Genomic DNA, 45,954 nt, shown 5'->3' on the forward strand with positions numbered 1-45,954 from the left:
CTTGGCGTGCTCCTGCTGCTGACAGACGATGCCCAGGCCGCCGTCATCAGCGGGCAGTTGCAGGCTCGTCTGGTGATCATCGCCGGCTGCGAAGTCTCCAATGGCGTCATCGATCCCGGCAGTGTCGACAGCGGTGGCAGCCTGCTGGATTTCGGCCTGCAGGGCCCGACCTGGACCCAACCGCTGAGGGCCGGGTTGTCCGAGACCGGCCACAGCAAGTTGGAGGTGGCCTGCAACCCGTCGGTCAACGGTTTCACCGTGACCATCGACGGTGGTGTGCACGGCGACGGCACCACGCGCCGGCTGAGTAACGGCCGCCAGACCATTCCCTATCGACTGTTTCTCGACGCAGCGGGCAGTGACAGCTACCGCATCGGGCAACAACGCACCTTCGCCGTCACCCGTGGTGCCCAGGTACCGATACCGGTCTTCGGCGCGGTGGTCGCAAACAACAGCGCGATATCGGCAGGGGTCTACACCGACACCCTGACGGTGCGGCTGGATTGGTAACTCTCTAGAGGACAAATGTCATGCACATGAACCTATCCCGGATTGCCTTGCCACTGCTGGGGCTGGCAATGGCCTCCAGCGCCCAGGCGGTCACCACCGTCACTGGACAGATTGCCGCCAACCTGACCCTGACGTCGGCCTGCCTGGTCAATGGCGCAGGCACAGGGGGGGGAACCGGCGTCAATTTCGGTGCCTTGAACTTCGGCACGACCACCAGCCTGTTTACCACTGCCGGTGCGCAGGTGTTGGGCGGTGGCGGGGGAGCGTTGTCGATTCAGTGTTCCAGTGGCACAACCCCAACCCTCAAGGTTCGCGCCGGCAGTCACGATGGTTCTTCGACAGGGGGCACCCGAGCCCTGGCGGACGGCACACTGAGCAACTTCGTGGCTTACGACCTGTACACCGACAGCGGCTACTCGAGCCTGCTGGCAATCGATGGAACGATCAACCTCGCGGTCAGTACTGGCGCCGCGCAGACGGTGAATATCTACGGCAGGGCAGTCGGCAAGGCCGGTCTGCCGGCTGGGGTCTACACCGACACGGTCAGTGTCGAGCTGACGTTCTGAAGCCATGGCCGGGCATGGTGGCAAGGCGTTGCTGCTGGTGGTTGCCGGTTGCCTGCCACTGCCGCTGGCCGCGGTGGTCAGTCAGAGCTTTCAGGTCAGCGCCAGTGTGGTAGCCGGATGCCTGGTCGTAGGCGGCGTGTCGAATTACGGCAGCCTCGACTTTGGCAGTCGGTCGGCACTCTCCACGGCCACCGTGCAAGCGGCGTTGAGTACTGGCGTGCAGTTGCAGTGCACACCGGGGGTCACCCTGAACATGACGGTGGATGGCGGCCAATACAACAGCAGCGGGCGTCATCTGCAACTCAACAGCGGCAGCGCCCGAGTGGCCTACTCGTTGTTCCGCGACGCGGCCTACAGCCAAAGCCTGGGGATTGGTCAAAGCGTGGCAGTGACCTACAGCGATGCCAATAACATTCGCCTGCCGATTTACGGTCAGGTGGTTTTGCCGGGCAATCAGCCTGGGGGGACGTACAGCGATGTGCTGCAAGTGCAGCTGTCGTGGTGATGTGCAGCTTGCCGGTGAGGCAAAAGGAGAGGGTGTATGGAGGTCAATTCAAAACGGCTGAAGGCCGTGCGTGCAGCCGTGTCGGGGGCACTCCTGCTAGGCGTCGCGACGGCCCGGGCCGCCAGTTCGGTACTGATCTGGCCGATCGATCCGGTGTTGGAGGCCGACCAGCAGGCCAGCGCCCTGTGGCTGGAGAATCGCGGCAACGAGACGGCCAACCTGCAGATTCGCGTGTTCGCCTGGAGCCAGAGCGAATTCAACGACCAGTATCAGAACCAGCGCGACGTGATTGGCAGCCCGCCGGTGGCGAAGATCGAACCGGGCCAGAAGCAACTGGTGCGCCTGACCCGCACGCGAGAGGTGCCGCCCGGTCAGGAACTGGCCTATCGAATCATCATCGATGAAATCCCTTCAGCCACTGCGCCGACGACTGAGGACGGCAAGACCGCGGCCGCAATTCGCTTCCAGATGCGCTATTCGGTGCCGTTGTTCGCCTACGGCGCCGGGCTGTGGAGCAAGGAGGACACCAGCCGGCCGCGTGATCCCAAGGGCGCCGGGGTACCGGAGCTGAGCTGGCGCACGGTGGCGGTCGACGGCCGACCCTATGTCGAGGTGCGCAACCGCGGCGCGGTCCATGCACGGCTGACCGATGTCGCGCTCAAGCAGGGCAGCCAGACCCGCCCGGTGGCCGAAGGGCTGCTGGGTTACGTGTTGCCCGGCGCGAGCATGCGCTGGCCGGCGCCCGGCGCCATTGCCGGCGATCCGGGGTTGCAGGTGCGGGTCAATGGTGCGCCGCAGGTACAGAGCGTGGCGCCGGCACGGTAGTCAATCAGCTCTCGGATGAGCTGATCGTGCGGTTCGGTGGGGGCGACAGGGAGAAGTCCGTCAATGGACGAGAAGCGGTTGAGCCATGGGTCGGCTCGCGGTATCCGGCATCTGTCGTTGACCCTGGTTGGCGTGTGCGCGTTGAGCGCCGTGGCCTGGGCAGTGGCAGGTGAATTGCCGCCGCCGCCCAGCAGCATGGATGCCGTGGCGGACGCGCAACTGTTTCTCGAACTGGTGATCAATCAGATGAATACGGCACGGGTGGTGGCGGTCGACCAGCGCGGCGGGCGCCTGTTCCTGCCGGCCAGCGTGTTGCGCGAGGCCGGTGTGATCCTGCCCGAACAGGTGGGCGCGGAAGTGGACCTGCAAGCCCTGCCCGGACTGCGCAGCGACTACGACAGTCAGGCCCAGCGCTTGCTGCTGACCGTGCCGGCGCAATGGCTGCCCGAACAATTCGTCGGCAACCGAGAGGCGTATCCGCGCACACCGGCCCTGAGCAGCTTCGGCGCCTTGTTCAATTACGATCTGTACCTCAACGACACCGATGACGGCGGCACTTACCTGGCGGCCTGGAACGAGGTACGGGTGTTCGACAGTTGGGGCACGCTGTCCAACACCGGCCAGTACCGGCGTACGGTGTCCGGCGATACGCTGGATGCGCGCAACAATGGCTACCTGCGCTACGACACCACCTGGCGCTACTCCGACGACAACCGGCTGCTGACCTACGAGGCCGGCGACCTGGTCAGCGGCGCCTTGCCCTGGAGCAGTTCGGTGCGCCTGGGCGGGGTGCAACTGTCGCGCGACTTTGGCGTGCGACCGGATCTGGTGACCTATCCGCTGCCGCAATTTGCCGGCGAAGCGGCGGTGCCTTCATCCCTCGATCTGTTTATCAACGGCTACAAATCCAGCAGCACCGAGCTGCAGCCAGGCCCTTATACCCTGACCAATGTTCCATTCATCAACGGCGCTGGCGAAGCGGTGGTGGTGACCACCGACGCCCTCGGTCGGCAGGTGTCAACCACGGTGCCGTTCTATGTAACCAGTAGTCTGTTGCAACAGGGCCTGAGCGATTTTTCCGTGGCCGCCGGTACCCTGCGTCGAGACTACGGCATCAGCGATTTTGCCTACGGCCCCGGCGTAACTTCCGCCAGCCTGCGCTACGGTCTGACTGACAGCCTGACCCTGGAAAGCCACGCCGAGGCCGCCGAGTCGCTGGCCCTCGGCGGCCTGGGTGGCAATCTGCGCCTGGGCAATTTCGGGGTGCTGAACACGGCGTTCAGCCAGAGTCGGTTCGACGGCGCCAGCGGTGAGCAACTGAGCCTGGGCTACCAATACAGCAACCAGCGCTACAGCCTGTCGTACCAGCGTACCCAGCGGCATGACCAATATGCCGACCTGACGGTGGTCGACAGCGCTTATTCCAGCCTCAGCCAGCGCAGCGAGCAACTGACCCTGAGCCTCAACCTGGACAGCTGGGGCAGTCTCGGCGCGGGGTATTTCGATGTGCGCGCCGCCGACGACTCGCGCACGCGCCTGGTCAATCTGAGCTGGAGCAAGGCACTGTGGCGCAACAGCAGCTTTTATCTGTCGGCCAACCGCGAAATCGGCGACAGCGACTGGGCGATGCAGGCGCAACTGGTGATCCCCTTCGACCTGCATGGCAGCCTGGCCGTGAGCGCCGAACGTGATGCCTCGGGACAGACCCGCCAACGCGTCAACTTCAGCAGCGCCGTGCCGACCCAGGGCGGACTGGGCTACAACCTCGGCTATGCCCATGGCCAGGGCCCGGACTACCGCCAGGCAGACCTGACCTGGCGAATGCAATCGGTGCAGTTGCAGGCGGGGGTCTATGGCAGCAGCGAAGCCGAAACCCGTTGGGCCGATGCCAGCGGCTCGCTGGTGTGGATGGACGGCCAGGTGTTTGCCGCCAACCGTATCGACGACGCCTTTGTGGTGGTCAGCACCGATGGTTTTGCCGACGTTCCGGTGCGCTACGAAAACCAGGTGGTCGGCCAGACCGACCGCCAGGGCCATCTCCTGGTGCCGTGGAGCAGCGCCTACTACCGCGGCAAATACGAAATCGATCCGTTGAACCTGCCGAGCAACGTGCGCAGTTCGACGGTCGAGCAGCGCATCGCCGTGCGCCGTGGCAGTGGCTACCTGCTGGAATTCCCGCTGAGCCGGATCGTCGCCGCCAGTGTGGTGCTGGTCGACACCCGGCAGCAGGAATTGCCGTTGGGCAGCCAGGTGCTGCATGAGCAAAGCGGCGGGCGGGCGGTGGTCGGTTGGGATGGCCTGGTGTACCTGGAGAACCTCAGCGAACAGAACATCCTGCGCGTCACACTGACTGATGGCACGGCCTGCAGCGCGCAGTTCAAGGTGGACATGCAGCAGGAGCAGGTGCCGCTGATTGGGCCGCTGGTCTGTCAATGAACCTGGTTTCAAGGACAAGGAGGCTTGCGTGAGAGGCATCAAACACGGCCTGGCGGCCGCTGCGTTATGCACATCGGTGCCGGCCTGGGCCCTGTGCCAGACCGTTGCTACCACGGCTGCGCAATTCGGCGTGGTCAGTTCGATGGTGCTGCGCACGGCTGTGCAATCCACCTCCACGGTCAACGCCGGATTGAGCTGTACCGGCTCCCTGTTGAGCGTGCTGGCGAGCAGTGATCATTTCTATGCGACAGTCACTTCGACGCAAACCGGCTTGCTCGGACCGACGGGGGATGTGATCGGCTACACCCTGTACGCCAACAACACCACCAGCTATCCGATCCCGCGCAACCAGCAATTCGACTTTGCGCGTAACTCCATTATCGATTTGCTGGGGCTGCTGGGCAGTCCGACGGTGGCCAAGACCGTGCCGATCTACCTCAAGACCCTCATCGGCAGTAATGTCGCCGCCGGTGTGTACACTGAAAAACTCAGTATCTTCTGGAGCTGGAATTACTGCTGGGGCATCGGCGTCCTGGGCGCCTGCCTGGGGCGGGACATCAACTCCGGCACGGTCGAGGTGAACGTCAACCTGACGGTGGCCAACGACTGCCTGATCACCGCGCCGAACATTGCCTTTGGCAGCGCACCGGTGGTCAGCGCCTTCGTTCCCGTCACCAGCCAGACCATCAACCTCGCCTGCACCAAGGGCAGCGCCTATACCGTCGGCCTCGACGACGGTGAGCATCCGGTCAGTGCAGGGGGGCGGCGGCAGATGATTGCGGGCGGACAATTTCTCGCTTACGACATCTTCAAGAGCGCTGGAACCACCCGTTGGGGCAAGGTCGGCAGCGCGCGTCGGGCCAGCAGCGACGCCGAGGTCAATCCGGGTAACGGCCTGGGTTCCGGGCCGAGTGTCGGCAGCCAGATCTTCAACTACAACGCGCGGATCTATACCGACCAACCGACACCGCCGGCCGGCAACTACCTGGACAACGTGGTGCTGGACGTCGGCTTCTAGAAATTCAGCGTCTGCTCGATGATCCGCGTCGCCGGGTCCCGCGCTTCACTGACCAGCGCATAGTTGTAGCCGGCCCCGGACCAGTACTGCGCCTGCAATTCACCGTCACTGCGACTGCCCTTTGGCAACAGGTTGTTGCGTGGACCGGGCGGACGAATGTAGAAGCTGATCTTGCGTCCACCCTGGTCTTCGTAAATGACCATGGCCGCCGGGCCCTGGTCGGTGCTCAGCAGGCGTCCGCTGACCGGTCGAAAACCTGAATTGGCCAGGTCCGGCAAGCGATTGGCCTGGGCGAAATAGTGATCCAGCCAGCCCTGGATGTTGCCCTCGTCACTGACCTTGTAATCGGCAGGCAGAATGCCCTGTTGGGCGAACAGTCGGTAGGCCTGCATGGCATCGGTCATCGGCAGGGTGCTGGCGAGTGGCAGACTCATCTGCCGCGCTTGCCAGCCGCCGAAGCCACCGACACCGAGCGCCAGCAACAGCATGGCGGCGCTCGCCAGGTGGCGCCGCGACTGACGCTGGCGGCGCTGGCGAATCAGCGCCGGGTCGAGGTCCGGGTTGGCAGGTTGCAGCAGCGCACCACCCAAGGCGGCCCGCAATTGCTGGGCATCCTGCTGCCAGGCGCGCACCTGCCCGGCCATCTGCGGGTTGGCCGCCAGGTAGGTTTCCACCAGGCGCCGGTCGGCATCGTTCAACTGATGGTCAACGTAGGCGTGCAGGTCGTTGATGCTGGGGGGCATGCTGATCATTTGAGTATCCGCAGGGAAGGGCTGCTGATTTCACCGTCGCTGAGCTGGCGCAAGGCCTGACGGGCGCGGGACAGGCGCGACATCACGGTACCGGTGGGCACCTGGAGAATCTCGGCCACCTCTTTATAACTCAAGCCCTCCACCGAAACCCAGAGCAACAGCGCCCGTTGCTCGGTGGGCAGGCGGTCGAAGGCTTCCAGGGTGCTTTGCGCGATCACCGTGCGTTCCAGCGACGGCTGTGGCTCGTCGCGGCCGGTGAAGAATTCGAGCATGCGCGCATAGCGCCGCGAGCGGCGATGGGCATCGAGAAACTGCCGGTACAGGATTGCGAACAGCCAGGCCCGCAGGTCGCCTTCCGGGTGCTTGCTGCCCCAGCTCGACAAGGCGCGCTCCAGGCAGGACTGCACCAGGTCGTCGGCGCTGCTCGGATTGCGCGTCAGTGACACGGCAAAACGCCGCAACCTGGGGATGAGTTCACGTAACTGTTCGTCGAAAGGATTCATGGTGGTCGGGCCAGACACTACGCTTGGGACCAGAGAGACGCTTGGCAGTGAAGGTTATTCCCGGTGCGGAAAAATAAACAGCGAGCCATGGAATAAACCGGCGCGGGCTGCGTCTGCCTGATCCTTGCCACCGGCCAGCTTCGGCCCTGGAGTGTTCCATGGTAGATCGTTCACCGCCGCGCGACAGACAACCCCTGAGCCCCATCAGCCTGGCCCTGCGCCTGGCCGGGATCGGTGTGGTGGTCGGCGCCCTTGCTGCAGCTTTTGCCTACGTCAACGGCACGTTTGACCCACAGCGCCTGACCCCAACAGCGTTGGTCAACGTTCTGGAGAAGAACGCTGGCGTGCACCCCGGATTTCGCCGTAATCATGCCAAGGGTGTGTGCGTGATCGGTCATTTCGAAAGCACTGACGAGGCCCGGGCCTATTCCACTGCCCAAGTCTTCAATACGCCGCGAACGCCGGTGGTCGGGCGCTTTGCCTTGCCCGGCGGCAACCCCTACGCGCCCGACAACAGCGTACCGATCCGCAGCCTGGCGCTGCGCTTCAATCAGGCGGATGGCCAGCAATGGCGCACTGGCATGAACAGCATGCCGGTGTTCCCGGTGGGCACGCCTGAGGCCTTCTATCAATTGCAGCAGGCGCAGTCGCCCGTGCCCGCCACCGGCAAGCCGGACCCGGCCGCCGCCCCGGCGTTTTTTGCCGCGCACCCGGAAACCACGCCGTTCCTGCAATGGGTCAAGACCGCCAAGCCGTCGGCCAGCTACGCCACCGAGACCTACAACGGGATCAATGCGTTTTATCTGGTCAACGCAGCGGGTCAGCGCCAGGCCGTGCGCTGGGGCGTGGTGCCGATCGCCCGGGACGGCGCGGTCAGTGGCCCGCCCCAGGGGGCCGACTTCCTGGAAAAGGATCTGCTCCAGCGGCTGCAGGAAGGCCCCTTGCGCTGGCAGTTGCTGATCACCCTGGCCGATCCGGATGATCCCACCGACGACGCCAGCAAGGCCTGGCCGGCCACGCGCAAGGTGCTGAACGCCGGAACCCTGGTCCTGGAACGCAGCCAGGCGCAGAACAGCGGCGAGTGCCGGGACGTCAACTACGATCCGCTGATCCTGCCCAGTGGCATCGAAGCCTCGAAAGACCCTTTGCTCGCAGCGCGTTCGGCGGTCTACGCCCGTTCCTACCTGCGACGCACCAGCGAAGTCAGCCAGTTGCCTGGCGTTAACCAGGAGGCGGCACAATGAGTGCGCAACCGAATCATTTCGCGCCGTTGGCGCGGCTGCTGCACTGGCTGATGGCCGTGATGATCATCGCCATGTTATTCATCGGCGCCGGCATGGTGGCCTCGGTCTCCGAACGCCATGAATGGCTGATCCACCTGCACAAGCCCCTGGGCGTGGCGATCCTGCTGCTGGTGATCGTGCGCATCTTCGTGCGCTTCGCCAGCCGCCAGCCGCCGCTGCCGGCCGACCTGCCGGGCTGGCAGGTGCTGGCGGCCAAGGCCTCCCATCTGCTGTTGTATGGGTTGATGCTGATCCTGCCACTGCTGGGCTGGGCGATGATCTCGGCGGCGGGCGACCCGGTGACCTTGGCTGGCGCCGTGGAACTGCCGGCGATCGTGCCGGCCAACGCGTCGTTGTTCGCCTTCTTGCGCAAGGCCCATGGGTATCTGGCGTATCTGTTGTTTCTTACGGTACTGCTGCACCTGGCCGCCGCGCTGTTCCATGCCTGGGTACGGCGTGACGGGGTGTTACAGAGCATGTTGTCGGGCAAGGATCACTGATTGGGCAGGGCGCTGCCGCGTGAGTCGGCGGCGCCCTGCAGGGTCGACAACCAGTAGATCAGCGCCAGGCCATTGATCCCGGCGCCCAATAGGCACACCCCCAGCCAGCCGGCCCAGGCATGGACCGCGGTCGAGGCCAGGGAGCCGAGGGCGCTGCCGATCGAGTAGAACAGCATGTAACCCGCCGTCAGCCGGCTCTGCGCTTCGGGGCGCACGCTGTAGATCATGCTCCGGCTGGTCACGTGCACCGCCTGCAGGCCAAGGTCGAAGGTGATGACGCCGAGCAGCAGGGCCCACAGCGAAGACTGGGTCAGGCCAATCGGCAGCCAGGATGCCAGCATCAACAGCAGGGACAGGCCGCTGGTCCAGTGGCCCAAACCGCGGTCGGCCAGTTGCCCCGCGCGCGCGGCCGCCAGCGCACCGGCGGCACCGGCGAGGTCGGCCATGGCTCCGGACACCGTGCGGGCGAGCAGGATGCCGACCACGATACCGCTGGTCACCACGTCCACCACCCGACCCCGTTGCGCCGGTGCTACCAGTGTCGCGGCGTAGGCCACCAGCACCTGGGTAACCACCGCCAGCAGCCCGCTCAGCGTCATGCCGAGCAACAGCCAGGTGGCGTCTGTGGCCAGGGCAACCATCAGCTGGGCGACAACCGACAGCAGGGTTTACCCGACGATCAGCCGGCGCCGAATGCCCGGTCGCACGTTCCATGGATGCCATCGGCGATGGCTGTTCCCGTTGATCATCGGGCTGCGGCAATGGGGCGAGGCGTTTCTGTTCGAGCCGGGCGAGGCGCATTCACGGCTGGTGGATCGAGAGCAAGGGCGACCGATCAGACCGTTGGAACTGCGTTCGGAGGATGGGCGGTTGTTGGAACCGGAGGATTGTTTGCGGATTGCCGCACAGTGAAAGGTGCCTGGACATGACCCTTGCCCAGGGTCATGTCAGCAGGCGGTATTGTTAACGCAGGTTACCGACCATATCCGCCACCGTGGTCAACACATCCTTGCCCAACTGCATCGAGCGCTTTCCCGACCAACCGGTATGCGGATTCGGATGATCGTCGTGGTCCTTGAACGGCATTTCCAGGGTCAGTGACAGGCAGTCGAACTTCTGACCGACGCTGTTGCAGGCCAGGGTCATATTGGCCTTGCCCGGTTCGTCACGGGTGTAGCCGTGCCTGGTCTGGAAGTCCTTGGTGGTGTGCTTCAGGTGGTCGCGGAAATGCTCTTCGAGCTTCTCGATGCGCGGTGTGTAGCCCGGGTTGCCTTCGCAGCCGGCGGTGAACACGTGGGGAATTTCCTCGTCGCCGTGGATGTCGAGAAACAGGTCGACGCCGTATTTCTCCATTTGCTGCTGGACGAAAAACACTTCCGGGCTGAGTTCCGGGCTGGCGCTCTGCCAGGCGCGGTTGAGGTCCTGGCCCATGGCGTTGGTGCGCAGGTGGCCGTGGAAGGCGCCGTCCGGATTCATGTTCGGCACCAGGTACAAATCAGCGCTGGCCAGCAGCTTGTCGAGGACCGGGTCGTCGTGTTTTTCCAGGCGCTCGATCACGCCTTCCATGAACCATTCGGCCATGTGTTCGCCGGGGTGCTGCTGGGCGATGATCCACACCTTGCGTTGGCCCTCGGCGCCGCTGCCTTTGCGCAGCAATTGAATGGCGCGACCTTCGACGCTCTTGCCGGTGGCCAGCAATTCGGTGCCGGCCTTGGTCAGTGCCTGGTCGATCAGCCAGTCATGGCGGCCCCGGCTGTAGGGTTCGAAGTAGGCAAACCAGGCGTGGGTGGCGGTGGCTTCGAGGCTGAAACGCAGGCAGTCGCCTTCGAAGATGGTCGGTACCCGCAACCAGTTGACGTGGTCGTAGGACGCCACTGCCTGATAACCATCCCAGGCCTTGTTGTAGGAGGACTTGCTGGCGTTGCTCAAACGGAACCAGTGATCCTGGCCCACATGCAGGCCGCTGGCCTTGAAATGGAACCACTGGAAGTGCGGGCTGCGGGTGTCGGGCTTGATGGCCAGCAGGGGCTGCAGGGGATTGCTGAGGTCCAGCACTTCTATGTTGCCACTGTCGAAGTTGGCGGTGATTTCAAGGGGACGCTGAGCCACGGTCATAATCTCATCCTGAATATGATTGTTATGGCGCTACTTTACACGGGCGGGGGGTAAAACCGAGGGCATTTGCGGGAATAAAAGGGGGGGCGTCGTCCTTGACGCCGTAGCAGCTTAGTGTTTATGCGATTGATTCTCAAGTGCTATTTTTCGTTGGTTTTTGGGCGGCGTGTTGCAAAAAGATGCTCTTTTGCTATCATCCGCGCCATCGAATTCAGCCGTACCAGACTTCATTAGCCTGAAGCCAAAGCCAGATCAACTGGCAAAAAAAAGACCCGGCAAAAAGCCGGGTCAAAAACCGTGATTAGCCTGATGAGGAGATATTCCAAGAGTCCGACCTAAGGTCCCTTGGTCTATCCAACTGATCTCGCGACCAGTTGTCTGCAATAATAATCATTATCATTTGCAAGTCAAACGTTTTTACCTGCCTCATGGGAAATATTTTTTCCTGTCGTTTTGCCAAACGTCCGCTATCGGCCGTTTCTCTCGTTATTTCATTAGGTTACATCCTTCCGCGTCCAGCGATCTGTCTACCATGGCTTTCGCCATGTCGACCATATGCCCGATCGATAACGCCAGGTCGCGACCGGCACCGTGTCGGCTGTCCGCTGTCTCGTGGGCGATGGCGGCTGCGCAGCGCAGCAGGTCCGAGGCGTGGATCAGGGCTTCCTCGCGGCCGACATGGCGGCTTACCGCGAAGAAGTGTTCGCTGCTGGGCATCGGCGAAACAATAGGTTTCAAGTAATAGTCCAGCGCGCGCTGGGTCGCTGCACAATCCTTGAGTGAGGTGTAATCGATCGCGACCTCGCAATCGGCCGGCTCTTTGTTGAGGTTTTCCATGGCAGGGTGGTACTCCGTGGATGGGGCGAATGAGTAGAAAGATAGTAGTACTATTCGTATTCGTGACTACAAATTAAATACTACAATATGTGTGTTGAGGGTCAGGTTGCGCGAAGTATTGTTCCGCCCATGGAAAAATGGATAGAGCTGGTCAAAGCCAGGATGAGTGAGCTCAGAATCACTCAGGAAAAACTCGCAGAACGACTCGCCATGTCACAAGGTGGCGTCGGGCATTGGCTCAACAAAAGGCGCACGCCCAGTCTTGAAGACATGAACCGCGTGTTGCAGGAGCTGGGGCTGGGTTCGCTCGAGGTCGCGATGGTGATTCGCGAGCGTGACGAGGCGCTGGACGATGCCCTGGCAGATGAATCTGCAATTGCTCTCGCGCAACGTTTCAATCCGTATTTTCGCTACCCGGTCAGTGACTGGCGGGTGTTGTCCGAAGTGCGTGAAACGCCCGCGTCCGGTTTAAGCAAGCAACGTACCGAGCTGTCGGATTACCACGCGGTAGGGCCAGCGTTCTGGCTGGTGGTGGTGGGGGATGCGATGACAGCGCCCAGTGGTACCAGCATCGCCCACGACATGCTGATCCTGGTGGATCCGGCGGTGCCCGCGGTGCCGGGCAAGCTGGTGATCGCGCAATGGGCACACAGCGCCGAGGCAACGTTTCGCAAGCTGAGCGAGGAGGGTGGCCAGCGCTGGCTCGTGCCGTTGAATCCTACGTATCCCAAAGTCCTGTTTACCGACGACTGTCAGATCATTGGTGTAGTGGTGCAGGCCACCGCCAGGTTCGAGTAGGGCAGGTCCTGCGCAACAGGACCTGCCGTTCCCCTGGTTACTCCAACTCGACCAACGCGCTGCCTTCGTTGACCATCTCGCCTTCCTGGCAATACAGCGCCTTGACCACCCCATCATGGGGCGCACGAATGCTGTGCTCCATTTTCATCGCTTCGAGCACCACCAGTTGGGCGCCGGCCTCGACTTTCTGCCCAGGCTCTACCAACACCCGGACGATGCTACCGTTCATGGGTGCAGTCAGCCCGCCCTGATGGCTGTGGCTGGCTTCCACGGCGGTAATCGGGTCGTACGCCGTGACGCAGCGCAATTCACCCTGCCATTGCAGGTACAGGCTGTTGGCCTGACGAATGGCTCGCACCTGACGCCTGACCCCTTCGACCTCGATCTGCAAGTGCTCGCCCTTGAGCGGCATGCTGCCGACCGCTGCCAGTGTGATGGCGCGATCTTCGCCCTCGCAGGCCAGGTGCAGGGTGGTTTCGGCAGGCAGGCCCAAGCGCAAGCCATTGCCGATAGCCCACGGCGAACTCGGGTCATCGCGCCGCACGCTCGGCGCCTGGCTTTGGGCGAACGCCTGACGGGCGGCCTGCCAGAATTCATCGCTGAGCGCGGTTGGCGCTGGCAGCAATTGCTCCTGGTAGCGTGGGATAAATCCTGTATCCAGTTCAGCTGCGGCGAAGGCCGGATGAGCGACGATTCTGCGCAGGAAGCCGATGTTGGTTTTCAGGCCACCAATGGCGAACTCATCGAGCATGCTCAGCAGGCGCAGGCGTGCCTGTTCGCGGTCTTCACCCCAGGCAATCAGTTTGCCCAGCATCGGGTCATAGAAGGGCGAAATCACATCGCCTTCCTCGACCCCGCTGTCAACGCGGCGCCCCGGCCCTACGGCGGATTCGCGGTACAGCGCCAACCGGCCGGTAGCCGGCAGGAAGTCATTGCCTGGGTCTTCGGCGTACAAGCGCACTTCAATCGCATGGCCGATCAGCGGCACCTGGGCCTGGGTGATGGGTAACGCTTCGCCCTGGGCAACACGAATCTGCCAGGCCACCAGGTCCAGGCCGGTAATGGCCTCGGTGACCGGGTGCTCGACCTGCAGACGGGTATTCATCTCCATGAAGAAGAACTCGCCACGCGAATCCAGGAGGAATTCCACCGTGCCGGCACCGACATAACCGATGGCCTGGGCGGCACGCACCGCGGCTTCGCCCATGGCTTGGCGTAACTCGGCGCTCAGGCCCGGGGCGGGCGCTTCTTCAACGACTTTCTGATGACGGCGCTGGATCGAGCAGTCGCGTTCGTTAAGGTACAGGCAATTGCCGTGCTGATCGGCGAATACCTGGATTTCCACATGGCGCGGCTTGAGCAGGTATTTTTCCACCAGCATCCGCGAGTCGCCGAACGACGACAGCGCCTCACGCTGGGCCGAGGCCAGGGCTTCGGCCAGTTGGCTGACGTCCTCGACCACTTTCATGCCTTTGCCACCGCCGCCCGCCGTGGCCTTGAGCAACACCGGGTAGCCGATGCGCTCGGCAGCGGCGCGGAAGGTTTCCAGGTCCTGGGCTTCGCCGTGGTAACCCGGCACCAACGGCACACCAGCGGTTTCCATCAGCGCCTTGGCTGCGGATTTGCTGCCCATGGCGTCGATGGCCGAGGCTGGCGGGCCGAGGAAAATCAGTCCGGCGTTTTCGATGGCGCGGGCAAAGCCGGCATTTTCCGAGAGGAAGCCGTAGCCCGGGTGAATGGCCTGGGCGCCGCTGGCCTTGGCCGCGGCGAGCAGTTTGTCGATTTGCAGGTAGCTGTCAGCGGCCTTGCTGCCGCCCAGGTCGACCCGGATATCGGCCTCGCGGCTGTGCCGGGCGTCACGGTCGGTGGCGCTGTGTACGGCGACCGTGGTCAGGCCCAGGGCCTTGGCCGTGCGCATGACCCGGCACGCGATTTCGCCACGGTTGGCCACCAACAGGGTGGTGAGGACAGGTGCGCTCATCAACGCGGCTCCTTGGTGGTGGTTGCGGCCTGCCAGCTCGGCGGACGTTTTTGCAGAAAGGCGCGCAAGCCTTCCTGGCCTTCGGGGCTGACGCGAATCCGCGCAATGGCATTTTCGCAATAGCGACGCAGTGCCGGGGTGAGTGCACCGTTGCCGACTTCACGCAACAATTCCTTGCTGGAACGCATGGCTTGCGGGCTGTTAAGCAGCAGGTTGCTGATCCACGCCTCGACCTGGGCTTCCAGTTGCTCCGACGGATAGCTTTCGCTGAGCAGGCCGATTTCCCGGGCACGCACGCCGCTGAAACGCTCGGCGCTCAGGGAATAACGACGCGCTGCCCGCTCGCCAATGGCTTGCACGACAAATGGGCTGATCACCGCGGGGGCCAGGCCGATGCGCACTTCCGAGAGGCAGAATTGCGCGTCGTCGGCACCGATCGCCATGTCGCAGCAACTGATCAGGCCCAGGGCGCCGCCGAAAGCCGCACCCTGAACCACGGCCAGGGTCGGGATCTTCAGCTTGGCCAGGTTGTACATCAATTCGGCCAGCTCGCGGGCGTCGTCGAGGTTGGTCTGATAGTCCAGCTCGGCCGATTGCTGCATCCAGGCCAGGTCGGCGCCGGCACTGAAATGCTTGCCGCGACCGCGCACCAGCAGGAAACGCAGGCTCGGATCGGCCTGGACCTGGTCGAGGGCAAGGATCAGCTCGCGGATCATCTGGGCGTTGAACGCGTTGTTCTTGCTTTCGCGGCTGAGCCAGAGCGTGGCAAAGCCACGGGCATCGGTCAGCAGTTCGAGGGTATTGAAGTCGCTCATGGTTTTCTCCAGATCACATCCGGAACACGCCGAAGCGGCTCGGTTCGACAGGGGCATTCAGCGACGCCGACAAGGCCAGCGCCAGCACGTCACGGGTTTGCGCCGGATCAATCACTCCGTCGTCCCACAGACGCGCGCTGGAATAGTAGGGGTGACCCTGTTCTTCGTACTGATCGAGGATCGGTTGCTTGATCTCGGCTTCCTGCTCGGCGTTGAAGCCCTGGCCACTGCGTTCGGCCTGTTCGCGCTTGACCTGCACCAGCACGCCGGCGGCCTGTTCGGCGCCCATCACGCCAATCCGCGCGTTGGGCCACATCCACAGGAAGCGTGGGTCGTAGGCCCGGCCGCACATGCCGTAATTGCCTGCGCCGAAACTGCCACCGATGATCACGGTGAACTTTGGCACCTTGGCGCAGGCCACGGCGGTCACCAGTTTCGCGCCGTGCTTGGCGATGCCGCCGGCCTCGTATTTCTGCCCGACCATGAAACCGGTAATGTTTTGCAGGAACAGCAGTGGAATGCCGCGCTGGCAGGCCAGTTCAATGAAGTGCGCGCCTTTTTGCGCCGCCTCGGCGAAAAGGATGCCGTTGTTCGCCAGGATCGCAATGGGGTAACCGTGCAGGTGGGCAAAGCCGCACACCAGGGTGGTGCCGAACAGCGCCTTGAACTCATCGAACACCGAGCCGTCGACCAGCCGTGCAATCACTTCGCGCACGTCGAACGGTTGCTTGGCATCGGCCGGGACCACGCCGTACAGCTCTTCGCTGGCGAACAGCGGGGCAATCGGCGTGCGCTGCTGCAACTCGCCGAGCTTGCGCCAATTAAGGTTGGCCACGCTGCGACGGGCAAGCGCCAGTGCGTGTTCGTCGCTGTCGGCGTAGTGGTCGGCGACACCGGACACCTTGCAGTGCACATCGGCGCCACCGAGGTCTTCGGCGCTGACCACTTCGCCGGTCGCGGCTTTCACCAGCGGCGGGCCGGCAAGGAAGATCGTCGCCTGCTGACGGACCATGATGGCTTCGTCGGCCATCGCCGGTACGTAGGCCCCGCCAGCGGTGCAGGAGCCCATCACCACGGCAATCTGCGGGATGCCCATGGCGCTCATGTTGGCCTGGTTGAAGAAGATCCGCCCGAAGTGCTCGCGGTCCGGGAACACCTCGTCCTGGCGTGGCAGGTTGGCGCCACCGGAGTCCACCAGGTAGATGCACGGCAGGCGATTCTGCTGGGCGATGGTCTGCGCGCGCAGATGCTTTTTCACGGTCAGTGGGTAATAGGAACCGCCTTTGACCGTGGCATCGTTGGCGACGATCATGCATTCCACGCCTTCGACCCGGCCGATGCCGGCGATCACGCCCGCTGCCGGTACGTCTTCACCATAGACTTCATAGGCGGCCAACTGGCTGATTTCGAGAAACGGCGAGCCCGGGTCGAGCAAACGGTTGATCCGCTCGCGTGGCAGCAGTTTGCCGCGCGAGGTGTGCCGCTCCTGAGCCTTGGCGCCACCGCCTTGCTGGACCTGGGCGAGCAGGGTGTGCAACGCATCGACCTGGGCCAGCATCGCGGCGCTGTTGCTGGCGAACTCCGCCGAGCGGGGGTTGATTTGACTATGCAGAATCATGACTTACTCCGGAAGCAGCTTCGAGCGACAAGCTCCAGGCTGCAAGTGAATGCGGATCTCTTGGAGCTTGTGGCTTGCCGCTGGCAACTGACGAAATTCATTTCGTCTCGTTAAACAGTTCGCGGCCGATGAGCATGCGACGGATCTCGCTGGTGCCGGCGCCGATTTCGTACAGCTTGGCGTCACGCAGCAGGCGACCTGCCGGGAATTCGTTGATGTAGCCGTTGCCACCGAGAATCTGGATCGCATCCAGGGCCATTTGGGTGGCGCGTTCGGCGCTGTAGAGGATCACCCCGGCGGCGTCCTTGCGCGTGGTTTCGCCACGTTCGCAAGCCTGGGCCACGGCGTACAGGTAGGCGCGGCTGGCATTGAGCTGGGTGTACATGTCGGCGACCTTGCCCTGGATCAGCTGGAATTCGCCGATGCTCTGGCCAAACTGCTTGCGGTCGTGGATGTACGGCACGATCAGGTCCATGCAGGCCTGCATGATCCCGGTCGGACCGCCGGAGAGCACCACGCGCTCGTAGTCGAGACCGCTCATCAGCACCTTCACACCACCGTTGAGCACGCCGAGGATGTTTTCTTCCGGCACTTCAACGTCGTCGAAGAACAGCTCACAGGTGTTGGAACCGCGCATGCCCAACTTGTCGAATTTGTTGCTGCGGCTGAAACCTTTCCAGTCGCGCTCGACGATAAAGGCGGTGATGCCATGCGGGCCCTTTTCCAGGTCGGTCTTGGCGTAGATCACGTAGGTGTTGGCGTCCGGACCGTTGGTGATCCAGGTCTTGCTGCCGTTGAGCACGTACTTGTCGCCGCGTTTGTCGGCGCGCAGTTTCATCGACACCACGTCGGAGCCGGCATTCGGCTCGCTCATGGCGAGGGCGCCGATGTGTTCGCCGCTGATCAGTTTGGGCAGGTACTTGGCTTTCTGTTCATGGTTGCCGTTGCGGTTGATCTGGTTGACGCAGAGGTTGGAGTGGGCGCCGTAGGACAGGGCAACCGACGCCGAGCCGCGGCTGATTTCTTCCATGGCCACCACGTGGGCCAGATAGCCCAGGCCGGCGCCGCCGTACTCTTCTGGAACAGTGATGCCGAGCAGGCCCATGTCACCGAACTTGCGCCACAGATCCGCCGGGAACAGGTTGTCGCTGTCGATCTGTGCCGCGCGAGGCGCGATCTCTTTGCTGACGAATGCGCGGACCTGGTCGCGCAGCATGTCGATGGTTTCGCCGAGGGCAAAGTTCAGAGTCGGATAGCTCATGGGGCACCTTCAAACTGTTTTTATTAATGGGGGATCGGCCTGCAAAGCGCGCCGAATCGGCTGTCACCTTTACGTTAACGTAAACCTGAGACGAAAGGCTGTCAATCGCCCTTTACGTTAACGTCAACTTGAGCGAGAGTAGGGGCAGTTCAGGTCGGGTCCGGCGGCATGCTACCGGGCTTTCACATACCCGCTAATAAAGACAATAGGGGTCGTCATGGATCAACACAGTGCTCACCCACAGCACAGCTATACCCGTGGCTCACAGGACAAAGCCTTGCTGGCGATGACCATCGGCCAGGCCTTCGATAACACGGTAGCCCAGTATCCGCAGGGCGAGGCGCTGGTGGTTCGCCATCAGCAGCTGCGCTACACCTGGGCCCAGCTGGCCGAGGCGGTGGAACTCAATGCCAAGGCCCTGCTGGCGCTGGGTCTGCAGGCGGGTGATCGCCTGGGCATCTGGGCTCCGAATTGCGCGCAATGGTGTATCAGTCAGTTCGCCAGCGCGAAGATCGGGGTGATTCTGGTCAACATCAATCCGGCCTATCGCAGCTCCGAGCTGGAGTATGTGCTCAAGCAGTCCGGGTGCCAGTGGCTGGTGTGTGCCGGCTCGTTCAAGACCTCCGATTATCACGCGATGATCCAGGGCCTGGTGCCGGAACTGGCGCAGCAGGGCAGTGGGCAATTGCGGTGCGAACGTCTGCCGGACCTGCGCGGGGTGATCAGCCTCGACCCGACTCCGCCAGCCGGCTTCCTGCCCTGGGCGCAGCTGCCGCAGCTGGCGGCCGATGTTCCGCTCGAGCAACTCAAGGCGCGCTCGGCCAGCCTGCATTTCGACCAGGCGGTGAACATTCAGTACACCTCGGGGACCACTGGTTTTCCCAAGGGCGCGACCCTCAGTCACTACAACATCCTCAACAACGGTTACATGGTTGGCGAAAGCCTGGGACTGACTGCCAACGACCGGCTGGTGATCCCGGTGCCGCTGTATCACTGCTTCGGCATGGTCATGGGCAATCTGGGCTGCATCACCCACGGCACCACCATGATCTATCCCAACGATGCCTTCGACCCGTTGCTGACCCTGGAAACCGTCGCCCAGGAAAAGGCCACCGGCCTGTATGGCGTGCCGACCATGTTCATCGCCATGCTCGATCAACCGCGTCGGGCCGAGTTCGACCTGTCGACCTTGCGCACCGGGATCATGGCCGGGGCGACCTGTCCGATCGAAGTCATGCGCCGGGTCATCAGCGAGATGCACATGAGTGAGGTGCAGATTGCCTACGGCATGACGGAAACCAGCCCGGTGTCATTGCAGACCGGTCCGTCAGACGACCTGGAGCTTCGCGTGACCACCGTCGGCCGAACCCAGCCGCAACTGGAAAGCAAGATAATCGACGACGCCGGCAACCTGGTGCCCCGTGGCACCATCGGCGAACTGTGCACCCGCGGATACAGCGTGATGCTCGGCTACTGGAACAACCCTCAGGGCACGGCGGAGGCCATCGACCAGGCTGGGTGGATGCATACCGGCGATCTGGCGACCATGAACGAAGAAGGCTACGTGTGCATTGCCGGACGTAACAAGGACATGATCATTCGTGGCGGTGAGAATATTTACCCTCGCGAGCTGGAGGAGTTCTTCTTCACTCATCCGGCGGTGGCGGATGTGCAGGTGATTGGCATTCCGTGCGAGAAGTACGGCGAGGAGATTGTTGCCTGGATCAAGTTCCACCCCGGTCATTCCGCCAACGAGCTGGAGCTGCAGGCCTGGTGCAAGGAGCGCATCGCCCACTTCAAGACGCCGCGTTACTTCAGGTTCGTCGAGGAGTTCCCGATGACCGTGACCGGCAAGATCCAGAAGTTCAAGATGCGTGAAATCAGCATCGAGGAGTTGAAGCTGAAGGTGTAGCCGGCATTGCGGGAGGGGCGAGCAATCGCCCCTGTCTGGAGGCAAAAGCCAAACGCCAGACAGCACAAAGGGGAGCCGAGGCTCCCCTTTAATTTGTCTTTGCGTGCTCTTTTTTTATTATTAAGGGGCGGTCTGTTGTTGTTTTTGTCAACCGTGACCCTGTACCGCTGTTTTTGGCGACCCCCATTCGGGGTCAAGAGCAAACGTATTTTTTTGAGCGCTGATCTGCTTTTCGTCTAGCGATCCAACCAGTTCGGGAGCTACCTGAAGGTAGTTTTATTGTTCTCTGCCCGGTTGCGGGTTACTGCACGCAGCACCCTGAAAGCACACCTTCTCCAAAAAAATCTGTTAGCTGCGTCTCTGCCGTGTTGTTTTTGTTATGTCAGAGTCGTTACGTCTTGTTTTTATTAGGGTTACCGCAATTTTTTTATTCTTGTTGTGCGATAGATAAAGCAGATGCCGTGCCAACTTTTAAAAAGCCTTTAAAATCAATGACTTAACATTTTGAAGGAAAAAATCGCGGAGAGATTTGGCGCAGTTTGTTTCCGTGTTACTCGTTTGTGCGGGGGTGAGGTAACACCCCCGACACAATCAGTGTGCGCTGCGGGCCTTGGCCACGCGCGAGCCGGTAGCACGCCCGAGGACAGCGCAAATCTGCTGGCCGGCCAGCAGCAGGCGGTCCATGTCGACACCGGTTTCGATGCCCAGGCCATTGAGCAGGTACAGCACATCTTCGGTGGCCACGTTACCGCTGGCACCCTTGGCGTACGGACAGCCGCCGAGACCGGCGATGGAGCTGTCGAACACCGCGATGCCTTCCAGCAGGCTGGCGTAGATATTGGCCATGGCCTGGCCGTAGGTGTCGTGGAAGTGTCCGGCGAGCTTGTCCCGCGGCACGTCCTTACTCACGACGTCGAACATTTTGCGCGTCGCGCCAGCGGTGCCGGTGCCGATGGTGTCCCCCAGCGATACTTCGTAGCAGCCCATCGCATAGAGTTCGCGGGCGACCATGGCCACTTGCTCCGGTGCCACGTCACCCTCGTAAGGGCACCCCAGCACGCAGGACACGTAACCGCGCACCGTAACACCCTGGTCCCGCGCGGCCTGCATGATCGGCTCGAAGCGCTGCAGGCTTTCGCTGATCGAACAGTTGATGTTGCGTTGGGAAAAGGCTTCGGAGGCGGCGGCGAACACCGCGACTTCCTTGACCCCGGCCGCGATCGCGTCCTCGAACCCACGCAGGTTGGGCGCCAGCGCGCCATAGGTAACGCCGGCCTTGCGCTGGATTTGCGCGAAGACTTCGGCAGAACCGGCCATCTGCGGCACCCATTTCGGTGACACGAAGCTGCCGACTTCGATGTAGCCCAGGCCGGCGGCGCTCAGGGCGTCGACCAGTTGCACCTTGTCGGCAACGCTGATGGGCTGGGCTTCGTTCTGCAGGCCATCGCGCGGGCCGACTTCGACAAGGCGTACGTGAGTTGGAATGGGCATGGGAGTGGACCTGTGTTGAGAGTCTGAATGCGAAGAGGCCCCTGTAGGAGCGAGCCTGCTCGCGATGAGGACATTACTGTCATGGGGAGGGCGGCTGACAATCCGCTATCGTGAGCAGGCTCGCTCCTACAATGGATTGTGAACGCCTACTGAACCGATTCCTGGTTTTTCAGGGTTTGTTCCAATGCCTGGACACAGCGCTCTTCGGCGGTGTCGAGTTCCAGCTTCATTTGTTCGATGTCCAGTAACTGTTGTTCAAGCTGCTCGCGACGCTCGGTGATTTTCGCCAGCATGCTATTCAATTGCTTGGTGTTACCGCTGGAAGGGTCGTAGAGTTCGATCAGTTCGCGGCATTCGGCCAGTGAGAAGCCGATGCGCTTGCCACGCAGGATCAGTTTCAGGCTGACTTTGTCCCGTGGCGAATAGATCCGTTCCTGCCCGCGGCGCTCGGGGCTCAGCAGGCCTTGTTCTTCATAGAAGCGGATGGCACGGGTGGTGATGTCGAGCTCGCGGGCGAGGTCGGAAATGCTGTAGGTCTGGCTGCTCATGGGCGCGCTCGAGAGTAGGGTCATGGCGCTAAACTAATGTCAGGTTGACGTATACGTCAAGCAGCGTTGCGGTTGATGGCTCTAGCGCAGCGCTGCTACAGGATTCCCGTTCCCTTTCCTACACCTTATCCAGCTGTTTCTCATGGGCGGTGACTTGCTGGCATAACTCGATCATCTGCTCGCGCATCCAGCGGTTGGCCGGGTCCTGGTCGGTGCTTTCGTGCCAATAAAGGTGGGTCGCCACCGGCGGTACGTCCTTGACTGGCAGCGGGAACGAATGCAGTTCATGGCGGCGGGCGAAGCGGGCCGGCACGGTCATGACCATATCGGTTTGCTGCAGCACCTGGGAAGCCATCAGGTAATGCTGGGAGCGCAGGGCGATCTTGCGCTGAATCCCCATTTTGCCCAGCGCCAGGTCGACATGACCCAGGCCGCTGCGACGGCTGGAAATATGGATATGGGTCAATCCCAGGTAATCATCGAGGCTGAACTTTTCCTTGCCCGCCATGGGATGGCCCTTGCGCATGGCGCACACGTAATGGTCTTCCATCAGCTTGACGTGACGCACTTGCGGGTCGGTGTTGAGTGGCGCATCGACGGCGAAGTCGAGGCGGCCGGCGGCCAGCTCTTTGGTGGTTTCGCGACGTTTGGACAGGAAACTTTCGATGATCACCGTAGGGGCGAGGCGGCGCAGACGCTGGAAAAGCGGCGGCAGAATCACCGCCTCAGTGAGGTCAGTCATGCTGATGCGGTAGGTCTTGACCGCCTGCTGTGGATTGAAAATACGGCTTTCCTGCACCGACACCCGCAGCAGCGACAGGGCATTGCGCACCGGGCCGATAATATTTTGCGCCATCGGCGTCGGCACCATGCCCTGGGCGGTGCGCACGAACAGCGGATCGTTGAAGGTTTCGCGCAGGCGGGCCAGAGCGTTGGATACCGCCGGCTGCGTAATGCCGACAATCTGCCCGGCGCGGGTCAGGTTGGCTTCGGTATAGATGGCGTCGAAAACGATGAACAGGTTGAGGTCGACCTTGCTTAGATTCATGGCATTTCGCTCTTGGCTTTTGTTATGGGAGCAGGTGGCTCGATAAGTCGATCATATATCGGTGATGAATGTTAATACACGCCGAGAATAGGCTAGGTAAATTTTCGTAGCTGATCTAGCATCGATTCATGCCCTCCACAACGACTTCACCACCTGGTCAAAAAAGGTAACTGCCCATGGATTTCGCTTATTCGCCCAAGGTTCAGGAACTGCGTGAACGCGTCACCGCGTTCATGGATGCTTACGTTTATCCAGCCGAAGCGGTGTTTGAACGCCAGGTCGCCGAAGGCGACCGCTGGCAGCCCACCGCGATCATGGAAGAGCTCAAGCGCAAGGCCAAGGCGGAAGGCTTGTGGAACCTGTTCCTGCCGGAGTCGGAACTGGGGGCGGGCCTGACCAACCTCGAATACGCACCGCTGGCGGAGATCATGGGCCGCTCGCTGCTCGGCCCCGAGCCGTTCAACTGTTCGGCGCCGGACACTGGCAACATGGAAGTGCTGGTACGTTACGCCAACGAAGAGCAGAAACAGCGCTGGCTTGAGCCCCTGCTGCGCGGCGAGATCCGTTCGGCGTTTGCCATGACCGAGCCGGATGTGGCCTCGTCCGATGCCACCAACATGGCAGCCCGCGCCGAGCGCGACGGTGACGAGTGGGTGATCAACGGCAAGAAGTGGTGGACTTCCGGTGCCTGCGACCCACGTTGCAAGATCCTGATCTTCATGGGCCTGAGCAATCCGGATGCACCACGGCACGCCCAGCACTCGATGATCCTGGTGCCGGTGGATACTCCCGGGGTAAAAATTCTGCGTCCATTACCCGTATTCGGCTACGACGATGCACCTCATGGTCACGCCGAAGTCTTGTTCGATAACGTCCGCGTACCGTACGAAAACGTCCTGTTGGGCGAAGGTCGTGGCTTCGAGATTGCCCAGGGTCGCCTTGGCCCAGGCCGTATCCACCACTGTATGCGTTCGATCGGCATGGCCGAGCGCGCCCTGGAATTGATGTGCAAGCGTGCGGTCAATCGCACCGCGTTCGGCAAGCCACTGGCACGCCTGGGCGGTAACGTCGACAAGATTGCCGACTCGCGGATGGAAATCGACATGGCGCGCCTGCTGACACTGAAGGCCGCCTACATGATGGACACCGTGGGTAACAAAGTGGCGAAAAGCGAGATCGCGCAGATCAAGGTGGTCGCGCCCAATGTGGCCTTGCGGGTGATCGACCGGGCGATCCAGATCCATGGTGGTGCCGGGGTATCGAATGATTTCCCACTGGCCTATATGTATGCCATGCAGCGCACCTTGCGGCTGGCCGATGGTCCGGACGAGGTGCACCGCGCGGCGATCGGCAAGTTTGAAATCGGCAAGTACGTGCCCAAGGAAATGCTGCGTAGCGATCGCTGATCCGCGCCCCCCGAAACACCCGCCCACGCTCGCCGCGTCGGCGGGTGTTGGCGTTTTCAGCCCGCGGAAATCTCGCGGCCGAAGCGCTCGCGGTACACCGACGGCGGCAGGCCGACCACGGTACGAAACGCCACCCGAAAACTTTCCACGGAACGGTAACCGCATTGTAGGGCGATGCTTTCGCTGCTGTGGCGGCTGCTCTCCAGCAGTTCCCGGGCGCGGGCCAGGCGTTGCTGTTGCAGCCAGGATTTCGGCGAAGCACCGGTAGCTTCGCTGAACCGACGCAGGAAGGTGCGCTCGCTCATCGCCGCCTGACTCGCCAGGTCGCGGACTTCCAGCGGTTCGTGCAGGCGTTCCCGTGCCCATTGCATGACCCGCGACAGATCGCTGCGCGGGGTGCGGCTGACCGGGGCCGGAATAAATTGTGCCTGGCCGCCGCTGCGTTGTGGCGACATCACCAGGCGCCGCGCCACCGAGTTGGCCACCTGGGTGCCAAAGTCCCGCGCCACCAGGTGCAGGCAGGCATCGATGCCGGCAGCGCTGCCGGCCGAGGTGATCAACTGGCCAGCGTCGACATACAGCACGTCGGGATCCACCAGGATATTCGGGAAGCGTTCGGCCAATTCATCGGTGTAGCGCCAGTGGGTGGTCGCCCGCAAACCGTCGAGCAAGCCGGTGGCGGCCAGCACAAAGACCCCGGAGCAGATCGACAGCAAGCGTGCGCCGCGCGCATGGGCCTGGCGCAAGGCCTGGAGCAATGGCGGTGGCACCGGTTCGTGGCGACTGCGCCAGCCGGGGATGATGATGGTGCGGGCGTTTTCCAGCAGTTCGATGCCGCCGTCGGCCAGCACCTGAATACCCCCGGTCGCGCGCATCGGGCCCGGATCGATGGCGGCGATGCTGTGTTGGTACCAGGGAAAATCGAACTCCGGCCGCGCCAGGCCGAAGATCTCCACGGCGATCCCGAATTCGAAAGTGCAGAGGCCGTCGTAAGCGAGGATGGCGACGGAGCCGGGCGAGTTGTGCATTTGGCGGAAAGTTACCGATGAGTGTCTGGTCCGCCACTGTAGCGCTTTGCGGCCGTTCGATACAGTGGCTTCACACCCACATTGATCCGGAGAATCCCCATGCCCAGCCTGGTCCGCTCGACACCTGCTGCTTCGTCCGCTGTTGCCTTGATGCATTTCAGCAGTCGCCTGACGTTCGAAACCGACTGTTCCGACGTCTTCAGTAGTCAGGCGGCGGGGGAGGTGGATTTTGTCCTGGTGGATGTGCGCGGGCCCCTGGCTTATGAGCGCGGCCACGTGCCTGGGGCAATCAATATTCCTGGGCGTTTGATCACGGCGACAGCGCTGGCCGCGTACCCGAAGCACACCTTGTTCGTGGTGTATTGCGCCGGTCCACACTGCAACGGCGCGAACAAGGCCGCGGTGAAGTTGGCGGCGCTGGAGTATCCGGTCAAGGAAATGATCGGCGGCGTGACGGGTTGGCTGGATGAGGGGTTCACGCTGAGTCAGGGCGTGATGCCAACGGCCACGGCGGCAATAGCTTGCGAATGCTGAGGACCCTTCAGGTATTGGTGTAGGACCGGCGCCACTTATCCAGAGTCATCTGCAGCCAGTCGTACACCAGGCGGTGAGCGGCGCTGTCATCCTGATCGCGGGGCAGCGGCGATTCGTCACCGAAATGCGCATTGAGCAGCGCCACCGACGACGCATTCCACTCCGGATGAAACTGCACGCCTACGCGAGTCGGACCGACGTCATACATTTGCTGCAGGCAGCGGGCACTGCTGGCCTGCAACAAGGCATCCGGCGGCAGGTTGATCGCGTCTTCGTGCCATTCCAGCACCTGCAACGTGCGGCCATCGGCGAACGTCACGCTGGTCCAGCCGGTTTCGCTTTCGTGCATGCGCTGCACGCTGCCGCCCAGGCTCAGGGCCAGTAATTGCGCGCCCAGGCAAATGGCAAACACTGGCGCTCCCAAGGCCAGGCTGGCGGCCAGCCACTTGCGCTCTTGCGCCAGCCATTTCGGCCCGGCATTCGAATCATAGGGTCCGCCAAGAATAATCACCGGTGCAGCACTGACCTCGGGCAACTTGCCCAGGTCGGCGCGAAATATTCGCAGGGTCAGGCCGCGGGATTCGGCCCAGTCGTCAATCGCTCCCGGCCCTTCGGCGGGATGATGCTGGATCAGGTTCAACCAGGTCGTTAATTCAGGCATGGCGGCTCTCCAGGCGACTTCAATCAAGGCAGCAATACGTGGCAACGGGCGCTGATTCCGCAGGGCTTTGCACCGTCCTGGCGCGTGGGCTCATGTGCAGTAATAGCTTAGTGACTTTTCTATAAGTAATTGTCGCGTAGACATAATTCGCTGGCGCGGTGCGGCTCTAGACTGCCGGCCACTTCGATAAATACTAGCCACAAGCTACCGTCGAATGTTGCCAACAAGAGTCTCCGCACACAGGAGTTATAGATGAAAAAGCTAGCGATGTTCGGCGCCCTGGCGCTGTCTGTATTGTCCCTCTCGGCCGTGGCCGAAGATGCCAAGCCGATCCGTATCGGTATCGAAGCGGGTTACCCACCGTTCTCGATGAAAACCCCTGACGGCAAGCTGACCGGTTTCGACGTGGACATCGGCGATGCGCTGTGCGAACAGATGAAGGTCAAATGTACCTGGGTCGAGCAAGAATTCGACGGTCTGATTCCAGCCCTGAAGGTCAAGAAAATCGACGCGATCCTGTCGTCCATGACCATCACCGATGATCGCAAGAAGAACGTCGACTTCACCATCAAGTACTACCACACCCCGGCGCGCTTCGTGATGAAGGCAGGCAGCGGTGTCAAGGATCCGTTGACCGAGCTCAAGGGCAAGAAAGTCGGCGTTCTGCGTGCCAGTACCCATGACCGCTTCGCCACTGAAGTGCTGACACCGGTCGGCATCAACGTGGTGCGCTACGGTTCGCAGCAGGAAGCCAACCTGGACATCGTCGCCGGTCGCATCGATGCGACACTGGCCGACGCGGTCAACCTCAGCGATGGCTTCCTGAAAACCGACGCCGGCAAGGGCTTCGAATTCGTCGGCCCGACCTACGAAGACGCCAAGTACTTCGGCGGCGGCGCGGGTATCGCGGTGCGCAAGGGCGATAAGGCGCTGGCTGACAAGTTCAACACGGCGATTGGCGAAATCCGCGCCAACGGCAAGTACAAGCAAGTGCAGGACAAGTACTTCGACTTCGACGTTTACGGTCAGTAAGTTCGCGGTTGAAAAAAGTGGCGTCCGTTGATTCGGGAGCCACTTTTTTTATGGCTGGATGATCGAGTCCGGCGGTCCATTTTTTCCAGGAGAGCAGCATGCAACGTATCGACCATCCATTGCCCTGGAGTCATCTGGGCAGCGAACGCAGCCTCAGTGTGTTCCGCTTTGGCAGCGGCCAGCGCAAGGTCTATATCCAGGCCAGCCTGCACGCCGACGAATTGCCCGGCATGCGCACCGCCTGGGAACTGAAAAAACGTCTCACTGACCTCGAAGCCCGGGGCCAGCTCAAGGGCGTGATCGAACTGGTGCCGGTGGCCAACCCGATCGGCCTCGACCAGCACCTGCAAAGTGCGCACATGGGGCGTTTCGAGCTGGGCAGCGGCAAGAATTTCAACCGCGCGTTTCATGAACTCAGCGCGCCGGTCGGCGAGTTGATCGGCGCGCAGTTGGGCGCCGATGCCGAGGCCAACGTCGCCTTGATCCGCCAGGCCATGGGCCAGGTGCTCGATCAACTGCCGGCGCCGACTTCGCAACTGCAAGCCCTGCACCGGCTGTTGCTGCGTCATGCCTGTGACGCCGAGATCACCCTCGACCTGCATTGCGATTTTGAGGCGGCGATTCACCTGTATGCGCTGCCCCAGCACTGGCCGCAGTGGCAGTCGCTCGCGGCGCGCTTGAAAGCCGGCGTGGCGTTGCTCTGCGAAGACTCGGGCGGCAGCTCGTTCGATGAATCCTGCTCCTCCCCCTGGCTGCGTTTGGCCAAGGCGTTCCCCGAAGCGGCGATCCCGCCGGCCAACCTGGCAACCACCCTGGAACTGGGGAGTATGGGCGACACCCGGATCGAACAGGCCCAGGCCAACTGCGAAGCAATCCTCGGCTTTCTTGCCGAGCAGGGCCTGATCGATGGCCAATGGCCGGAAGCGCCCACTGAGTGCTGCGAAGGCCTGCCGTTTGCCGGTACCGAATACCTGTTCGCACCGCACCACGGCGTGGTGAGCTTCTTGCGCGAAGCTGGTGAATGGGTTGAGCAGGGTGATCCCCTGTTCGAAGTGGTCGACCCCTTGAGCGATCGCGTCACCGTGGTCCGCGCCGGCACCCGCGGCGTGCTCTTCGCACTGGACCGCTCGCGCTACACCGAACCGGGGATCTGGCAGGCCAAGGTGGCGGGGCGAGAGGTGATTCGGGCAGGGAAATTGACCAACGATTGATCAACTCAACGTGTAGGAATCGCCATGTTCAAGCTGTTAGCTGCCGTACTGATGTTGGGATCGTCCATCGTCCACGCCGAGCCCTTGTTGCACACTGACCTGCCGTTGAGCTACCTCGAACAGTCCCAGCCCGATTCGCGCAATCAGCCGCTGGTGATTTTCCTCCATGGTTACGGCAGTAACGAAGCCGATCTGTTGGGTATCAAGGATGGCTTGCCCGCGTCCTACACCTATTTATCGGTGCGTGCGCCGCAAACCCTGGAGGAGGGCAGTTATCAGTGGTTTCACCGCAAGGGCCAGGGGGCTTATGACGGTGACAGCGATGACTTGCGCAGTAGCGCTGCGTTGATTGGCGATTTTGTTGCCAAGGCGGCGGACAAGTACCACACCACGGCTGACAAGGTGTTCCTGGTGGGTTTCAGTCAGGGGGCCATCATGTCTTACGAGGTGGCTTTACGCCAACCGTCGGCCGTGGGAGGCATTGCCGCATTGAGTGGCAAGTTGCTCCCAGTGTTGCGTACGCAGCTCAAGGCGGACAAGGCGCTGAGTGCGTTGGCCATTTTCATCGGCCACGGCACGGACGACCAGCGCCTGCCTTTCACCGATGGGAGCGACGCGGACAGTCTGTTGCGCAAACTGGGATTGGCGCCCCAGTTTCATGCCTATCCGGGCCTCGGTCACAGCATCAGCGAAGAGGAGATCAGCGACTTGAACGCCTGGTTGCTGCGGATCAATCGCTGAGTCGAGGGCTTATTTGCCGCTGAGTATCGCGTTGACCAGCGCGGCATGGCCGGCTTTGTCATCGACCCGGGAAATCACCTGGATCAGCATCATCCGGGTGCCGGAGCCGGCCAGCAGGCTGGTATTGAGAGTTGGGCCGCCGCCCTGGGTCGCGGTGAAGTCGACCTGACGCAGGCCCAGGCCCTTGATGGTCAGGCTTTTCTCGCTCTGCTTGTTGAAGTTGGCCAGGGCTTCGCGTTGCTGGGCAGTGAAGCCGGTAATTGACTCGTCGAGGAACACCGTGTCGTTGTCCTTGACGTTGAGGCCTTCGGGCAGGGTGTTCTCGGCGATGATCAGCACGGTTTTGGTTTGCTGATTGGTGTACATGGTGCCCTTGGCGCCGGACGTGCCGTTGCTGGCGTTGCCGCCGGGCAGCGGGTTGGCGATGAAGCCGGCAGGCAGGGTAAAGGCAAATTTGTTGCTCAGCGCCGAGACTTTCTGCGCGGGTGCGGTCTTGCTTGTCGTCTTGTCGGCAGCCTGGACGCTGGCGCTGCCCAGGACGGTGAGGGCCGAGAGGAACAAGGCGGTGGCGGTATGGCGGACGGTGAGCTTTTTCAGCAGCGACATGACTATCTCCGAGGTATGCGCGCGGTGACGGCGATCATCCCACGAGGCTGTGCGATGACTCCAGCGCGAGTGTGGGAAATGGCGACGCAAGGTCGCTAGCGCTGTGCTTTCTGACAGGGATCGGCGACGGGTCGCTGGGGCGCCGCCATGCGCTTGGTCACCAGCAGCATCAACAGCGAAACCGCCACGCCCATGACGAACGCCCAGCCTCCCCAGCGCGGCAAGGTCAGGGCGAGGGTCAGGCAGAAGGCGGCGAACGAATACATGCCGGTGGCCGTGGCCCGCAGCAAGGCGGCGGTGAAGGCCGGGCCTCGAGTCTGCTGGGAGAACACCGCCATGACGCTGCCGAGCACCGGGAACACCGCGAGCAAGCCGCTCCAACGCTCGCCCACGGTACTGGCCAGCAAGGTGACCGCCAGGGTCAGCAAGGCCCCGGCGAGCATGCGCAGCAATAGCTTGTCGGACTTCGGCGCAGGGCCTGAAGCCAGGGGCTGAACGCTTGGAAACAGGTAGGGCGCGGCCAGCAGTGCGGTGGCGGCGGCGATGCAGGAAAACCCCAGCGATGCCGGTAACAGCGACAGCACGACCGCTACCAGGCTCCAGCCGGACAAGGCGATCAGCAGTGCCGCCGGCCAGTTGCAGCGCTGGGCCGCCTGGGCATAGACCACGCAGAAGGTGATCATCGCGAACATCGCCGAGAGCGCAGCGACCGCCGATTGCGCGGCGAATGCCGGGCCTTGCTCAAGAGCGAGGAACAACAGAATCGGTCCGACCACCACCGGCAGTCCCGACAGCCATCCGGCGACACTCGGCCCCCAGCGCTTGCCGGCCAGGGAAATCAACAGCAGGAAAGCGGGGATCAGCAGCAGTTTCAACAGCAGCACGGAGCATTCCTTGTTCGATGGCAGTCCCCCAGCATACAAGGCTTCGCCCCAGGGCCTGAAACTACTAAGCTTCGATATCGCCTGCCAATGTCGGAAAACCCTGTGAGATTCAGCCTGCCGAAGACTGCGACTGCTCCGTTTTGCCCGCCGGAAGTGGCGGGCAGTGTCCCGGTCAACGCCAATGCACCGTTCTGGAAACGGGCGGTGACCTTTGCCGGCCCCGGCTTGCTGGTGTCCATCGGTTACATGGACCCGGGCAATTGGGCGACAGCGATAGAAGCCGGTTCGCGCTTTGGCTACAGCCTGTTGTTTGTGGTGTTGCTGGCGAGCCTGGCGGGGATGGCGGTGCAGTGCCTGTGTTCGCGGCTGGGTATCGCCACCGGCCGGGACCTCGCGCAATTGTCCCGCGAACGCTACAGCCCGCGTACGGCAAAGGTGCAATGGCTGCTGGCAGAGGTCTCGATCATTGCCACGGATCTCGCCGAAGTGCTCGGCTGTGCCCTGGCCTTTCACCTGTTGCTGGGGTGCTCGATGACGGTCGGCATCGCCCTGACAGCCTTCGATACCCTGCTGGTACTGGCCATGCAAAACCGCGGCTTTCGCCGTTTGGAGGCGATCATGCTGGTGCTGGTCGGGACCATCGGCGCCTGTTTTTTTGTCGAGCTGTTACTGATCAAGCCGTACTGGCCGGAAGTGGCCCGGGGCTTTACACCGTCGTTGTCAGCGATCAGCGACGCCGCGCCGTTGTACCTGGCGATCGGCATTCTCGGCGCCACCGTGATGCCCCACAACCTGTATTTGCACACCTCGATTGTGCAGACCCGGTTGTTCGCCAAGGACCTGGCCAGCAAGCAGGATGCGATCAACCTGGCGCGTATCGACACCATCGGCTCGCTGGCCCTGGCGCTGTTGGTCAACTCGGCGATCCTGATCCTCGCCGCGGCAGCGTTCCACCGGAGCGGCCATAGCGACGTGGTGGAGATTCAGGACGCTTATCGCATGCTCGATCCGCTGGTGGGCGGGGTCTTTGCCAGCGTGCTGTTCGGCATCGCCCTGCTGGCGTCCGGGCAGAGCTCGACTTTTACCGGCACCATCGCCGGCCAGGTGATCATGGAGGGCTACCTCAACCTGCGGATTCCCTGCTGGCAACGGCGCCTGTTGACCCGCGGGCTGGCGCTGATCCCGGCGTTCATCGGGGTCTGGCTGATGGGCGACGGCGCTGTCGGCAAATTGTTGGTGATGAGCCAGGTGGTGCTCAGTCTGCAACTGCCGTTTGCCCTGTACCCGTTGATCCGCATGACCAGCGACAAGCAACTGATGGGGCCGTTCGTCAATCGCTGGCCGACCCGGATGCTGGTGTGGGGATTGTTTGTGGTGATCAGCGCGGCCAACAGTTGGTTGATCCTGCAGTTGCTGGCGTGAAGGCGGGCGTCAGGATTGGTCCCAATAAGGCACCGCGCCAAACCGTTCGAGGAAGAAGTCGATCACTGCGCGAACCTTCACCGACAGGCGCCGACTGCCTGGCCAGAGAATGGCAATCTGCTGCGGTTCGAGGCTGTTGGAAACCTGGAAGTCACTGAGCACTTGCACCAGAGTGCCGCGGCGCAGTGCCTCGCCGATCAACCATGAAGGAAACATCACCAGGCCCATGCCTTGCTCGGCGGCCTGGGTCAGGGTGTCGGCATGGTTGCCGGTGAGCGCGCCCCTGACCGAGTAGGGCGTCCAGTCATCCTGCCCCTGACGGAAGAACCAGCGCTGCACGCCGGCATCGCCCTTGTACGCCAGGCATCGATGCTGGAGCAACTCATGGGGATGGGCAGGCGTGCCGTGGCGGGCGAGGTAAGCCGGGCTCGCCGCCACATGGAAACGCTGTGGTGCCACCACCCGGCCCTGCATGCTCGAGTCGTGCAGGGCGCCAATTCGAAACAGCAAGTCGGCGCCGGCCACGAGCGGGTCGACATAACTGTCGGTTTGCTGGATATCCAGTTGCAGTTTGGGGTGGCGTCGATGCAACTCGGCAATCCACGGCGACAGGTGCAGGTGACCGAACACCACCGGCGCGTTGATGCGCACCAGGCCGCTGGGTTCGCTTTGTTGTTCCTGCAGGGCCTGTTCCGCTTCCTCCGCCTGCACCAGCAACAGCCGCGCATGATGGGCCAGCAGACGGCCGGCTTCAGTCGGGGTAACGGCCCGGGTGTGGCGATAGATCAACTGCTGGCTGAGGGCCTGTTCCATGAGCTGGATCTGTCGTGAGATCGACGAAGGCGCGAGCCCTTCACGGCGTGCCACCTCGGAAAAACTGCCGTGGTCCAACACCGCGATAAACAGCCGCAGCGCCTTGAAGCTCAGTAGGTCGAGACCCTGCATGAACCATCCTGTTGTGCGATTTGCGCAAAAGAGTTGTCAGTAGATTCCCATTTTTCGCAACGAAGCACTAGCCGATACTGGCCGTCATTCTTTTTATTGCTGTGCAGGTACTCCATGTCATCGACTGCTTCATCAGAGGCGACCCCGCTCGCCGTCACGCCAGGGCCCAGCCCGATTTCCCGATTGTTACTGCTGCCGCTGGTGATCCTGGCCGGCATGGGGCTGTCCGTTGAAGCGGGCCTGCTGGGGCCGCTGGGCGCGCAAGTGGGGCATTTGTGGGCGACCCTGAGTATTTTCGGAGTCGGCTCGGCCATCCTGTTCTTGCTGTTACTGTTCAGTGGGCCGCAACCGGGACCCGCGTTGAATACCTTGCCGCGCTGGCAATTGATCGGCGGCTTGCTCGGACCGATCTATGTGGTGGTGCTGACTCTGGCTACACCCGTGATCGGGATTGCCATGACCATGATCGCGATCCTCGCCGGGCAGGTGGGCAAAAGCGTCCTGATCGACCATTTCGGCTGGTTCGGTACGGCACGCAAGACGGTCAATCACGAGCGCTGGCTGGCATTGCTGCTGATTGTCGTGGCGCTTGTCCTGATTGCGCGGGGTTGACCATGAATCTGCTGCTTTTAGTGTTGGTGGTAGGCGCCGGTGCCGTACTCAGTGTGCAGGCGGCAATCAATGGCCGACTCGGCCAGGCCGTAGGGGTGTTGCGCAGCAGTCTGCTGACCTTCGTGGTGGGGGCGATTACCACGGCCTTGTTGATCCTGTTCTTTGAACCGGCGCAGACCGTGAGTCTGCTCGAGGTGCCCAAGTGGCAGTTGAGCGGCGCCTTCTTTGGTGTGGTCTATATGCTGGTGATGGTCGGCGCGGTGCCCCGAGTCGGGACGGCCGTGGCGACGGTCGCAGTGATTCTGGGTCAATTGGGCATGGGCATGCTGATCGACAATTTCGGCTGGTTGGGCAATCCGCCGATCGAGTTGTCGGGCAGCCGGATGCTGGCCATGGCATGCCTGGCGTTGGCGCTGATCTTCATGTACCGCAGCAGCGTGCGCCAACCTGACTAGACCGTCAGTCACATCCGTGCAACCGACCTTCATTGAATGCGGTCTCTGTTGCAGAGGCGGCACTGTCGCCGTCTCTGGACGACCACATCAATGGAGTCATACCGATGAAAGCACAAGGCACCTGCGCCTGCCCCGATTGCAACTGCAAACTGGGTGAGCATTCGATTGTGCGACATGGCAAACATTACTGCTGCGAAGGCTGCGCGAAACATCATGAGCACGGCGAAGCCTGCACCACAGCCGGCTGCAAATGCGCCAAGGGCGCTCATGCTTGAGGACACTGCAAGTGCACGTGGAGCCGATCGGGCTCCACGTGTTTCAGGCGCTGGCGCGACTCACTGAGCAGGTCGCCAGGTGACGTTTTCGATGCCGAATTTCTCCGCCGTCGGTTTGCTGGTCTTCTTCACTTTTTCCCGGCCGAAGCGGCCAATCCGGCCCACCCCGGCGTCGCAACTGGCCCAGTGCCAGGCCTCGGCGTTATCCATCTTCTCCTGGCGGATAATGAAAGACTTGGGCACTCCGTGAAGGGTGTATTCAATGACGAATAATTTTGCGTTGATCATGTGCCGCTATTCCTCCCTGTCGTACTAGAGTGATTCCCCCTCGCGGGAAAAATTCATTCCAATTGCCGACCGGGCAGATTCGAAGCTGACGCGGGGCGCTGTTAGACTCTCGTCTCCTCAATCGCGAGATTTTCCATATGAGCGAGCCCATTCGTCTGACCCAGTACAGTCACGGTGCTGGCTGCGGCTGCAAGATTTCCCCACAGGTGCTCGAGGTGATTCTGGCCGGTAGCGGTGCGCAGAATCTTGATCCAAGACTCTGGGTGGGTAATGCCTCTCGCGATGATGCCGCGGTGTACGCCATCGATGACGAGCGTGGCGTGGTCTCGACCACCGATTTTTTCATGCCGATTGTCGACGATCCGTTCGACTTCGGCCGCATCGCCGCCACCAACGCAATCAGTGACATCTATGCCATGGGCGGTGACCCGCTGATGGCAATTGCCATTCTTGGCTGGCCAGTCAACGTGCTGGCGCCGGAAATTGCCCGGGAAGTCATTCGTGGCGGTCGTGCGGTGTGTGATGAGGCGGGGATTCCCCTGGCCGGTGGTCACTCCATCGATGCCCCCGAGCCGATCTTCGGCCTCGCGGTGACCGGGCTGGTGAGCAAGCGCCACATGAAGCGCAACGACACCGCCAAGGCCGGCTGCCTGCTGTACCTGACCAAGCCTTTGGGCATCGGCATCCTCACCACGGCGGAAAAGAAGGGCAAGCTGCGTGACGGCGACATTGGCCTGGCGCGGGACTGGATGTGCACCCTGAACAAGCCCGGCAGTCGCTTCGGCAAGCTCGAGGGAGTGACCGCGATGACCGATGTCACCGGTTTCGGCTTGCTGGGGCATCTGGTGGAAATGGCCGATGGCAGCGCCCTGACCGCGCGCATTGACTACAACCGCGTGCCACGCCTGCCGGGTGTTGAATACTATCTGGAGCAAGGCTGCGTGCCCGGCGGCACCCAACGCAATTTCGACAGTTATGCCAACCGGCTCGGGCGTATTCAGGAGCTGCACAAGTTGCTGCTGTGTGACCCGCAGACCAGTGGCGGCCTGTTGGTCGCGGTGACGCCGCAAGGCAACGACGAGTTCCTCGCGGTTGCCGCCGAGTTGGGTCTGGAGCTGGCGCCTATCGGCGAGTGGGTCGAGCGACAGGGCAACGCGGTCGAGGTGATCTGATGCCCATCGATATCACCGATTATCGGCAGATTTTCCTCGAGGATCGGCCGATGATGGATACCCGGGCACCCATCGAGTTCAGCAAGGGCGCGTTCCCCGGCGTGGTCAATCTGCCGTTGATGACCGACCTCGAGCGAGAGCGGGTCGGCACCTGCTACAAGCAGCAGGGCCAGCAGGCGGCCATCGTCCTTGGCCATCAACTGGTCAGCGCGGACATCAAGGCTGGGCGCATCCGGGCCTGGGCCGATTTTGCCCGGGCCAATCCCCAGGGCTGCCTGTATTGCTTCCGTGGCGGCCTGCGCTCGCAGATCGTCCAGCAATGGCTCAAGGATGAAGCGGGCATCGAATATCCGCGGGTCGTCGGCGGCTACAAGGCCATGCGAACTTTCCTGCTGTCGACCGTGGATGCAGCGGTCGCTGAATGTGATTTCGTGTTGCTCGGTGGCATGACCGGCACCGGCAAGACCGAGGTCCTCAACCGCCTGGCCAATGGCCTGGACCTGGAAGGGTACGCGAACCATCGCGGTTCAAGCTTCGGCAAGCGGGCGAGTGGGCAACCCTCGAACATCGATTTCGAAAACCGCCTGGCCGTCGATGTGTTGAAGAAACGCGCGCGGGGGCTGCAACAGTTTGTCGTGGAGGATGAAAGTCGCATGGTCGGCAGTTGCGCCTTGCCATTGCCCTTGCACCTGGGCATGCAGCGTTATCCCATGGTCTGGCTTGAAGACAGCCTGCAGGGGCGGGTCGAGCGTATCCTGCGCGACTATGTAATCGACCTGTGTGCGGAGTTTATCGTCGTACATGGCGATCATGGCTTCGCGCTGTTTTCCGAGCGTCTGCTGGAGAGCCTTAACAACATTCGCAAGCGGCTGGGAGGCGAGCGTCATCTACGATTGCTGCTTCTCATGGAGGCGGCGCTGGCCGAGCAGGCGCACAGCGGCTCGGTGGACTTGCACCGCGCCTGGATCGAAGGCTTGCTGAACGAATACTACGACCCGATGTACGCCTTCCAGCGGCAAAAGAAAGGCGCACGCATCGAGTTTTCCGGTGACCAGGGCGCAGTCCTCGACTACCTGCGCGAACGTGCCGAGCGCCAGTAGTCAGGGGGGCGGCGTTGCGCTACAGCAGCGCCGCGCCGATCAAGCCGCTGAGGATGCCGATCACTACGGTCAGTACGGCCACGGTGACCAGCACCCGGGTGTCGAAGTCTTTGCGCAGCATCAGCAGCGACGGCAGGCTGATGCTCGGCAGCGTCATCAACAAGGCAACGGCCGGTCCGGTGCCCATGCCCAGGGCCATCATGGTCTGCACGATGGGGATTTCAGCGGCCGTCGGAATCACGAACAAGGTGCCGACGATGGCCAGGGGGATCAGCCACCACAGGCTGTTGGCCATCGCGCCGTCGACATGGGGGAACAGCCAGACCCTGGCAGCACCCAGGAGCAGTACCGCCAGTACGTAGATCGGAATGGTGCTCCAGAACAGTTGCCACAATGTCCGTCCCCAGCGACTGAGGAAGGGTTGCGCGTCTGCGCCGCTGGCATCTGCCACCGCTGCCAATGCCGCCGGCGGTACCTGCTCGGGACGGGAAATGCGCTGGGCCACCAGCGACACACCCAACACCAGCACGATCCCCACCACCAGGCGCAAGGCACTGAAGCCCCAGCCAAGCACAAACCCCATGAACACCAGGGTGGCCGGGTTCAGTACCGGGTTGGCGATCCAGAACGCCAGCGCCGCACCCACCGAAACGTTTTGCCGGCGCATGCCGGCGGCCACCGGCGCGGCGCAGCAACTGCACATCATGCCGGGCAGGGCAAACAAGCCGCCGCGCAGGGTCGAGCCGAAACCGGCACGTCCGAAAAGACGCAACAGCCAGTCCCGAGGGATCAACACCTGCAACAGTGAACCGAGGATGACCGCCAGCACGGCGGCTTTCCAGATGGCCAGGAAGTACACCTTGGCGTAGGCCAGTGCGGCTGCCACTGGTGCACTCTGTTCATCGTTGAGGATGGAGGCGCCGATGCTGTGGCTGTCGGCGGCGGCAAACGCCTTGAGGTAGTAGGGCGACCACTTGACGTAATAGAGGCCGATGCAGGCCACCAATAGAAACAGCGCGGGTTTCCACCAGAGCGACCAGCCCCGGGCCGGGGCTGTCAGGGACTTGGTCATGTGCGGGTTCCGGGCAGTGGAGTCAGACTGCTTATATTAGCCTGTTGCCGCCGATGTTGGCCGTTGGTGGCAGGTGATCAGGTCGGGCAGGTCTGTTCGCCGTTGTCCAGGCCCTGGCGGTAATGCTGGCTTTGCAAGGTGGCCTTGCCGTTGTGCCAGGTCAGGGTGAGGACGTACAGCGAGTCGAAGTCGCCGGATTCCCAGTCGTCAGTGATCGACTGTTTGCCGCCGACGGCCTCGCGCGCCACCTTGTTGATCAACTCCGGCAGGTAGCCGTGGGACCAGGCGGTATAGATGGTCGAGTTGTGGTACTTGTCGTGCAGCAACTCGTCAGCCAGCTCACTGGTGTCGTTGGCCGAGAATTCGATGTTCACCGGCAATCCCAGTTTGATGGCGCTGGGGCTGATGGTCATCAGTGGGCGGATGTAGCTGTAGGAGTTATCGAACTCGCCTTCCTCGACGTTGCGGGTCGGATTGGCGGCGAACACGAAATCAGCCTTGCCGAACTTTTCCGGCAGCAGTTGCGCCAGGTCGATGGCGCGGTTCAGGCCCTGGCAATTGAGTTGACCCAGGCCGCCGGCGGGCTTTTCTGCATGTCGCAGAAACACCAGGGTCTGGGTGCCGTCGGCGGGTTGCGCACGGCTTTCGCTGGACTCCAGGGAGAGGAGCAGGGCACAGGTTGTCAACAAGGCGGGGAAGAACACGAAGGCGCGTTGCTTCAGGCGTTGGCTCAACTTTTGTGTGTTTCTCATCAGGTAATCGTTCTTCAGCACATTCAGGTTAAGGCTGACAAACCTTTCCACCGCAAGCTCCCGGCTTCGGATGGTTTTCCATGTCGTTGGGCGATTAGTCTTACAAACTCGCAGGCTTCAGAGTCCATTGACGGCCATTGGTTCGATAGGCGTCTGCGGGCGCGCACTTTATCCGGGGTGGCGTGCGTGCGCGGTGAAGGTTAGCGACAGAATGTTTCTGATTTAAGATGCCGGCCTCGGCGCGCAGGCGATAAGCTAGCGGCGGTATAGGTCGGCCGTGTGCCCCGGGCAAGGCCAAACGTCAGCCGTTAAACTGTCACTGGATGTGAATCATGACCGATTTGTCAGCTTTTCCGATTACTGAAAAATGGCCAGCGCAGTTTCCTGACTGGATTCAACTGTATTCCCTGCCGACACCCAACGGCGTGAAAGTCTCGATCATGCTTGAGGAAATCGGCTTGCCGTACGAGCCGCATCGGGTGAGTTTTGAAACCAATGACCAGATGTCGCCGGCATTCCTTTCGCTGAATCCGAACAACAAGATTCCGGCCATCCTCGACCCCCATGGCCCGGACGACAAGCCGCTGGCGTTGTTCGAGTCCGGCGCCATCCTGATCTACCTGGCGGACAAGAGCGGGCAGTTGCTGGCCCAGGAATCTGCGGCCCGCTATGAGACGCTGCAGTGGCTGATGTTCCAGATGGGCGGCATCGGCCCGATGTTCGGGCAATTGGGATTCTTCAACAAATTCGCCGGCAAGGACTACGAGGACAAGCGTCCCCGTGACCGTTATGTTGCCGAGAGCACGCGACTGTTGAAAGTTCTCGACGAGCGCCTGCAGGGCCGCGACTGGATCATGGGCGAGCGCTACACCATTGCCGATATCGCGATCTTCCCCTGGGTGCGCAACCTCATCGGCTTCTACGAGGCCGGTGAACTGGTGGGGATCAGTAACTTCCCGAACGTGACCCGCGTACTGGAGCGCTTCCTGGCCCGTCCGGCGGTGATTCGCGGCCTGGAAATCCCCAAGCCTTGACCACCCACCTTGCCACTGCGCTCGCAGTGGCAAGGTTCATCGCAGTGATCAGCGGTTGCTGGCCGCCAGCTTCAGGCCGAAGCCGATCAGCGCGAGGCTGGCCACGCGGGTGGCGATCCTGCGGGCCAGGGGAAAGGCTTTGAGGCGAACCGCAGCCGCGTTACCGATCAGTACCAGTGCGCCCTGGTAGAGCAAGCTGATCAGGGTGACATGCACCATCATTGCCACCAGGGTCATGCTCGAGCCCTCGGGGCTGATGAACAGCGGAAAAAATGCGACGAAAAACAGAATGACCTTGGGGTTGGTCAGGCTGATCACCAGGGCATTGCGCAAGTAACGCCTGGCGGAGCGTTTTGGCTCGGCCTCAGCGCTATTGCGAGCCAGCGGATTGCGCAGCATCTGCAGCCCCATCCAGCACAGGTAAGCGGCACCAAACCATTGCAGCGCCTGGAACATCAACGGGTTTGCATGCATGATCGCCGCCAGTCCAGCGACGGCGGCAATCATGTACAGGGCATCGCCGATCAAGGTGCCGATCACCGCGCCAAATCCGGCGCCGATCCCATTGCGGGCGGTGGCGTTGAGGATGGCAAAGGTGCCGGGGCCGGGCATCAATTGAAAGATCACGATCGCAGCGATGAAGCTGCCGTAGTTCTGGATGTCAAACATTGGGGGCTCACTCCGTATCCTTCGGGGTTGTCACAGCTCAGGTTAGTCCAACGCTGACGGGGCGTCTGTGGACGCAGTGAGCTTCGCTCGCCGTTACCGGATCTGCAACAAACTGTTTCCTGATCTGCATTTGTCACCTGTGGGGTGACGGGCATAAGCTCGCTGCCTTGTGCCGTTCCCTTGTGCAAGGAAATCTCCCATGACCAGTCAATTCCCCGAAGCCCGTCCTCGTCGCCTGCGGCGCACCCCGCAGTTGCGCAGCCTGTTCCAGGAAAGCGAATTCAGCCTAAACGACCTGGTGCTGCCGATCTTTGTCGAGGAAGAAATCGACGATTTCGTACCGATTACCAGCATGCCCGGCGTGCGGCGGATTCCGGAGTCGAAACTGGCAGGGGAGATCGAGCGTTATGCGCGGGCGGGGATCAAGTCGGTGATGACCTTCGGTGTGTCCCATCATCTGGACGGCCATGGCAGTGACACCTGGCAGGAGAACGGCCTGGTGTCGCGCATGGCGCGGATCTGCAAGGACGCGGTGCCGGAAATGATCGTCATGTCCGACACCTGTTTTTGCGAGTACACCGACCATGGTCATTGCGGCACCTTGCACGGCGGCGAAGTCGACAACGACGCGACCTTGATCAATCTGGGCAAGCAAGCCGTAGCGGCGGCCCGCGCTGGCGCCGATGTGATTGCTCCCTCGGCGGCCATGGACGGCCAGGTCCAGGCGATTCGCCGGGCGCTGGACCAGGCCGGCTTCAGCCAGACTTCGATCATGGCCTATTCGACCAAGTTCGCTTCGGCGCTTTATGGCCCGTTCCGTGAAGCGGGCGGCAGTGCGCTGAAGGGTGATCGCAAAAGTTATCAGATGAACCCGATGAATCGCCGCGAAGCGGTGCGTGAGTCGCTGCTCGACGAGCAGGAGGGGGCCGACGCGCTGATGGTCAAGCCCGCCGGTGCGTACCTCGACATCATCCGCGATATCCGCGAAGCCTCGCGCCTGCCGCTGGCGGCCTATCAGGTCAGCGGCGAGTACGCGATGATCAAGTTCGGCGCGGCAGCGGGTGCCATCGATGAAGAGCGGGTGGTGCGCGAAAGCCTGGGCGCGATCAAGCGCGCGGGGGCGGACCTGATTTTCACCTACTTCGCTATGGATCTGGCGCTCAGCGGGATCTGATTCAGCCGAGGTAAGGCCTGATCCCGTGATCTCGAAAGTAGCGCTCGATGACTTTCGGGTCGCTGGACAGGTCGGCGATGGCCACGTAGGTGTCCGGTCGCAACAGATAAAAGCCGTTGCGCGCCAGGCCGGCTTGCTCGTGTACTGGCAGCCAGGCGAAAACCTGCAGCGGCAGATGGTGTTCGGCGCACCAGGCGCGCATTTCGTCGCTGGTATCACCGTACACATGCACCTGCCAGTCGAGGCTGCTCAGGCTGGCAAAGTTGTCGTGTTCGGCGTCTTGCGCCCAGGGCAGGCGGTCGCCACCGAACACGGCGCCGGCATGCCCGGCACTCAGCGCCATACCCCGGTAGTTCAGGGTGATCTGCGACACGGTGCGAAACAGAAATTCCCGCGCCCGTTCCAGGCCGACCATCTTCGGTAACAGGTAGGGCGCAACGCGCGTGCGCATCACATCCGCCAGTGCGCCGTCGGCGGTGACAAAACTGAATACCCGGTCGGTGGTGGCCACCAGCTTGTGGGCGAAGGCGATGCGTTCGCCTTCATAACTGTCGAGCAAGCTGCTTCGGGCGCCGCCATTGAGCACCGCCGCGAGCTTCCAGGCCAGATTGATCGCATCGCCAATCCCGGTATTCATGCCCTGGCCGCCGACCGGGCTGTGCACATGGGCGGCGTCGCCGAGCAAGAAAGCCCGGCCAAGGCGAAATGTTTCGGCGACCCGGTGATGCACGCGGTAGGTGGAGAACCAGTTGAGGCGCCTGACCTCGACTTGCATGTGCTCGATGGCGCGACGGCTGACGTCTTCGAAGCGCAGCGTCTCGGCCTGTTCGGCACGCTCATCGCGCACGGTGCCGATCAAGCGTGCGCGACCCTCGCCCGCCATCGGAAAGACCGCGAGAAAGTCCGCTTCATCGAGGTCCACGTGCAACTCGCCGTTGAAGGCCGGGCCGCTACCGTCGACATCCGCCACGTAGAATACTTGCTGGTAGGTACCTCCCGGGAAACCGATGTCGAGGGTCTTGCGCACGATGGAGCGGGCACCGTCGCATCCGGCCAGGTAACAGGCCTGGCAGGATTGGGGCTGGCCGTCGGGTAGGCGCAGTTGCGCATGGATGCCGCCGTCGTCCTGGGTAAAACCGAGCAGCTCGGTGTCGCGCTCGACCTCGACGCCGAAGTGCTGCAGGCGTTCGATCAGCAGCTGTTCATGTTGGTCTTGTGGGAATATCTCCAGGAAGGAGTAGGGCGTGAGGTCCTGGCCGATAGTCGCGAATGGCAGGTGGGCGACTGGCTTGCCCTTGACCCACAGGTTCGCTGCCGGGACTTTATGACCGTTGGCGACCACACTCTGGCTGAGGTCGAGTTGTCGATAGAGTTCAAGGGTGCGGGCCTGGACCGCCAGGGCGCGGGACGTGGTACCTGGGGCGCTGGTCTTGTCGAGGATGCGCACGCGGATCCCCAGTTTGCTCAGCCACAGCGCCAGTACCAGGCCGGTGGGGCCTGCACCGATGATCAAGACGTCGCTGCGGTTCATCGTGGTGCCCTCTTATGAACCTGATGTGGCCTGCAGGCGTGGCGAACTCGGCAGAGGGTCGAATGTCAGAAAGCCGCGAACCATTTTATATTGAAGAGCAAGGTCGCTTGCTTTTCCACTGGCAGAAGTCCGAGGTTGGTGTGTGCACATGCCCGGTACGTCAAAAGGACACTTGAGTCACGCCATGCCATTCAATCCATTGATCATCAGCCTGTTGCTGCTGTCGTTGTTGGCCGGTTGCGCCAGCCAGGGCACTCGCCAGGCGCCGCCGAAACCGGCACAAGTCAAGGCGCAGATCGTCGCGCTGCTGCCGCCCAGGACCCAGGACCGCGAAGGCTGGGCCAACGACATCTATAGCGCTTTCGAGACGCAGTCGATCCCGGCCACGACGCAGAATCTGTGCTCCGTGCTGGCAGTGACCGAGCAGGAGTCGACCTTTCAGGCGGATCCTAAGGTGCCGGGGCTGGGCAAGATCGCCCGGGATGAGATCGATCGGCGTGCCGCCAAGGCGCACATCCCCAACTTTCTGGTGCGCACGGCCCTGGAGGTCAGCTCGACCAATGGAAAAAGCTACAGTGATCGGCTCAATGCAGCGCGCAGCGAAAAGGAACTGAGTGCCATCTTTGACGATTTCATTGGCCGGGTGCCGATGGGCAAGACCCTGTTCGGCGGTTTCAATCCGGTGCATACCGGCGGTCCGATGCAGGTCAGCATCGCTTTTGCCGAACAGCATGCGCGTGACTATCCCTATTCGGTGGATGGCTCGATTCGTCGCGAAGTGTTTACCCGGCGGGGCGGTATGTATTTCGGCATCGCCCATTTGCTCGGCTATCCGGTGAGCTACCGCGTGCCGCTATACCGCTTTGCCGATTTCAACGCCGGGTGGTATGCCAGTCGAAATGCGGCGTTCCAGGCCGCACTCAATCGCGCAACCGGTGGTTCGCTGGCGTTGGATGGCGACTTGATTCGTTACGGCTCGCTGCTGCCGGGTTCGACTGAGTTGGCGGTGCGTGGATTGGGCAAGCGCCTGGGGATGCGCAATAGCACCATTCGCGAGCAATTGGAGTTGGGTGACAGTCTCGCATTCGAGGACAGTAAGCTCTACAAGCGTGTCTTCGAACTGGCCGATAGCGCCCAAGGTTCAGCGCTGCCGAGGGCGGTGTTGCCGGGTATTGAACTGCACAGTCCGAAAATAACCCGCAAACTCACCACGGCCTGGTTTGCCAAGCGGGTCGATGAGCGCTATCAGCGCTGCATGACGCGAGCCGGGAGCGGCGGGGGGTAACGCAAGGCGAAAAAAAGCCCGGCTTGATCAGCCGGGCTTTTTCGTTGAGTACTTCGGTCCAGCGATTCATGCATGGTTCTGAGTCAGGCGATCGGAGCCGCCTTCGGCGACGCGGTTCTGTTGCAGGCGATCGGAGCCACCTTCGGCAACGCGGTTCTGCTGCAGACGATCGGAGCCGCCTTCGGCAACGCGGTTCTGTTGCAGGCGATCGGAGCCGCCTTCGGCAACGCGGTTTTGTTGCAGACGATCGGAGCCACCTTCGGCGATGCGATTCTGTTGCAGACGGTCAGAACCGCCTTCGGCAATCACGGGCTGGTGCTGGGAAGTGCTGACGGCTGGTACCTGGGCAGCGGCAAACACGTTAGTGGCGAGGACGGAGAAGGCGAGGCCGAGAATGATTTGGCGTTTCATGAGTGTGTGCTCCGGGGTGTTGTGGGTGGGTATGGAGCAGATGTTACGCGTCACGATTTTTAAGAGAACTTCATTGGGTCGATGGTGAACATCGACGGCAATGATGGTGTTAATGGGTTGCAGCATACGTCGGTGATGGCAGTGGGGGAGGGCGTGTTCTTCTATATAGGTAGCATTGCTCCGGCCGCCGGTTTTCAGCGATTTGATAGAAAAACCAAATTAGCAGTTGACGGCAGATTTCATGTGTCTATAATTCGCCCCACTTCCGGCGCAGTCGAAACGGAAAACTCCTTGGTAAACAACGAGTTACGCAGTTTTCGGCAGTCAGTGTT

General features: G+C 62.0%; 46 protein-coding genes and 3 pseudogenes (1 of these 49 only partly in view). 26 read left to right on the forward strand and 23 right to left on the reverse strand.

Annotated features, from left to right (window positions below):
* From ACZYR5_RS19995 to ACZYR5_RS20020, 6 genes are all read left to right on the forward strand, one after another.
* Positions 1 to 510: the 3' portion of a Csu type fimbrial protein gene (locus ACZYR5_RS19995; protein WP_489091177.1), read on the forward strand. The gene continues 30 nt to the left of window position 1, outside the view; the window shows 510 of its 540 coding nt (coding positions 31-540); its start codon lies beyond the left edge, outside the window; its stop codon occupies positions 508 to 510.
* Positions 511 to 530: 20 nt separating this feature from the next.
* A complete protein-coding gene (locus tag ACZYR5_RS20000) occupies positions 531 to 1,076 on the forward strand; it encodes a Csu type fimbrial protein (protein ID WP_489091178.1) in 546 nt (181 codons plus the stop codon).
* A 4-nt stretch (positions 1,077 to 1,080) separates the two neighbouring features.
* The gene (locus ACZYR5_RS20005; protein ID WP_489091179.1) at positions 1,081 to 1,581 is read left to right on the forward strand and encodes a Csu type fimbrial protein; all 501 of its coding nucleotides are present in this window, start codon (positions 1,081 to 1,083) and stop codon (positions 1,579 to 1,581) included.
* 36 nt (positions 1,582 to 1,617) lie between these two features.
* A complete protein-coding gene (locus ACZYR5_RS20010) occupies positions 1,618 to 2,406 on the forward strand; it encodes a fimbrial biogenesis chaperone (RefSeq protein ID WP_489091180.1) in 789 nt (262 codons plus the stop codon).
* 78 nt (positions 2,407 to 2,484) lie between these two features.
* A complete protein-coding gene (locus ACZYR5_RS20015; RefSeq protein WP_489091233.1) occupies positions 2,485 to 4,842 on the forward strand; it encodes a fimbria/pilus outer membrane usher protein in 2,358 nt (785 codons plus the stop codon).
* Between the two features lie 37 nt (positions 4,843 to 4,879).
* Positions 4,880 to 5,860 carry a Csu type fimbrial protein gene (locus tag ACZYR5_RS20020; protein ID WP_489091234.1) on the forward strand — a complete coding sequence of 327 codons (981 nt, stop codon included), beginning with the start codon at positions 4,880 to 4,882 and terminating at the stop codon, positions 5,858 to 5,860.
* Here the strand turns inward: ACZYR5_RS20020 and ACZYR5_RS20025 are convergent.
* Together ACZYR5_RS20025 and ACZYR5_RS20030 are read right to left on the reverse strand one after the other, a co-directional pair.
* Entirely contained in the window at positions 5,857 to 6,612 is a 756-nt protein-coding gene (locus ACZYR5_RS20025) for an anti-sigma factor family protein (protein ID WP_489091181.1), read from the reverse strand. The two genes, ACZYR5_RS20020 and ACZYR5_RS20025, sit on opposite strands and share 4 nt — an antisense overlap.
* A complete protein-coding gene (locus tag ACZYR5_RS20030) occupies positions 6,609 to 7,115 on the reverse strand; it encodes an RNA polymerase sigma factor (protein ID WP_489091182.1) in 507 nt (168 codons plus the stop codon). The genes ACZYR5_RS20025 and ACZYR5_RS20030 overlap by 4 nt, the downstream gene beginning before the upstream one ends.
* Positions 7,116 to 7,273: 158 nt before the next feature.
* Between ACZYR5_RS20030 and ACZYR5_RS20035 the strand changes: the two genes are divergently transcribed.
* On the forward strand, positions 7,274 to 8,359 hold the full coding sequence (locus ACZYR5_RS20035; RefSeq protein WP_489091183.1) for a catalase family peroxidase: 1,086 nt from the start codon (positions 7,274 to 7,276) through the stop codon (positions 8,357 to 8,359).
* Positions 8,356 to 8,898, forward strand: coding sequence for a cytochrome b (locus ACZYR5_RS20040; protein WP_489091184.1), 543 nt, complete (start codon positions 8,356 to 8,358; stop codon positions 8,896 to 8,898). Before ACZYR5_RS20035 ends, ACZYR5_RS20040 begins: the two co-directional genes overlap by 4 nt.
* On the opposite strand, the pseudogene ACZYR5_RS20045 reads toward ACZYR5_RS20040, so the two are convergent.
* Positions 8,892 to 9,590: pseudogene (locus ACZYR5_RS20045) on the reverse strand (MFS transporter); the annotation flags it as partial. The gene ACZYR5_RS20040 and the pseudogene ACZYR5_RS20045 overlap by 7 nt on opposite strands.
* 40 nt (positions 9,591 to 9,630) lie before the next feature.
* Here ACZYR5_RS20045 and ACZYR5_RS20050 point away from each other — a divergent pair.
* Positions 9,631 to 9,810 (forward strand): annotated as a pseudogene (locus tag ACZYR5_RS20050) (winged helix-turn-helix transcriptional regulator); the annotation flags it as partial.
* Between the two features lie 51 nt (positions 9,811 to 9,861).
* Here the strand turns inward: ACZYR5_RS20050 and ACZYR5_RS20055 are convergent.
* Complete coding sequence (locus ACZYR5_RS20055) at positions 9,862 to 11,013, reverse strand: M14 family metallopeptidase (protein ID WP_489091185.1); 1,152 nt, start codon at positions 11,011 to 11,013, stop codon at positions 9,862 to 9,864.
* A gap of 486 nt (positions 11,014 to 11,499) precedes the next feature.
* Positions 11,500 to 11,850 (reverse strand): DUF6124 family protein, encoded by a 351-nt coding sequence (locus ACZYR5_RS20060; RefSeq protein ID WP_489091186.1) that lies wholly within the window; start codon positions 11,848 to 11,850, stop codon positions 11,500 to 11,502.
* Between the two features lie 129 nt (positions 11,851 to 11,979).
* Between ACZYR5_RS20060 and ACZYR5_RS20065 the strand changes: the two genes are divergently transcribed.
* Positions 11,980 to 12,648 (forward strand): S24 family peptidase, encoded by a 669-nt coding sequence (locus ACZYR5_RS20065; RefSeq protein ID WP_489091187.1) that lies wholly within the window; start codon positions 11,980 to 11,982, stop codon positions 12,646 to 12,648.
* Positions 12,649 to 12,685: 37 nt separating this feature from the next.
* Here ACZYR5_RS20065 and ACZYR5_RS20070 read toward each other — a convergent pair whose 3' ends face one another.
* From ACZYR5_RS20070 to ACZYR5_RS20085, 4 genes are all read right to left on the reverse strand, one after another.
* Positions 12,686 to 14,629, reverse strand: a complete 1,944-nt coding sequence (locus ACZYR5_RS20070; protein ID WP_489091188.1) for an acetyl/propionyl/methylcrotonyl-CoA carboxylase subunit alpha — start codon at positions 14,627 to 14,629, stop codon at positions 12,686 to 12,688.
* Complete coding sequence (locus ACZYR5_RS20075) at positions 14,629 to 15,444, reverse strand: gamma-carboxygeranoyl-CoA hydratase (RefSeq protein WP_489091189.1); 816 nt, start codon at positions 15,442 to 15,444, stop codon at positions 14,629 to 14,631. Before ACZYR5_RS20075 ends, ACZYR5_RS20070 begins: the two co-directional genes overlap by 1 nt.
* 13 nt (positions 15,445 to 15,457) lie before the next feature.
* A complete protein-coding gene (locus tag ACZYR5_RS20080; protein WP_489091190.1) occupies positions 15,458 to 17,062 on the reverse strand; it encodes a carboxyl transferase domain-containing protein in 1,605 nt (534 codons plus the stop codon).
* 97 nt (positions 17,063 to 17,159) lie between these two features.
* Complete coding sequence (locus ACZYR5_RS20085) at positions 17,160 to 18,323, reverse strand: isovaleryl-CoA dehydrogenase (RefSeq protein ID WP_489091191.1); 1,164 nt, start codon at positions 18,321 to 18,323, stop codon at positions 17,160 to 17,162.
* Between the two features lie 217 nt (positions 18,324 to 18,540).
* On the opposite strand from ACZYR5_RS20085, the gene ACZYR5_RS20090 reads away from it, so the two are divergent.
* Positions 18,541 to 20,235 carry an AMP-binding protein gene (locus tag ACZYR5_RS20090; protein WP_489091192.1) on the forward strand — a complete coding sequence of 565 codons (1,695 nt, stop codon included), beginning with the start codon at positions 18,541 to 18,543 and terminating at the stop codon, positions 20,233 to 20,235.
* Positions 20,236 to 20,826: 591 nt separating this feature from the next.
* On the opposite strand, the gene ACZYR5_RS20095 is transcribed toward ACZYR5_RS20090, so the two are convergent.
* The 3 genes from ACZYR5_RS20095 to ACZYR5_RS20105 form a co-directional block, all read right to left on the reverse strand.
* The gene (locus tag ACZYR5_RS20095) at positions 20,827 to 21,726 is read right to left on the reverse strand and encodes a hydroxymethylglutaryl-CoA lyase (RefSeq protein ID WP_489091193.1); all 900 of its coding nucleotides are present in this window, start codon (positions 21,724 to 21,726) and stop codon (positions 20,827 to 20,829) included.
* Between the two features lie 146 nt (positions 21,727 to 21,872).
* The gene (locus ACZYR5_RS20100; protein WP_489091194.1) at positions 21,873 to 22,274 is read right to left on the reverse strand and encodes a MerR family transcriptional regulator; all 402 of its coding nucleotides are present in this window, start codon (positions 22,272 to 22,274) and stop codon (positions 21,873 to 21,875) included.
* A 118-nt stretch (positions 22,275 to 22,392) separates the two neighbouring features.
* Positions 22,393 to 23,322 carry a LysR family transcriptional regulator gene (locus ACZYR5_RS20105; protein ID WP_027618816.1) on the reverse strand — a complete coding sequence of 310 codons (930 nt, stop codon included), beginning with the start codon at positions 23,320 to 23,322 and terminating at the stop codon, positions 22,393 to 22,395.
* Between the two features lie 176 nt (positions 23,323 to 23,498).
* On the opposite strand from ACZYR5_RS20105, the gene ACZYR5_RS20110 reads away from it, so the two are divergent.
* The gene (locus ACZYR5_RS20110) at positions 23,499 to 24,728 is read left to right on the forward strand and encodes an acyl-CoA dehydrogenase (protein WP_489091195.1); all 1,230 of its coding nucleotides are present in this window, start codon (positions 23,499 to 23,501) and stop codon (positions 24,726 to 24,728) included.
* 56 nt (positions 24,729 to 24,784) lie between these two features.
* Here the strand turns inward: ACZYR5_RS20110 and ftrA are convergent, their stop codons facing one another.
* Positions 24,785 to 25,756 (reverse strand): transcriptional regulator FtrA, encoded by a 972-nt coding sequence (gene ftrA, locus ACZYR5_RS20115; protein WP_489091196.1) that lies wholly within the window; start codon positions 25,754 to 25,756, stop codon positions 24,785 to 24,787.
* 99 nt (positions 25,757 to 25,855) lie between these two features.
* Between ftrA and ACZYR5_RS20120 the strand changes: the two genes are divergently transcribed.
* On the forward strand, positions 25,856 to 26,290 hold the full coding sequence (locus ACZYR5_RS20120) for a rhodanese-like domain-containing protein (RefSeq protein ID WP_489091197.1): 435 nt from the start codon (positions 25,856 to 25,858) through the stop codon (positions 26,288 to 26,290).
* 7 nt (positions 26,291 to 26,297) lie between these two features.
* Here ACZYR5_RS20120 and ACZYR5_RS20125 read toward each other — a convergent pair whose 3' ends face one another.
* Positions 26,298 to 26,951, reverse strand: a complete 654-nt coding sequence (locus tag ACZYR5_RS20125) for a type 1 glutamine amidotransferase (protein ID WP_489091198.1) — start codon at positions 26,949 to 26,951, stop codon at positions 26,298 to 26,300.
* A 252-nt stretch (positions 26,952 to 27,203) separates the two neighbouring features.
* Here ACZYR5_RS20125 and ACZYR5_RS20130 point away from each other — a divergent pair, with 252 nt between their 5' ends.
* The 3 genes from ACZYR5_RS20130 (at position 27,204) to ACZYR5_RS20140 (ending at position 29,935) form a co-directional block, all read left to right on the forward strand.
* On the forward strand, positions 27,204 to 27,983 hold the full coding sequence (locus ACZYR5_RS20130) for an ABC transporter substrate-binding protein (RefSeq protein ID WP_489091199.1): 780 nt from the start codon (positions 27,204 to 27,206) through the stop codon (positions 27,981 to 27,983).
* Between the two features lie 98 nt (positions 27,984 to 28,081).
* Positions 28,082 to 29,194 (forward strand): M14 family metallopeptidase, encoded by a 1,113-nt coding sequence (locus tag ACZYR5_RS20135; RefSeq protein ID WP_489091200.1) that lies wholly within the window; start codon positions 28,082 to 28,084, stop codon positions 29,192 to 29,194.
* A gap of 24 nt (positions 29,195 to 29,218) precedes the next feature.
* Positions 29,219 to 29,935, forward strand: coding sequence for an alpha/beta hydrolase (locus ACZYR5_RS20140; RefSeq protein WP_489091201.1), 717 nt, complete (start codon positions 29,219 to 29,221; stop codon positions 29,933 to 29,935).
* Positions 29,936 to 29,944: 9 nt separating this feature from the next.
* Here ACZYR5_RS20140 and ACZYR5_RS20145 read toward each other — a convergent pair whose 3' ends face one another.
* Positions 29,945 to 30,541, reverse strand: a complete 597-nt coding sequence (locus ACZYR5_RS20145; protein WP_489091202.1) for a DcrB/PsbP domain-containing protein — start codon at positions 30,539 to 30,541, stop codon at positions 29,945 to 29,947.
* Positions 30,542 to 30,636: 95 nt separating this feature from the next.
* Positions 30,637 to 31,425, reverse strand: coding sequence for a hypothetical protein (locus ACZYR5_RS20150; RefSeq protein WP_489091203.1), 789 nt, complete (start codon positions 31,423 to 31,425; stop codon positions 30,637 to 30,639).
* Between the two features lie 102 nt (positions 31,426 to 31,527).
* Here ACZYR5_RS20150 and ACZYR5_RS20155 point away from each other — a divergent pair, with 102 nt between their 5' ends.
* Positions 31,528 to 32,847 carry an Nramp family divalent metal transporter gene (locus ACZYR5_RS20155; RefSeq protein ID WP_489091204.1) on the forward strand — a complete coding sequence of 440 codons (1,320 nt, stop codon included), beginning with the start codon at positions 31,528 to 31,530 and terminating at the stop codon, positions 32,845 to 32,847.
* A 9-nt stretch (positions 32,848 to 32,856) separates the two neighbouring features.
* On the opposite strand, the gene ACZYR5_RS20160 is transcribed toward ACZYR5_RS20155, so the two are convergent.
* Positions 32,857 to 33,792, reverse strand: coding sequence for a LysR family transcriptional regulator (locus ACZYR5_RS20160; protein ID WP_489091205.1), 936 nt, complete (start codon positions 33,790 to 33,792; stop codon positions 32,857 to 32,859).
* A gap of 114 nt (positions 33,793 to 33,906) precedes the next feature.
* Between ACZYR5_RS20160 and ACZYR5_RS20165 the strand changes: the two genes are divergently transcribed.
* From ACZYR5_RS20165 to ACZYR5_RS20175, 3 genes are all read left to right on the forward strand, one after another.
* Positions 33,907 to 34,404: a DMT family transporter gene (locus tag ACZYR5_RS20165; RefSeq protein ID WP_489091206.1), complete on the forward strand. Its 498-nt coding sequence runs from the start codon at positions 33,907 to 33,909 to the stop codon at positions 34,402 to 34,404.
* Positions 34,405 to 34,406: 2 nt separating this feature from the next.
* Positions 34,407 to 34,859: a DMT family transporter gene (locus ACZYR5_RS20170; RefSeq protein ID WP_489091207.1), complete on the forward strand. Its 453-nt coding sequence runs from the start codon at positions 34,407 to 34,409 to the stop codon at positions 34,857 to 34,859.
* 104 nt (positions 34,860 to 34,963) lie between these two features.
* The gene (locus ACZYR5_RS20175; protein WP_489091235.1) at positions 34,964 to 35,134 is read left to right on the forward strand and encodes a metallothionein; all 171 of its coding nucleotides are present in this window, start codon (positions 34,964 to 34,966) and stop codon (positions 35,132 to 35,134) included.
* A 60-nt stretch (positions 35,135 to 35,194) separates the two neighbouring features.
* Here the strand turns inward: ACZYR5_RS20175 and ACZYR5_RS20180 are convergent, their stop codons facing one another.
* A complete protein-coding gene (locus ACZYR5_RS20180; RefSeq protein WP_489091208.1) occupies positions 35,195 to 35,422 on the reverse strand; it encodes a DUF6555 family protein in 228 nt (75 codons plus the stop codon).
* Positions 35,423 to 35,559: 137 nt separating this feature from the next.
* On the opposite strand from ACZYR5_RS20180, the gene selD reads away from it, so the two are divergent.
* Both selD and mnmH read left to right on the forward strand, forming a co-directional pair.
* Entirely contained in the window at positions 35,560 to 36,594 is a 1,035-nt protein-coding gene (gene selD / locus ACZYR5_RS20185) for a selenide, water dikinase SelD (RefSeq protein WP_489091209.1), read from the forward strand.
* Complete coding sequence (gene mnmH / locus ACZYR5_RS20190) at positions 36,594 to 37,694, forward strand: tRNA 2-selenouridine(34) synthase MnmH (RefSeq protein WP_489091210.1); 1,101 nt, start codon at positions 36,594 to 36,596, stop codon at positions 37,692 to 37,694. Before selD ends, mnmH begins: the two co-directional genes overlap by 1 nt.
* Before the next feature lie 19 nt (positions 37,695 to 37,713).
* Here mnmH and ACZYR5_RS20195 read toward each other — a convergent pair whose 3' ends face one another.
* Positions 37,714 to 38,766: a permease gene (locus tag ACZYR5_RS20195; RefSeq protein ID WP_489091211.1), complete on the reverse strand. Its 1,053-nt coding sequence runs from the start codon at positions 38,764 to 38,766 to the stop codon at positions 37,714 to 37,716.
* Between the two features lie 77 nt (positions 38,767 to 38,843).
* Positions 38,844 to 39,518, reverse strand: coding sequence for a hypothetical protein (locus ACZYR5_RS20200; protein WP_027618832.1), 675 nt, complete (start codon positions 39,516 to 39,518; stop codon positions 38,844 to 38,846).
* A 332-nt stretch (positions 39,519 to 39,850) separates the two neighbouring features.
* On the opposite strand from ACZYR5_RS20200, the gene ACZYR5_RS20205 reads away from it, so the two are divergent.
* Complete coding sequence (locus tag ACZYR5_RS20205; RefSeq protein ID WP_489091212.1) at positions 39,851 to 40,552, forward strand: glutathione binding-like protein; 702 nt, start codon at positions 39,851 to 39,853, stop codon at positions 40,550 to 40,552.
* Positions 40,553 to 40,600: 48 nt separating this feature from the next.
* Here the strand turns inward: ACZYR5_RS20205 and ACZYR5_RS20210 are convergent, their stop codons facing one another.
* On the reverse strand, positions 40,601 to 41,221 hold the full coding sequence (locus ACZYR5_RS20210) for a LysE family translocator (protein WP_489091213.1): 621 nt from the start codon (positions 41,219 to 41,221) through the stop codon (positions 40,601 to 40,603).
* A 199-nt stretch (positions 41,222 to 41,420) separates the two neighbouring features.
* On the opposite strand from ACZYR5_RS20210, the gene hemB reads away from it, so the two are divergent.
* On the forward strand, positions 41,421 to 42,395 hold the full coding sequence (hemB, locus tag ACZYR5_RS20215) for a porphobilinogen synthase (protein WP_489091214.1): 975 nt from the start codon (positions 41,421 to 41,423) through the stop codon (positions 42,393 to 42,395).
* A 1-nt stretch (position 42,396) separates the two neighbouring features.
* Here hemB and ACZYR5_RS20220 read toward each other — a convergent pair whose 3' ends face one another.
* Entirely contained in the window at positions 42,397 to 43,926 is a 1,530-nt protein-coding gene (locus ACZYR5_RS20220) for an FAD-dependent oxidoreductase (RefSeq protein ID WP_489091215.1), read from the reverse strand.
* Between the two features lie 184 nt (positions 43,927 to 44,110).
* Between ACZYR5_RS20220 and ACZYR5_RS20225 the strand changes: the two genes are divergently transcribed.
* Entirely contained in the window at positions 44,111 to 45,211 is a 1,101-nt protein-coding gene (locus ACZYR5_RS20225; protein WP_489091216.1) for a DUF1615 domain-containing protein, read from the forward strand.
* 75 nt (positions 45,212 to 45,286) lie between these two features.
* Here the strand turns inward: ACZYR5_RS20225 and ACZYR5_RS20230 are convergent.
* Positions 45,287 to 45,622, reverse strand: a pseudogene (locus ACZYR5_RS20230) (phage infection protein); the annotation flags it as partial.
* A gap of 84 nt (positions 45,623 to 45,706) precedes the next feature.
* Here ACZYR5_RS20230 and ACZYR5_RS20235 point away from each other — a divergent pair.
* Positions 45,707 to 45,954: hypothetical protein (locus ACZYR5_RS20235; RefSeq protein WP_489091217.1), on the forward strand; the 248-nt coding region annotated here is incomplete at its 3' end.

Source organism: Pseudomonas sp. F007 (assembly GCF_057814275.1).

What these genes read in the sequence shown, in the direction of transcription:
- ACZYR5_RS20000 (WP_489091178.1), top strand. Translation starts at nt 531, where the DNA reads ATGCACATGAACCTATCCCGGATTGCCTTGCCACTGCTGGGGCTGGCA.
- ACZYR5_RS20005 (WP_489091179.1), top strand. Translation starts at nt 1,081, where the DNA reads ATGGCCGGGCATGGTGGCAAGGCGTTGCTGCTGGTGGTTGCCGGTTGC.
- ACZYR5_RS20010 (WP_489091180.1), top strand. Translation starts at nt 1,618, where the DNA reads ATGGAGGTCAATTCAAAACGGCTGAAGGCCGTGCGTGCAGCCGTGTCG.
- ACZYR5_RS20025 (WP_489091181.1), bottom strand. Translation starts at nt 6,612, where the DNA reads ATGATCAGCATGCCCCCCAGCATCAACGACCTGCACGCCTACGTTGAC.
- ACZYR5_RS20030 (WP_489091182.1), bottom strand. Translation starts at nt 7,115, where the DNA reads ATGAATCCTTTCGACGAACAGTTACGTGAACTCATCCCCAGGTTGCGG.
- ACZYR5_RS20035 (WP_489091183.1), top strand. Translation starts at nt 7,274, where the DNA reads ATGGTAGATCGTTCACCGCCGCGCGACAGACAACCCCTGAGCCCCATC.
- ACZYR5_RS20040 (WP_489091184.1), top strand. Translation starts at nt 8,356, where the DNA reads ATGAGTGCGCAACCGAATCATTTCGCGCCGTTGGCGCGGCTGCTGCAC.
- ACZYR5_RS20055 (WP_489091185.1), bottom strand. Translation starts at nt 11,013, where the DNA reads ATGACCGTGGCTCAGCGTCCCCTTGAAATCACCGCCAACTTCGACAGT.
- ACZYR5_RS20060 (WP_489091186.1), bottom strand. Translation starts at nt 11,850, where the DNA reads ATGGAAAACCTCAACAAAGAGCCGGCCGATTGCGAGGTCGCGATCGAT.
- ACZYR5_RS20065 (WP_489091187.1), top strand. Translation starts at nt 11,980, where the DNA reads ATGGAAAAATGGATAGAGCTGGTCAAAGCCAGGATGAGTGAGCTCAGA.
- ACZYR5_RS20070 (WP_489091188.1), bottom strand. Translation starts at nt 14,629, where the DNA reads ATGAGCGCACCTGTCCTCACCACCCTGTTGGTGGCCAACCGTGGCGAA.
- ACZYR5_RS20075 (WP_489091189.1), bottom strand. Translation starts at nt 15,444, where the DNA reads ATGAGCGACTTCAATACCCTCGAACTGCTGACCGATGCCCGTGGCTTT.
- ACZYR5_RS20080 (WP_489091190.1), bottom strand. Translation starts at nt 17,062, where the DNA reads ATGATTCTGCATAGTCAAATCAACCCCCGCTCGGCGGAGTTCGCCAGC.
- ACZYR5_RS20085 (WP_489091191.1), bottom strand. Translation starts at nt 18,323, where the DNA reads ATGAGCTATCCGACTCTGAACTTTGCCCTCGGCGAAACCATCGACATG.
- ACZYR5_RS20090 (WP_489091192.1), top strand. Translation starts at nt 18,541, where the DNA reads ATGGATCAACACAGTGCTCACCCACAGCACAGCTATACCCGTGGCTCA.
- ACZYR5_RS20095 (WP_489091193.1), bottom strand. Translation starts at nt 21,726, where the DNA reads ATGCCCATTCCAACTCACGTACGCCTTGTCGAAGTCGGCCCGCGCGAT.
- ACZYR5_RS20100 (WP_489091194.1), bottom strand. Translation starts at nt 22,274, where the DNA reads ATGAGCAGCCAGACCTACAGCATTTCCGACCTCGCCCGCGAGCTCGAC.
- ACZYR5_RS20105 (WP_027618816.1), bottom strand. Translation starts at nt 23,322, where the DNA reads ATGAATCTAAGCAAGGTCGACCTCAACCTGTTCATCGTTTTCGACGCC.
- ACZYR5_RS20110 (WP_489091195.1), top strand. Translation starts at nt 23,499, where the DNA reads ATGGATTTCGCTTATTCGCCCAAGGTTCAGGAACTGCGTGAACGCGTC.
- ftrA (WP_489091196.1), bottom strand. Translation starts at nt 25,756, where the DNA reads ATGCACAACTCGCCCGGCTCCGTCGCCATCCTCGCTTACGACGGCCTC.
- ACZYR5_RS20120 (WP_489091197.1), top strand. Translation starts at nt 25,856, where the DNA reads ATGCCCAGCCTGGTCCGCTCGACACCTGCTGCTTCGTCCGCTGTTGCC.
- ACZYR5_RS20125 (WP_489091198.1), bottom strand. Translation starts at nt 26,951, where the DNA reads ATGCCTGAATTAACGACCTGGTTGAACCTGATCCAGCATCATCCCGCC.
- ACZYR5_RS20130 (WP_489091199.1), top strand. Translation starts at nt 27,204, where the DNA reads ATGAAAAAGCTAGCGATGTTCGGCGCCCTGGCGCTGTCTGTATTGTCC.
- ACZYR5_RS20135 (WP_489091200.1), top strand. Translation starts at nt 28,082, where the DNA reads ATGCAACGTATCGACCATCCATTGCCCTGGAGTCATCTGGGCAGCGAA.
- ACZYR5_RS20140 (WP_489091201.1), top strand. Translation starts at nt 29,219, where the DNA reads ATGTTCAAGCTGTTAGCTGCCGTACTGATGTTGGGATCGTCCATCGTC.
- ACZYR5_RS20145 (WP_489091202.1), bottom strand. Translation starts at nt 30,541, where the DNA reads ATGTCGCTGCTGAAAAAGCTCACCGTCCGCCATACCGCCACCGCCTTG.
- ACZYR5_RS20160 (WP_489091205.1), bottom strand. Translation starts at nt 33,792, where the DNA reads ATGCAGGGTCTCGACCTACTGAGCTTCAAGGCGCTGCGGCTGTTTATC.
- ACZYR5_RS20165 (WP_489091206.1), top strand. Translation starts at nt 33,907, where the DNA reads ATGTCATCGACTGCTTCATCAGAGGCGACCCCGCTCGCCGTCACGCCA.
- ACZYR5_RS20170 (WP_489091207.1), top strand. Translation starts at nt 34,407, where the DNA reads ATGAATCTGCTGCTTTTAGTGTTGGTGGTAGGCGCCGGTGCCGTACTC.
- ACZYR5_RS20175 (WP_489091235.1), top strand. Translation starts at nt 34,964, where the DNA reads ATGAAAGCACAAGGCACCTGCGCCTGCCCCGATTGCAACTGCAAACTG.
- ACZYR5_RS20180 (WP_489091208.1), bottom strand. Translation starts at nt 35,422, where the DNA reads ATGATCAACGCAAAATTATTCGTCATTGAATACACCCTTCACGGAGTG.
- selD (WP_489091209.1), top strand. Translation starts at nt 35,560, where the DNA reads ATGAGCGAGCCCATTCGTCTGACCCAGTACAGTCACGGTGCTGGCTGC.
- mnmH (WP_489091210.1), top strand. Translation starts at nt 36,594, where the DNA reads ATGCCCATCGATATCACCGATTATCGGCAGATTTTCCTCGAGGATCGG.
- ACZYR5_RS20195 (WP_489091211.1), bottom strand. Translation starts at nt 38,766, where the DNA reads ATGACCAAGTCCCTGACAGCCCCGGCCCGGGGCTGGTCGCTCTGGTGG.
- ACZYR5_RS20200 (WP_027618832.1), bottom strand. Translation starts at nt 39,518, where the DNA reads ATGAGAAACACACAAAAGTTGAGCCAACGCCTGAAGCAACGCGCCTTC.
- ACZYR5_RS20205 (WP_489091212.1), top strand. Translation starts at nt 39,851, where the DNA reads ATGACCGATTTGTCAGCTTTTCCGATTACTGAAAAATGGCCAGCGCAG.
- ACZYR5_RS20210 (WP_489091213.1), bottom strand. Translation starts at nt 41,221, where the DNA reads ATGTTTGACATCCAGAACTACGGCAGCTTCATCGCTGCGATCGTGATC.
- hemB (WP_489091214.1), top strand. Translation starts at nt 41,421, where the DNA reads ATGACCAGTCAATTCCCCGAAGCCCGTCCTCGTCGCCTGCGGCGCACC.
- ACZYR5_RS20220 (WP_489091215.1), bottom strand. Translation starts at nt 43,926, where the DNA reads ATGAACCGCAGCGACGTCTTGATCATCGGTGCAGGCCCCACCGGCCTG.
- ACZYR5_RS20225 (WP_489091216.1), top strand. Translation starts at nt 44,111, where the DNA reads ATGCCATTCAATCCATTGATCATCAGCCTGTTGCTGCTGTCGTTGTTG.